Below are 47,329 nucleotides of genomic sequence, written 5' to 3'. Positions count from 1 at the left end.
ACCCGCTACGACAAAACCCGCGAGTCCTACGAAGCGGCCCTCACCATCGCGTCACTCCTGATGTGGATATGACCCTTTGAAGACACGCCCTAGGGCCTGTTGTGAAAGTGGCGTCGTCAGTCGCCGTTGAAGACGAGATACCGGTGAGCCTTGCGCTCGACTTGAACAGTGAGAGCAAGGATTTCGCGCACCGCCTCGGCTTCCTCGGCGGCTGAGCCGTCCGCCAAGGCCCGGAGTTCGGGGATGAGCGCCCTGAGCTGCGACCGGTTGAACACGGTGTCGTCGCAGGGATCGACGTATCCGAGCAGGGGCAGGTGTTGGCTCGCCGCCCGTTCGCACAGGTCGGCGATGGATGGGTGCACGCACGTGGCTTCGACCACGCCTGTAAATGTCCGAACTTGAACGCTGATCCCCATGGGGGCACGCTACTGCTCGACAGTTGGTGCCGCCGCAGCATTTATGGAGGTCAGAGCCATTCGTTGATGGCCGCGACCAGCACTGTCGCTTCGAAGCGGACGGAGGGTTTGTCGTACCGGGTGGCGACGGCCCCGTGGCGCTTGAGCCGGTTGATCCCGCACTCGACCGCGTGCCGCTGCTTGTAGTCGTCCTTGTCGAACCTCGGCGGCCGCCCGCCGAGTGAGCCTCGCTTTTGCCGGTTGCGGACGCGGTCCGCAGGCACTGGAATGGTGGCCTTGATCCCACGTCTACGCAGGTAGGAGCGGTTGGCACGGGAGTCGTAGGCCTTGTCGGCCCGCACCCGGTCCGGCCGCTTGCGCGGCCTGCCGAGCCCGAGCCGGGGCACCCGGATCGCCTCCAGGACGGGCTCGAACTGCGGAGAGTCGCCGCGCTGCCCAGCCGTGACCACCACGGACAGGGGCTTCTGGCCCTGCTCGACAGCTAGGTGAATCTTGGTGGTCAGGCCGCCTCGCGACCCTCCGAGACCGTGATCGGCTGGCTCGATGAAGACACCGCCGGGCGGCTCCTTCTGGAGATCACCTTGTTCGCCACCCCGGCGGCGTGCTGGTGGGCCCGGCAGACGGTGGAGTCGACGTTGACGTCCCAGGTGATCAGGCCCTTCGCGTCGGCCTCGGCCTGGAGGCGGGTGAGGATCCGGGCCCAGGTGCCGTCCCGCTGCCAGCGCCGGAACAGGTCGTAAACCCGATCCCAGGGCCCGTAGCGTTCGGGCACGTCACGCCACGGAGCGCCGGTCCGGGTCCGCCACCGTATGCCGTCTATCAGCTGCCGCCGCGTCCACACCTGGGGCCGGCCAGGCTTCATGCCCTGCAGCAGCAACAGCTCAAGCCGGGCCCACTGCCCATTCGTCAGATCTCCACACCCCACAGGACATGATCATCAAGGAGCAAGATCCACTTCCGCAACAGACCCTAGTTCTGAGTGTTGGGAGACCCCGAAGGCTGCTCCCCTTACGCGCGGGAATGGACCCAAGGTCGAGCTCGGCGCCGAGGTCGAGGAGAACTGCTCCCCGCACGCGCGGGGATGGACCCCTCGGCAAGTGGGGCAAGAACCAGGCGGCGGACTGCTCCCCGCATGCGCGGGGATCGCCCCTGTCGATCGGTACCCCGCCGGACGGTAGCGCCCCCCGTGGACCCGTCCGAGGACCTCATCTCCTCCCCCAGAGCCCGGAGTCCCGCTTCTCGCTTCCTGCCGGTGAAAGCCGGACCCTGGACTACGGCCGGCCGACCTGCCTCGATCAACACTTTGACCGCTCTAGCCGCTTTGCCGGTTTCTGTGAAAGTGGTTCAGAACGAGCTGAGCCTGCGATAGAACTGCAGGTCAGGAAGACTGCTCCCCGCACGCGCGGGGATGGACCCACCGGACCAGCGGCGAGGACCACAACGTTGATCTGCTCCCCGCACGCGCGGGGATGGACCCCGCGCCCGGTCCGTCGACACCGGAGCCGACGCCTGCTCCCCGCACGCGCGGGGATGGACCCCACTGGACGGTCCCCGCACCGGACGGCCGGTACTGCTCCCCGCACGCGCGGGGATGGACCCCTACGGAGGGACGGGGTGGGTTGCCGGGGTGGCTGCTCCCCGCACGCGCGGGGATGGACCCGAGGCTCGCATGGTCACCCAGTTCGACAAGCTCTGCTCCCCGCACGCGCGGGGATGGACCCGGGCGGCACAAATCCGCCGTCGTCGGCGTCATCTGCTCCCCGCACGCGCGGGGATGGACCCCGTCCGACCTTGGTGAACGGGATGCGCCGGGCCTGCTCCCCGCACGCGCGGGGATGGACCCAAGTTCGGCTCGCTCCGCAAGGGGATGCGGCACTGCTCCCCGCACGCGCGGGGATGGACCCCAAGGCAAATGGGTCGACATCACCCGCATCTTCTGCTCCCCGCACGCGCGGGGATGGACCCCGCCCACCGTTCACCACCCACCTTGTCGTTGACTGCTCCCCGCACGCGCGGGGATGGACCCCGCTCTGGCACGACGACCGGGAACAGGAAGCCCTGCTCCCCGCACGCGCGGGGATGGACCCACCGAGCTCCAGTACGACGGCCACGACGACATCTGCTCCCCGCCTGCGCGGGGATGGCACAGTGGGAGTCGCCCCCTGTCCCGTGCTTCCATGCCTTCAATCGGGATGGGTGGTGCTGGCGGCGCTGCTTGGCCAGCTGTGCTCAGGGGGTCCAGGCTGTCAGGGCGGCGGCGATGTCACGGATGCCCAGTCCGTTCGCGGTCCGTTTGACCAGATCGACAGCCTGGTCGGTGCCGGTCTTCACGGGGCGGCCGCTGGCGTTGAGGAAGGCGGCGGCGACGGTGGCCGCGTAGAGCTCGTTGGAGTGCTCCAGGGCGGGCGACCGCACCAGGGACTGCAGAAGAGAGACGCGGCACGATGGTGCGGCTCGGGGTAGACAGTGGTGCCCATGACGACCGCGCAGTGGCGTGCCCGGGCGGCTTCCAGCGCGCCGTAGTCGACAATGTCGGGATCGTCCGGCAGCTTCTCCTGCGCGATCTGCAGGAGCCAGACGAGGCCGACGGTCAGATTCACGCGGCCTGGTCCCCAGTAGCGGAACGGGAGCCGAAGTGCTCGGCAAAGCCGAGGGCGTGCTCGGCGACAAACTGCTCGGCACCGGCCAGGAACCGGGCGCGGGTCACGTCGTCTGTGAGCATACGGCCGCGTACTCCTCAGCCGGGACATGACTGTCGGCCGCCAGCGCCTGGAGCTGCTCATAGACCTCGTCGGTGACCGTAACCCGCAGCTCACGGCCGCCGGTCTGCGAAACATCCGCGCTCATCGCGCTCTCCTAACGGAGGGAGAACAAGGGGCCCTGTGGGCCCGTCACACCCGAGCCGGAGGACCCGGGCGGGAAATCCCAGTCGCCCCCACCGTACGGGCTCCCAACCCAGCGGCGCAGGACTCCGCACCCACCCGACAGAGACGGCCCCACACCACCAGCCACCACAGGCCCCACACCACGATCCAGGCCACCAGACACCCGATGGGGTCATCCCCACACAGGCAAGGAGCAGTCGATCAGCAGCGCCGGGCCGTTCTTCACGTCGAGTCCATGCCCACAGGTGCAGGGAGCAGACTCCCGCGCCCGGACCGAACTCCAGTGCGTGGGGAGGGGGGATTGCCGACGTGGCCGGCCGGGAACGTGCACTGTTTCATGTGAGTGCGGGGATCGCCCCTGTCCGACCGGCATCTCACCGGATGGCACCACCCGCTGGGACCGTCCGAGGGGCTCGTCTCCCAGAGCCCGGAGCCCTGTTTCTTGCTTCCTGCTGGTGAGGGCCGGGTCCTGGGCTACGGCCGACCGGCCTGCCTCGATCGACACTTTGACCGTTCTAGCCGCTTTGCCGGTTTCTGTGAAAGTGGTTCAGAACGAGCTGAGCCTGCGATAGAACTGCAGGTCAGGAATGCTGCTTCCCGCACGCGCGGGGATGGACCCATGTCCGCCGACAGCGGCCGGGACATCGAGCCCTGCTCCCCGCACGCGCGGGGATGGACCCTTCCTGCTCCCCGCACGCGCGGGGATGGACCCCGAGTATGACCGCATCTTCCCGGAGATCCGGCCTGCTCCCCGCACGCGCGGGGATGGACCTGACACCCGACACGGGTGACCTCCTCGTCCGCGCTGCTCCCCGCACGCGCGGGGATGGACCCGGCGGCGGCACGACGACTATCAGGGTGTCGTTCTGCTCCCCGCACGCGCGGGGATGGACCCGTACCGGTAGGGCAGTGCCTTCACATCCTGGACTGCTCCCCGCACGCGCGGGGATGGACCCACATACCGTGACACAGGCGCCCGTCGAGCCCACTGCTCCCCGCACGCGCGGGGATGGACCCCCCGACCTCCGGGCCGCCGCCGCACAGACCGTCTGCTCCCCGCACGCGCGGGGATGGACCCCCGTCCGGGGTCTCCGGCTCCGCGCCGGGGACCTGCTCCCCGCACGCGCGGGGATGGACCCGCTGGTCAGAGGGCTGCACGAACGCTATCGACCTGCACGCGGAACTCCAGGGACTTGGCTACCGAGGCCACTACCAGACCATCAGCGACTACCTGCGGCCCCGCCGCCGGCAGCGCATCCGTGTCGTCGGCCCGGCGCCACCGGGCGTCCGCCAGATCACCAGCTGGATGATGCGTCACCCCGACCGGCTCCGGGACGAAGATCGCCAACAGCTCGCCGAAGTCCTCGCTCGCAGCCCCGAACTCGAGGCCACAAGCCGACTCGTCCGAGAGTTCGCCGAGATTCTCACCACCCGCTCAGGCCAGCACCTCAAGGACTGGATCGCCGCCGTCCGCGACGAAGACCTGCCTGGCCTGCACAGTTTCGCCACCGGCCTGGAGAAGGACTGGGACGCCGTCATCCAGGGTCTGACCACTCGCTGGAACTCCGGCCCCGTGGAAGGCCGTGTCAACCACATCAAGATGATCAAACGCCAGATGTTCGGCCGCGCCAAACTCCCGCTCCTGCGCAAGCGCGTCCTCCTGACCGCCGCCCCTGGGTGATCAGTGGTGGTCAGGAGGCAGCGACAGCACCCCCTTTGACCGCCTTCATGGAACGGTGTCTGAACCGGTCCCCGAATGCCTTGTATCCGAGCGGGGACTGTCGCAGTCTCACTTCAAATCGGTGCGAGGATCGATGGCCCAGTGGTTGGTTCGCAAGACTCGGTCGGCGAAGGTCACGTCTTCCTCACCGAGGAACCTGAAGCCAACGGACTGACATATGCCATTTGACGGAGCATTTGCTATCGCTGGAAACGCATGCACGACTCCCCAGCGATCTTCTTTGCGGGCCAGTTCAAGCAGCGTGCGGACGGCCAGCTTGCCGAGGCCGCGTCCCTGAAACTCTGGCAGCACCATCCAGCCGATCTCGGTCATCTGCTGGCCGTCAGCATTGTGGGACCACAGGGTCACGGTTCCCGCCACCACTGCCGGTTCGATCTCGTTGGGAATGATCATTTTGATCCACTGAGTGCCCTGTATCGCACTCTGAACATCGCGCTCGACCTTCGCCGCCATCCCCTCACGAGGAAGCGGGCCGCCGAGGTCAACCATCATGGTCGGGTCGCATCGCATCCGAACGTAGGCTTCGACGTCGCCAACCCCAACATCACGCAAACGCACTTACTTACACTCCTCCCACTTGCCTGGCATCGCCCCACGATCACACGACGGTCCCAAATCTCACGCTACGTCACCGAGGACAGTCCGACTGATCGTCCTCACGAAATGTGTGCCAGAACCCCCAAGAAGTCGTCATAGCCAACCCGACAACGACCCGCCACTCTGCGTCACAAGGGCCTGCTCCCCGCACGCGCGGGGATCGTTCTCTGTCGACCGGCGCCTTGCCAGGCAGCACCGCCCGCTGGGCTCGCCCGAGAGGCTCATCCTCCTCTCCCCTCCCGGAGCCCTGCTCTTGTCGGCAAGGGTCAAGCCCTGAACGGCGGTCTGCCTGCCCAGATCGACATTATGACCGCTATAGCCTCTTTTCCGGTTTCGGTGAAAGTGGTTCAGAACGAGCCGAGCCTGCGGTAGAACTGCAGGTCAGGGAGGCTGCTCCCCGCACGCGCGGGGATGGACCCCCCCGCCGAGACCCCCGTCCCGGCCCCCGCTGCTGCTCCCCGCACGCGCGGGGATGGACCCGGGGGTGGTCGGGCTCCCGGTGCCGTCGGGCCCTGCTCCCCGCACGCGCGGGGATGGACCCTCACCGCCCGACCTCTCTGCGGCGGAAGCCTGCTGCTCCCCGCACGCGCGGGGATGGACCCCCTCGTCGACACGGCGGAACGGATCCGTCCAGCTGCTCCCCGCACGCGCGGGGATGGACCCATCGCGGCGGCTGCCCGCAGAGTCGCCGCCACCTGCTCCCCGCACGCGCGGGGATGGACCCTCCTGGGTGACTTCGGCCGTGGCCTCCTTGTGCTGCTCCCCGCACGCGCGGGGATGGACCCCCTGGGCGTCGTCCTCGCGCTCGATCTCCTCGCTGCTCCCCGCACGCGCGGGGATGGACCCCACCGGGGTGGTTCCGGATTTCAAGCCTCTGACTGCTCCCCGCACGCGTGGGGATGGACCCGTCTCGCGAATCTCCGTGACGGTGGGGAGTGCCTGCTCCCCGCACGCGCGGGGATGGACCCGGCGCCCGGCCCCGGTGTTGGGGTCTCTGACGCTGCTCCCCGCACGCGCGGGGATGGACCCACCAGGGTGCCGGTAGGGGTGTCCCCGGCGATCTGCTCCCCGCACACGCGGGGATGGACCTGCAGAACGGCCCCCGGGTTGGCGTCGTACCGCCTGCTCCCCGCACACGCGGGGATGGACCCGACCATGACCGACAAGATCACCGGCCCCGCTCCTGCTCCCCGCACGCGCGGAGGTGAACCGCCGTACCAGAGCGGGCGGGCCCGGCGTCCGGAGTCCTCTCCGCGGAGGCGGAGGTGAACCGGTCCTCGCCATCGTCTCCAAGGGAGCCTGACCATGACCGACGCCGCGAAGCGCACCGTCCTCCAGACCGCCCTCGGCATCGCCGTCGTCCCGCTCACGGGTGCCACTCCGGTCCTGACGCCGCAGCAGATCGCCGCCCACGAGGAGGCCATAGCCGCACAGCAGGACTACGAGGTAGCCCGAGACGCGTACTGGACCGCGCGTACGAGCTGATACAGGAAGACCGTCCCCCTCCAGCCGTAGGCCGAGGGTGACGGTCTCGTCGTATCCGGACTACTTCTTCGCGGCGGCCTCGCGGCGCTTCCGCTCCCGCTCTTCGTACGCCTCCGGTCTCCGGACCCAGAACTTCAGCTCCATCTCCACGTCGTACCGGGACTGCCCGGTCGCGGCCGCGTGCTCAGTGATCGCGGCCTGCACGGCAGCCGCCGTGTCCACGGTCAACGCCTTGGCCTGAATCTCCTCCCAGGCAAGGGTCTCCAGCATGATCAATTCATCGGTCACCGGCGGACCGTATGCCCCGCCTCGGACACTCCACGCTCACCGCACCGGCAGAGCCCGCCGCGCTCGCCCGATCACCACCTGTGCCTCCGCTCCCACCACCGCCGAGCGGCGCAACGTCCTCCACACCCGCACGTACGAGGCCACCGTCTCCTCGTCGTCCAGCCACGACTCCGAGTGCCAGTCCTCCGTGATCACCAGCCGCTCATCCAGCACCCAGAACCCGTTCGCGGGCGGAATCCGCAGCGGCACACCAAGCGGAATGACGCCCAGCTCCACCGTGTCCATCCCCACGGTCCCGGCCAGCCGGTCCAGTTGGCCGGCCAGCACGGGCGTCGGACAGATCAGGGCCTGGAGAGCGGCCTCCCATACGAGTGCGTGGAGCCGGCGCCCGCTCTCGTAGAGCCAGTCCTGGCGCCGCATCCGGGACCGGACCGCGGCCTCGGTGTCCGGCGTCGTGCCCTGGAGTTCGGCGTACCGGAGGAACACGTGCCGGGCGTAGTCCGCGGTCTGGAGCATCCCGGGGACCACTGCCTCCTCCCAGACGTGGATCGTCCGGGCCTCGTTGACCGCGACGGCCCATTCGTCCTGGACGGGGCGGTGGCCGGAGGCGAGCTGGCGGCGCCAGGACCGGATCTGCGACTCGTATCCGCGGAGCCGGGTGTGAAGTTCCGCCGCCGCTTCGGGGTGGCCGACGGCGTCGGCCCAGGCTGTGAGGTCGACGGGGCTGGGGGTCTGGCGCCCGTTCTCCAGCTTGTAGATCTTCGAGTGGGGCCAGCCGCACCGTTGGGCGAGCTGGGGCCCGGTGAGGCGGCCGTCAGCGGCGTTGAGGCGTAGCTCCCGGAGGCGGATGCCGAGCGCTACGCGTGCCTGCTGGTAGTCCGTGCTCACCGGGGCGCCGCCTCCTACCGGCCGCCGTGCTGGGCCGCGAACACGTCGAACGGCTGCGACGCTGCGGTGGCCGCGTCCCGGACCTGGACGTACCGGAGCACCTGCGCGGGCTCGGTGATGACTTCGACGTCGTCCCAGGCGTCCGACTCGTCGAAGCGGAGCACCGCAACGAGACGGCTGTCGAAGATCCAGAAGTCCTCAGCGGGGAGCAGCAGGGCGTCGGCGTCGGTACGCGAGATGCTCCGTACGTCCTCGCCGGTGGCCGCGTTGCAGCGGGCGTAGGACTGGAGGAAAAGCTGGCCGGGGGTGGGCGGCGAGTCGACGACCCGGACGCGCCCGACGTACCGCCCGGCGGCGGTCTGTGCGGTGATGTTCCGGCACCAGTCGGTGTCGAGGTCCATCGGGGCCTCGCCGGTCTCCAGGAAGACACCGTAGTCCTCGTCCTCCTCGTCGCTGGCGTACCGGCGGCGGGTCTCCAGGTGCCACGCCGAGTACTCGAAGGTGTGGAACAGCTGGCCGAACTCGGCCGCTCTGATGATCGTGGGCACCCTCGGCGTCTCCTTCGGGGCGTGGTTGACGAGCAGCTCGCGCGGCACGACGACGGCCGCGTCCTCCGGGCCGAAGTACTGGAGCCGGTCGAGGTCGGCAGGGTCGGTGAGCGGGCGGCCCTGGACGATGACCTCGCCAGTGTCGGTGTCCTCGTGCAGGGCGGGGCAGCCGCCGTTCTTGCTGTCGGTGCCGATGAAGCGCAAGTGTCGGAACATGGTGATCCTCCCCATGGTCACGCTGTTGACGCCCCAGCTTGGCCATCGCGGGGGTCCCCCCGCCACGACCTTCGGGCACCCGAATGCGACCAGACGCGACCAGGTGGGCGGTCCTGGAGAACATTCGAGAACATCCGCTCGCACACGCTACCAACGGGCGCCTACCGTCCGGCACATGCTGACGAGGACCAGCGGAGCGCGGGCCTGTACCTACTGCTCCACGACCGACCCTGAGGCCGACGCGTGCGTCCGTACGCAGCGACACGAGGACGGCGGCGCGCACATCTACGCCCACAAGGAGTGCGCGGAGGAGGCCGGAGTGAATCCGTTCTACGAGTTCACCGAGGTGGACGCTCAGGCGGTGAGGTCGTGACGTCGAAGCACAGCCGGGTGCTCCGGCCTGAGTGCGAGTTCGACGAGCACCGCATGTGCCACCCCGAAGAGGTGCGGACCCCGACCCGCAACGTGCTGGTCTTCCCGGCGAAGCGATGCGACTGCGACTGCCACAGGAAGCGAAGGGGCCGGGTATGAGCAGCGCGTACGGCCCGCCGGTCTGCGCGCACTGCAACCGGCCGATCCGCGGCGTCCCCCGGAGGATCGAGGTCTTCTCTACCTCGGGAGCCCGGCCCGACACCCTGGTCCACGCCACCCGCCTCGTGTGCCTGGACCCATCCCTCGACCAGCCCCCGGCCCGGCCGGACTTCCAGTGACAGAGTGGCACCGCCAGGCCGTCTACCTGGTGATCGTGTTCGCCCTGCTCACCGCCCTGGCGGTAGGCGTCCTCCGGTAGCCCCCTGATCTCCTGCTTGCCCGGCCTACAGCGGACAACGGGCGAGCAGGAGCGGGCCCCGGCCGGTACGCCAGTACGGGTGGCCTGGCGGCGGGCCTTCGCGGCGGCGCGGGCCTGGTGCGGAGCGATTCGGGCCAGATCGGCGCCTGCCCCCGGTGCCCCGGCCGCAGCGGGCCCTTCCAGTGGGGCCGAACCCGCGGCCGGGGCCAAGGTGGGCGTCGTGGAGGAGGAGAGCGCTGCCGGTGAGGTGGGTGGCTGGGTGAGGGTGTCGGTCATCGCTGGGTCCAGTCGATCGTGACGTGGCAGTTGGCCTGCGCGAGGCGCAGGGCGTGGCGGACGAGGCCGGGGCCGGGGCCGTAGAGACGGGTGGCGCTCTCGCGGCCGCAGGCGTTGATGAGCGAGGTGATCTGTTCGGTGTCGCCGTACATCAGGGCGGTCCGGGCGGCGGTGATTCCCCTCTCGCTGCCGACGGATCGTGGGCCCTGGCGGAGACGTCCGTGTTCTCCGGTGTCTGGTCCTTCGGTCTGTCAGGATGGGCACATGTTCCTGATGGACCGCACAGGTAAAGAGGTTGCAAAGGCCTCTTGAACGCCCAGGACAGGAAGGGGTGCGCTCCGCGCGAGCGGAGGTGAGGTCGTCGTCCAGGTCCTCGCTGAAACCCTCGTCGGTGCGCTCCGTGCGAGCGGAGGTGAGCCGTGGCCGGGCTGATCTTGGAGAGCCGCTGAGCCGTGCGCTCCGCGCGAGCGGAGGTGAGCCGACGGCCTTCGTGTGGCCGCGGAGGCGCTCCTTGTGCGCTCCGCGAGAGCGGAGGTGAGTCGACCACCCACAGGGCGTCCAGGGCCGCGACAATGTGCGCTCCGCGCGAGCGGAGGTGAACCGCCTGCCGTGCACTCGCCGCCGGGGCCGAGTCGGTGCTCTCTGTGCGGGCGGAGGTGATCCGGTCGCCGCGGCCACAGTCACGGCTTGAGAGGCCGTCGGCTGGCGCCTGGTCAGGGGGTCCAGGTGGTCAGGGTGGCGGCGATGTCGCGGATGTCCATTCCGTTCGCGGTCTGCCTGACGAGGTCGACGGCCTGCTCGGTGCTCGCCTTGACGGGGCGGCCGCTGGCGGTGAGGAAGGCCGCGCGACGGCGGCGGCGTAGAGCTCGTTGGAGTGCTCCAGCGCGGGCAGCCGGACGAGGGACTGCAGGAGGGCCGCGGCGCGGTGGTGCGGTTCGGGGTAGACGGTGGTGCCCATGACGACGGCACAGTGGCGGGCGCGGGCTGCCTCCCGGGCACCGAAGTCGACGACGTCAGGATCGCCGGGCAGCTTCTCCTGGGCAATCTCCAGGAGCCAGACCAGGTCCACGGCCAGGTGGTCTGTGTTCTCCGGTGTCTGGTCCTTCGGTCTGTCAGGATGGGCGCATGGTTCATCGGCGCCGTAGAAGTAAAGGACGTGCGAAGGCGTTCTGAACGTCCAGGTCGGGAAGGGTGCTCTCCGCGCGCGCGGGGATGGACCCACAGGAGACACACCATGTGGCAGACCCTCATCGTGCTCTCCGCGCGCGCGGGGATGGACCCGCCCTGGTTCTCTTCGACGACACCGGCGAGCTCTACTCCCCGCACGCGCGGGGATGGACCCGGGTCGACGCCGCCGACTACCTCGCCGCCTCCCTGCTCCCCGCACGCGCGGGGATCGTTCTCTGTCGACCGGCGCCTTGCCAGGCAGCACCGCCCGCTGGGCTCGCCCGAGAGGCTCATCTTCCTCTCCCCTCCCGGAGCCCTGCTCTTGTCGGCGAGGGTCAAGCCCTGAATGGCGGTCTGCCTGCCCAGATCGACATTATGACTGCTATAGCCTCTTTGCCGGTTTCGATGAAAGTGGTTCAGATCGAGCCGAGCCTGCGGTAGAACTGCAGGTCGGGAAGGCTGCTCCCCGCACGCGCGGGGATGGACCGGGTGAGTTCGGCCAGCGCGGGGCCACCGATGGCTGCTCCCCGCACGCGCGGGGATGGACCCACCACCCTGACCAGCAAGTTCACCCCCGAAAGCTGCTCCCCGCACGCGCGGGGATGGACCCTGGTCGAGCCAGGAGAGCCCGGCGTTGTCGAGCTGCTCCCCGCACGCGCGGGGATGGACCCCGGGCGTCGAGCTGTCAGCCCGCCCGAGGAGGCTGCTCCCCGCACGCGCAGGGATGGACCCTGCCCATAGCATCACGGTGAGTAGCGGGGCGTTGTCGCTGCTCCCCGCACGCGCGGGGATGGACCATCCGGATCTCATCCCCGAAGCCGCATGCGGCTCTGCTCCCCGCACGCGCGGGGATGGACCCGAACCGTTGAAGCACGAGGGACAGACCGAGGACTGCTCCCCGCACGCGCGGGGATGGACCCGGCGGGAGGCGTGCGCGACGTGCCCGACACGGCTGCTCCCCGCACGCGCGGGGATGGACCCGAGGACCTGGCGCGGGCGCTTCCCTGTGACGGCTGCTCCCCGCACGCGCGGGGATGGACCCGCCTCGGTCCGGGCGAACCTGGAACGGATGCTCTGCTCCCCGCACGCGCGGGGATCGTTCTCTGTCGACCGGCGCCTTTGCCAGGCAGCACCGCCCGCTGGGCTCGCCCGAGAGGCTCATCCTCCTCTCCCCTCCCGGAGCCCTGCTCTTGTCGGCAAGGGTCAAGCCCTGAACGGCGGTCTGCCTGCCCAAATCGACATTATGACCGCTATAGCCTCTTTGCCGGTTTCGGTGAAAGTGGTTCAGAACGAGCCGAGCCTGCGGTAGAACTGCAGGTCAGGAAGCTGCTCCCCGCACGCGCGGGGATGGACCCTGCCATCGGTATTCCAGACCAGAGCGTAGGAGCTGCTCCCCGCACGCGCGGGGATGGACCCGGATCGGTGGCACGGACAGAGTGGGAGATCGACTGCTCCCCGCACGCGCGGGGATGGACCCGGTGGGTCCTCGCCGCCGACATGCTCAGCGGACTGCTCCCCGCACGCGCGGGGATGGACCCGACTGAAGGGCGCGGCGGTGACCGGGGGTCGACTGCTCCCCGCACGCGCGGGGATGGACCCCGCAGAGAGCTTCCGCGCTTTCGCGGTCGCTTCTGCTCCCCGCACGCGCGGGGATGGACCCGCACCGGTCACGGGGCCCGCGATCTCTCACCCCTGCTCCCCGCACGCGCGGGGATGGACCCGGGTCCGGCTTCGCCATCGAGCTGAGCTTGCCCTGCTCCCCGCACGCGCGGGGATGGACCGGAAGCCCGACGGGGATCGATCAAGGCCGAGGGCTGCTCCCCGCACGCGCGGGGATGGACTCAGGCGTGACCTGGTACATCGGTGGTACACCAGTTGCTCCCCGCCCGCGTGGGGAGCAGCTTCCTGACCTGCAGTTCTATCTCACGCCTACCCCTGGTGGAGCCACTTCCACTGATTCCGACATAGCACCTAATAGGATGGTCTGTGCTTGTTCGTCTCTCCGGAAGCAGAGTCCGCCGATGCCGGGCCCGGCATCGGCGCCGCGTCGTCCGACGAGGTGGCGCCGTCCGGCCGAAGGCCGTCGAACGCGCCTCCAGCACCACGCCGACCGGCCGGCACAGGACCTCGGGGGCGCGGCGAGGCCGGCGCGAGGTCCCCACCGTCTTCTGGCGAGCTCGAGCGGCATGCACGGCCGTCATGCCGCTTCGGCCTCTTCACGATGCCGTCCGCTTCAGCCGCCGGGCCTTATCCAGAACGTCTGGGCGACAAGACGGAAGCCCCCGATCGCATGATGAAGCCCTTCAGCGGGGCGGGCATGGTGCTGCCGACACGACGCGCCCTGGTGGTCCATCCGGCTGTCCAACTACCCTCAACATCATGCTCACCGCCGAGAGAAAGCCGCCACGAGGGCCGACCACTCCCACACCTCCTGGTCGCCCACCCGGCCCCGTCACGCCCGACAAAAACCCGCCGATGCCCCCAAACCCACCCGGTCCGCCGAACCCGCCCCGGAAACCCTGACGCCAGATGTCCCCCGACCGTATCCCCTGGGCTCAACTGCCCAATACGGTGCACCGCGCAGCCGAACAGCACCTGGGCAGCACATACAGCGCCACCGACGCCGCAGGCGGCGGCAACGCCGACATCGCCACAATCCTCACCACCCCCACCGACACCCTGTTCATCAAAGGCATCCAGGACAAGGAACGGGCCGAGGAACTCCACCTCGAGTACCGGATCAACCCCTACCTGCCCCACGACATCTGCCCACGTGCCCGATGGCACACCGAGGCCGACGGCTGGGTACTCCTCGCCTTCGACGCCGTCAACGGCGACCACGCCGACTACACCCCGGGCGCAACCGGACTCAAAGCCGTCACCACCGCGCTGACCACACTCTCCGGCATCACCGCCCCGCCCCTGTCACTCCTGACCGCGTGGGACCGATGGGGCTACTACTGCGACAACGAAACCGAACCACTCCTCCACGGCAACTCGCTACTCCACACCGACCTCGCCGCCACCAACATCATCGTCAACAACGGCCAGGCCCACGTCATCGACTGGTCATGGGCCGCCCGGGGCCCCGCCTGGATCGACCCGACCCTGTGGGCCATCCGCCTCATCAGCGACGGCGGCCACTCCCCCGCCGAAGCCGTACTCCGCGCCCAGGAGATCCCCGCATTCAGGGAAGCCGACCCCCAGGCCGTTGCCGTCCTCGCCCGCGCAGAAGCAGCCCGCTGGGCCGACGTCCACGCCGACGGCGCCCCCGGAATCGACGGCGTCACCCACGGAGCTCGGCAATGGGCAAACTACTGGGCCCGGCAGATCCCCCTCTAGCGGTACGCGACGAACACAGCAGTCAGATCTTCCTACAGATCGCTTTGAGGCAGCCCACAAGTACTCAACTGCTCTCAACACTTTGCCCGCTCTGGGCTCTTTGCCGGTTTCTGTGAAAGTGGTTCAGAACGAACTGCGCCTGCAGTAAAACTGTAGGTCAGGAAGTCTGCTCCCCGCACGCGCGGGGATGGACCCACCGCCCCGGGCCACGTCCCGCACCCGGATCTCTGCTCCCCGCACGCGCGGGGATGGACCCAACTTGCTGACCGGCGATGCCCGGATGCTCGCCTGCTCCCCGCACGCGCGGGGATGGACCCGCGGAGGTGGCCAGGACCCCAGCGGGGATCCTCTGCTCCCCGCACGCGCGGGGATGGACCCTGGTGGATCACCGACCCGCAGATCTTCGTCTGCTGCTCCCCGCACGCGCGGGGATGGACCCGCGGCGGTGCAGTCGAGTTGCACCGCGAGTTCCTGCTCCCCGCACGCGCGGGGATGGACCCACCGAGCGGGTTAGCAGCCCACTCGAAGGAGTCTGCTCCCCGCACGCGCGGGGATGGACCCGACGGCGGCAACCCGACGCCTCCGGCACCTCCCTGCTCCCCGCACGCGCGGGGATGGACCCGACTGCACGTCGTGCCGCAAGACGTTCGACGCCTGCTCCCCGCATGCGAGGGGATCGCCCCTGTCGATCGGTACCTCGCCGGACGGTAGCGCCCCCCGTGGGCCCGTCCGAGGACCTCATCTCCTCTCCCAGGGCCCGGAGTCCTGCTTCTTGCTTCCTGCCGGTGAAAGCCGGGCACTTGGCTACGGCTGGCCGACCTGCCTCGATCGACACTTTGACCGTTCTAGCCGCTTTGCCGGTTTCCGTGAAAGTGGTTCAGAACGAGCTGGGCCTGCGATAGAACTGCAGGTCAGGAAGGCTGCTCCCCGCACGCGCGGAGATGGACCCCACGTTGCGGGGGAACCAGGTGGTCCCGTGCTCTGCTCCCCGCACGCGCGGAGATGGACCGGGTCTTGACGAGGACTCGAACGTGTCTTCGCGCTGCTCCCCGCACGCGCGGAGATGGACCGCCCGCAAGCAGATCCCGCTGCTCGCCCTCGACCTGCTCCCCGCACGCGCGGAGATGGACCCAAGAAGCCCTCGCCCGCGCCTGATGTCCCAGTCTGCTCCCCGCACGCGCGGAGATGGACCCCCACCAGGGCCACCCACACCACGGCGACCGGTCTGCTCCCCGCACGCGCGGAGATGGACCAGTGGTTCCTGCACGGCGGCCACGCGGAGGACGCTGCTCCCCGCACGCGCGGAGATGGACCCCACGTCGACCGTCCGTGTCCACCACCACAATGCTGCTCCCCGCACGCGCGGAGATGGACCCCGGACGCTCTCTGCTCCCCACACGCGCGGGGACTGCTCCCCGCACGCGCGGGGATGGACCCCCACTGAACGAACACGTAGACCTCCGTCGGCGCTGCTCCCCGCACGCGCGGGGATGGACCCCAGGCGACCCGCGAGCGCAAGACGGTCGAGCTCTGCTCCCCGCACGCGCGGGGATGGACCCTTGCCGGGCACGCCCGTGTGCCAGCACGTCCGCTGCTCCCCGCACGCGCGGGGATGGACCCGCTCACAGGTCGCGGGTGCCACCTGTCGGACAGCCGTTCCCGGGCTGCGTAGTCGGCCGCCGTCGCGCCCCGCCCGGAATGTGCATCGACCCAATAGGGGTGCGGTGGAACGCTTCTGATGATTCCTCGCCCGGAATCCCTCCCGGCATATAAGCTCTAACCCTTGCGTGCCTCAGCTATTGAGGGCGTTGGTCCTGCCCCTCGACGGGTCCTTCGGAGATCATGCCTCCGGAGCACCGCCACGAGGGGCAGCACGAACGCAGACCCCTCCCTACCAGGAAGGGGGCACACCATGTGCTCCACGCAGGGCGGCGGCAAGCGGCATAGAGACTGGTGGAAGAGGCAGGGGGCTCGCGCTCTCCGGCTTCTCGCTGCGGTCGGTCCGTTCGTGCCGCTGCTGGTCATCTTCGCGGAGAAGGTGATGTAGGACCGGCCGGGCTCGGCGCAAACGAGCCCGGCCGGAGCCGGGGCCCGTCGCGAAGACTGCGGCGGGCCCCTCCTGCTAAGGCAGGAACCCGGCGACAATCTATTTTGTGGCGACGGCACACTCAATTAGAGGAACAACCTAGCGTACTGATTAGTGCGCTGCTATTCATTAATCTACACAACGGGATGGCGATAAGCAGCGGCCTCTTCCAATTGCCCCACGGTAAAACTGTCCATATTGCCCCAATTTGCGGAAGATTGCCGACGGTATTCACCCTCCGCGGCAGCCCTGCCGGGCCACCTGGACGCCCGGCGAACCCTCAGCCCCCGCCGGCCGTCCGTCCCAGGCCGAGCCGGACACTCTTCCCGGACAGGCCCCCGAGAGCGACCTCGGCGCCCTTCCCGCACCTGTCTCCGCTGCCACAACTCCCAGGTCCAGCACGTGCCGTCCGGGGCGGCGACTGTCTCGCGGGCATCACACGCGAGTGGAGACTTCACTCATGGTTGTCCTGTGCTAGATGGAAGGGGCCGGTGGTGGTCCAGACTCCATGGCAACCCCGGAGAACTGGGTAAGAGTGCGACGGAAGACCGGAGAATTCGTTGGAGATCAACCTCAGGGGTGCCGACAAGGCGTTCACGGAGAAGCTTGTACTCCTCGCCGCCCAGCATCAGGCGGAGCTGTCCGTCATCGCCACCGACACCACCTGGACCACCGAGCGCGCCGAACGCTACTTCCGCTCCCTGACATCGGGCGCCCGGACCTTCGCCCGCCTGGTCGTCGTTGAGGGCGACGAGAGCGGCTGCCTCGAAGCGGACCGGCTCCGCGACGCTCTCGGCAAGCTCAACGGGCCGTCCAACGCACTGAAACGGGGCGTGGATCGCGGCGTACGGGAAGGCTGGCTTCCCGAGGGCATCGAGCAGCCCGTCACCGCCATCGCCGACCGGGACAACCCCAGCTGGCACAAGACCATCGCCTACCAGATCAGCACGGAGAACCGGCCCGCCTTCCGGGCCGCCCTCAACCGAATCCCGGGCCAGCCCGCGCAGGAACAGCAGTGAACACCCGCCCGGCACAGCCTGCGTGCACTGGCTGCGGCACGACGGACCTCGTCCGTGCGGCGGCCGCCGGGTGGCGCCCCGTCCTCGGCCGCCTGGCCAACGCGCGGTGCATGCACCGCTTCCCCTCTTGGCTGCACCGCCACTTCTGACCGCCTCCCCTTCCCGAGGCAGGAGGAGAAGGCCATGTCGCCGGGGATCCCGGTACAGGCACTGCTCCTCGCGGGCGCGGGGATCGTTCTCTGTCGACCAGCGCCTTGCCAGGCAGCACCGCCCGCTGGGCTCGCCCGAGAGGCTCATCTTCCTCTCCCCTCCCGGAGCCCTGCTCTTGTCGGCGAGGGTCAAGCCCTGAATGGCGGTCTGCCTGCCCAGATCGACATTATGACTGCTATAGCCTCTTTGCCGGTTTCGATGAAAGTGGTTCAGAACGAGCCGAGCCTGCGGTAGAACTGCAGGTCAGGGAGTCTGCTCCCCGCACGCGCGGGGATGGACCCCCCTCCCCGGAGACCCGGGGGAGGGGCGACCGCTGCTCCCCGCACGCGCGGGGATGGACCCGGTGAACCCGGCGGCCAAGTCGCCCCCGGCCTCTGCTCCCCGCACGCGCGGGGATGGACCCCTGCGTCGAGACCGACCTCGGCCCGGCGGCCTCTGCTCCCCGCACGCGCGGGGATGGACCCCCCTGCGTCGAGCTGCAGCTCAAGTTCTCCGGCTGCTCCCCGCACGCGCGGGGATGGACCCCGCCGGAGCCGACTCCCAGAAACACGCCCGGACTGCTCCCCGCACGCGCGGGGATGGACCCATCGCGCGGGTCACGGCGGAGATCGAGAAGGGCTGCTCCCCGCACGCGCGGGGATGGACCTGGATCTCCTGCCCGCCCCCTGCTCCGGTCAGCTGCTCCCCGCACGCGCGGAGGTGAACCGCTCCAGGAGTCCACCGACCTGCTCACCGCCCGGTCCTCTCCGCGCAGGCGGAGGTGAGCCCTTGGCGAGAGCGGCGAGGGCTGCGGCCAGGTCGAGGTGGACCTGGTTCCCTTCGTCGGGGTAGTGCCCGTCGTCTATCAGTTCCAGGTGGGCTTCGGCCGCCCGGATCAGTTCCAGGACGCGGGCGACGTCGGTCTCGGTTTCGGTGGCGCCCGTGAGGGCTTGGGTGATCTCCTCGGCTTCCTTCCGGAGCTCCGAGAGGGTCTCAGGGGTCTTCCATACGGACACGGCGCACTTCAGAAAAGAGGAGGAAGGGACGGTGTACCGGGAACGCAGTCCGCAGCGGAGCCTGAGACCCGACCAGTTGTGTGCCGGCTCCGGCGGAAGGACTGACGCCGTCGGGTCCCGCCGGTCGAGGGTTTCCTCCGCAGGTCGTGCGGCATCACGGCGACCCTATCGCCTGCACGCCTCCCTGAGAGACGATCACCAGCCCCGGGGTCTCCCAGGGCATTCGGGGGCGGGTAATCGTCGGCGAGCGGGCCGTACAGGCACGTTCCCGGGGCCCAGCGCGCGGAAGCCCTGGACAAGGGCGTCGGACCACACGTTCCGCACCCGCTCGAACAGCCTCACCCAGGCGCGCCGGGCGTCCGCGTCGTCCAAGGTCAGGGCCAGCCGAGAAGCCAGACCACCCGCACCTCGACCTGAGCGTCGATGACGCGGTATCCGATGGTCACCCCGGCGGACGCGACGGCGAGTTTCCGCAGCGCGTCCGGCCCGCTGCCCTCCGGTGTCCCGACCGCGAGTGGTGTGGTGGACAGTGGTCCGCGCATCGCCTCGTGGACCGCGCGGCGCCGCTCCGGAACGAGGACGACCTTGTACGTTATGCCGCCTTGCCCCCGTCCCTGCGCTCGTCGGTGTCCGGGTCGTACTCGCCGCGCCGAAGGCGAGCGGCTCGAAGCCGGCCGCGACAAGGCCAAGCAGCACGGGGCGGCTGGCGAGCGGGCCATGATGATGCAGGTCCGTCTCGCCCCTGTCGTCTCCTTCGCCGACCCTGTGCGGGCCGCTGGCGAGCTCTCCTTCGCCCACCAGCGTTCCGTCCCTGCCTCTACGCCAGGTCAGGCATAGTTGACTGGGTGAACGACAAGAACGGTTGGCTCGCCCTTCTCGAGGAGAACCCGGGGCACTCGCAGTGGTACATCGACCGCTTTCGGAAGCTCGCCAAGGACGGCGCCGATCTGCATGGTGAGGCCCGCCTCGTCGACGCGATGATTCCCCGCGGAGCCCGGATCCTCGACGCGGGCTGCGGTCCCGGCCGGGTCGGCGGATATCTGGCCCGGGCCGGACACGACGTCACGGGTGTCGACCTCGACCCGGCCCTCGTCGCCGCGGCCCGAGCCGATCACCCCGGAGCGCAATGGCTCACCGGGGACCTCTCCGAGCTCGACCTCCCCGCCAAGGGCTTCGATGTGCTGGTGTGCGCCGGGAATGTGATGACCTTCCTCGCACCCGACACGCGCCGCATCGTCCTGGGCCGGTTCGCGAAGCACCTGTGCGCAGGGGGGCGAGCGGTGATCGGTTTCGGCACCGAACGCGGCTACTCGCCCGAAGAATTCCTGCAGGACGCCGAGGCCGCCGGTCTGGCCCCCGGTCTCCTGCTGTCTACGTGGGACCTGCAGCCCTATGCCGAGGGGTCCGACTTCCTGGTGGCCGTCCTTACGAAGACGTGACGTGCCCCCGGTCACCGCACAACTTGGCCGCGGAGGGATTAAGGCGGCCCGGCGGTGCTGCCCCCGATCGAAGCGGGCACCGGGCCTGACCCGCGCGCGCCATATCGGCGTGGGCTGCCTGTGACCTTAAGTCCTGGTGGAGGGGGTCCAGCCAAGGTACGTGCAAAAGGGGCCATGACGTGATCTTGAAGCCTGATCAGGTCCGCTGGACGTGTACCACCGTCGGCTGTCGTCTGTCCTGGGTATCGGGTTTTCGATCTTCGCCCGGGGCCGGGGGTGTGAGCATGCCCGCGCGGGCGGGCGTCGCCCGTGTCGGCTTCGGGTTGTAGGGCTTCGGGATGACGTCGATCGAGCGGACCGCGTATCCGCGGTTCAAGCGGCTGATCACCGCGCGTGAGCTGCACCTGTTCTTCTCGCCGAGCCGGGAGGAGGTGGAGTGGGCGGTGGCCCGGACCGACTCCGACGGACACCAGCTCGCGCTGTTGGTGCTGCTGAAGTCCTACCAGCGGATGGGGTGCTTCCCGCGGTGGGAGGAGGTCCCGGAGACGGTGACCGACTTCGTGCGGCGGGCCGTGGAACTGCCGGAGGGCGTGGTGGCTGGCCACGGCGCGGAGAAGACGGCGAAGAACCACCGGTCGCTGGTGCGGCAGCGGGTCGGGGTGACCTACGACGCCGGGCAGGCCCGCAAGGTGGCCGAGGAGGCGATCCGGGCGGAGGCCGCGTCAAAGAACAACCCGGCCGACCTGATCAACGTGGCGCTGGAACAGCTCGTGCAGCGGGGCCTGGAGTTGCCGGCGTTCTCGACGCTGGACCGGATGGCGATGCGCATCCGCACCGAGGTGAACACCGACATCTTCGCCTTCGTCCACCGGCGGATCGGCGAGGAGGAGCGGGCCAACCTGCTGCGGCTCGTGACCACGCTCGGCCTGGACCGCAAGACGCTGTTCAACCAGCTGAAGCAGCCCGCGAAGCGCGCGACCTGGTCGCACCTCAAGAAGCTGTCGGACCACCGCAGGTGGCTGGACGGCCTGGGCGACACCGAGGTGTGGCTGGAGGGGCTCGCGGCCGGGAAGATCGCGGACTTCGCGGGCGAGGCCGAGGCGGCGGACGCGGCCGTGCTGCAGGACTACGCGGAGACCAAGCGCGTCACGCTGATCGCCTGCCTGCTCCACAAGGCCCGGATGCGGGTCCGCGACGACCTGACCACGATGTTCTGCAAGCGGGTGGCCACCAAGGTGAAGCGGGCCCGCGATGAGCTGGAGGAGATCCGCCGCCAGCAGCAGTCAATCGTCGAGGTGCTGGTGGGCAACTACCGCACCCTGCTGCGACAGGTGGACACCGACGGGCCCGCGCAGACGGCGAGGGCGAAGGCCGGCGCGCTGACCAAGGAGACGCTGGACGCGCTGGAGGGCCTGGACGAGGAGACTCTGCCCGGCGAGGTGTCCCGGCGGTTGAACCGGAAGGTGTCGGCGGCGTTCCTGACGCTCGCCGAGGGCCTGATGGTGCAGTCCAACGGCCTGTTCAGCGTCACCTCGGCGGTGGACAGCTTCGGCGGGTTCGCCGCCCAGTACGACCAGATCGAGAAGGTCTCCGCCCACCACGGCGACCTCTGGGAGGTGCTGCTGCACGGGCACCTGAAGGCCGACCGGCCGGTGATGCTGAACCTGCTGGAGCGCCTCGACCTGGTGGCCACCAGCGAGGACAGCCGGGTCCTGGACGCGCTCGGGAACCTGCTGCGGTTCCGCACCTCGCGCGACTACCTGCCGAGGCGGGGCCAGGACGGGAAGGGCCGCGACACCGGGGTGGTGGACATCTCCTTCGCCACGCAGAACTGGCGGAAGATCGTCCGCGACCGCACCCGCCCGTCCGTCTACGTGCGCCGGCACTTCGAGGCCATGGTGTTCTACTACCTCATCGAGGAACTGCGCTGCGGCGACATCGCGGTGGCCGGCTCCGAGGAGTACGCCGACTGGAGCCAGCAGCTGCTGAAGTGGCAGGACGTCGAAGTGCGGCTGCCGGAGTACCTGGTCGAGGTCGGCTTCCGCGAGCCGGGCGACACCCGGCCGTTCGACGCCGCCACCTTCCGCGCCCAGCTGCAGGAGCGGCTCACCGAGGCGGCGGTGGCCGCCGACTCCGGCTACCCGGAGAACGAGGGCCTGTTCATCGACCCGAAGACCGGGGTGCCGACGCTGGAGAAGTACAAGGCGGACGAGCGGCGCCCGAGCGCGGTGAAGCTGGAGCAGGCCATCAAGTCCCGCCTGCCCGAGCGGTCGCTGCTCGGGGTGCTGGCCCGCACCGCGTACTGGATCGAGTGGTGGCGGCGCTTCGGCCCGGCCTCCGGCCACGACCCCAAGCTCAAGGACGCCTTCGGCCGGTACGTGATCACGACCTTCGTCAACGGCATCAACATGGGCCCCTACGAGGCGGCCCGGCACATCAACGGGGTCAGCGGGCACGAGCTGTCCGCCACGGCGAACCGGCACTTCTCCATCGCCAAGCTGAACCAGGCCATCACCGACGTCGTCAACGCCCACGCCCAGCTCGACATGGCCCGGGCCTGGGGCGACGGCACGGCGGTGGCCGCGGACGGCACCCACATGGACACCTACCTGAACAACCTGGTCGCCGAGACCTCGGTGCGCTACGGCCGGCCCGGCGGCATCGCCTACCACCACATCGCCGACACCTACATCGCGCTGTTCACCCACTTCATCCCGTGCGGGGTCTGGGAGGCGGTCTACATCATCGAGGGGCTGCTGAAGAACGAGTCCGAGCTGCAGCCGACCACGATCCACGCCGATACGCAGGGCCAGAGCTTCCCGGTGTTCAGCCTCGCCCACCTGCTGGGCTTCGAGCTGATGCCCCGCATCCGCAACTGGAAGGACCTGGTGTTCTTCCGCCCGACCAAGCAGACCGGCTACGTGCACATCGACGCGCTGTTCGGCCCACCCGGGCGTAACGTCATCGACTGGGACCTGATCGAGTCGCACTTCAAGGACCTGATGCGGGTGGCGCTGTCGGTGCGCGAGGGCAAGATCTCCTCCGTCCTGCTGCTGCGGCGCCTGCGCTCCGGGTCGCACAAGAACGCCCACTACGCGGCGTTCCGCGAGGTCGGCCGGGTGATCCGCACCGTCCAGCTGCTTCGGTACCTGACCGACCCGCAGATGCGCCGACGTGTGACGGCCGCGACCAACAAGGTCGAGGCGTTCAACGGCTTCTCCGAGTGGGTGCGCTTCGGCAACCGCGGCGTCATCACCGACAACGACCCCGTCGAGCAGGAGAAGGCGGTGAAGTTCAACGCCCTGCTCACCAACTGCCTGATCTTCCACAACACCCTGGACATCGCCCAGGCGGTACGTGAGCTGCAGGCCGAGGGCTGGAAGGTCGACCCGGAAGACCTGGCCGAGGTCTCGCCCTACCTGACCGAGAAGATCATGCGGTTCGGCGAGTACTCCACCCACGAGCTCGACCTGCCCCCGGCGGCGTACGAGCCGCACCTGGACGTCGACTTCACCAAGCTCGACCCGAAGGACCTGGCCGCGGCCGCGACCTTCTGACGGTCGCCCGCCGCCCCCGGGAGGACACTGGCACGGCGGAGTTCGTCACGCGCACATCCCGATCAGGTGTAGTTGGCGCGATCCTGCTGTGCGAGTCCTGCGCATCGCTGATGATGCTGCTATGTCAGGGAAAGCGATGGCGTGGTCGGGTGGAATAGTGGCGGCCGCTGTCTCAGGCAGCCTCGTCTGGTACTTCAGCCGCGTGGGATGGGAGAAGGCCAGCTGGGTGGCTGGCGTGGCCGGACTGTTCGTCGCTGTGACTGGTCTGGCGGTGACCATCTGGGGGTTGGTGCTCCAGCATCGGGCCGGTGCCGGCGGCCAGCACGTGGCGGCGAACGTTAGGGGACCCGTGAATCTAGTGCGGGGGGCGGACGGCAACGTCAAGATCAAGAGCAGTTCTTCGACAGTCGCACCCCCTGCGGGCGCAGCCCCAGCCCCTTATGCCCCTGCCACCGGAAGCCAGTCGGTGACTGGTTCGATCTCCGGCCCAGTCAACTTGATCGACGGCGCGAAGGGCGTTGAGCTGGAGTGATGCCGTGGAACTTATTGGACGGCATCGGACAGACGAAGCGGGCCCACCGGCGCCGGTTCGCCTCCCAGTCCGTGAACCGATCGACTGTCTGGGGGAGCGTCTTCCAGATCCAAAGTGGTGGCGACGTCATCCTCCAGAATCCCACCATCGCGGCCGCGCTGCCCCAGCGTCACCAGGAGCTACTGGGCTGGGCGAATGCCCTGGCTGACTCGGTGGGCCGCCAGGAGGCCGACGTCCGCGGCCGGCTGCTGGCGGACGACGGCGTTCCCCAAGCTGCCGACCTGGAGTTCCACCGGGCCGAGCTCGACCTGGTGCGTTGGCGCGAGGACGAAGGTGCGGGCAGCGGATCACTGACGAATATCGCCGCCTTCCACACCGGGCTGCGCAGAGGCAGGCTGGTTGTGCTCGGCGACGCCGGGGCCGGCAAGACCGTGCTGGTGATGCAGCTACTGGTCGACCTGATCGACGCACAAAGGAATACGCCAACCGATCGGGGCCGCCTTGTTCCGGTACGGCTCAGCCTTCCCAGCTTCGAGGACTCCCGTCTCACCTCGCCGGACACGCCCCCCGCAACGGTGGCCAGGCTTGTGGACGAATGGATCGTCCGCCAGATCTCCAGCGGCGCCCATCCGCTCAAACGCCGACAGGCCCGGAACCTGGTGCAGGCGGGTTGGGTACTGCCGATCCTCGACGGCCTGGATGAGATGGATCCCGAAGGGTCCTTCCCCACACGCGCCCTAGCAGTGATCCGCGCACTCAACACACCCGGCCACTACGGCCCGCAGCCTGTGGTCGTCACCTGCCGCGCCGACCTCTACCGCCGTCTGGAACAGTCCGCCAGCCCCCCGGACCAGTCCACCGGCGCCGCTATCCGCCCCGGCGAGGTGCCGGTGCTCCAGGACGCCGCAGTGGTCACCCTGCAGCCGCTCGATGTCGACCGCGTGCGCCGACACCTCGCCTACCGGTTTCCCGGACGCTCCCCGGATGCAGAGGTCGAGGACCGCTGGCGCCCTGTCATCGCACACCTGACAGACCATCCAGACGACCCGCTCGCCCAGGTGCTGTGCTCACCGCTGTGGCTGTTCGTCACCGTGGCGACCTACATCGACAGCGGGCAGCCCGAGGAGCTGACCCGGCTTCCTGCCGACCAGCTGCACGACTTCCTGCTCGCGCGGCTCCTCCCGCGATCCGTCGCCCAGCACCAGCACTCTGGCACCAGTTACTCGGAGTCCGAAGTCCGCCAGTGGCTCGGCACCCTCGCCCGCCACCTCATAACAGCCCGCCAACGGGGTCGATCGGGCACCGATTTCTACCCGCATCAACTGTGGCGAGTAGCCGGGCACCACCTGCCGCGAATCCTCTCCATGGCCACCCAGAGCACGCTGACGACGCTGTTTCTGCTGCTAGCCCTGAGTCACTACCACAGCAAGACCTCGTACTGGATCCCGCCCTACGCTCCTGGACGCTCACTCTTGTTGGCCGGGGCGCTCCTGGTCGTCTGGGTGACCATTCGCACGGCCCGGACCGACGGCCGTCTGCGTGGACTGGACACATCCCTGCTGCGCACCTCCTCAGGCAGGCGCCGGATACTGTTCGCGCTGGTGTGGCCCGTGGCCGGGTGGGCGGTCGGTCACGTGTTCGGGCTCTGGTTCAGCCAGGGCTACGGACCACGGGTCGGTCAGGCACACAGACTCGCCTTCGTCTCCATTGGTCTGGTCCTCGCCACAGAAGTCGTCCTGGCACGTCGCCCGTCAGCGGTCAGTCGGCCGAGCCGACTGATGGGACAGGCGCTCGCATTCCAGGCGGTCGTACTGACCTCGTACGCGCTTGCGCTCAGCGCCGGCTTCGGCGCGATGAACCTGGCGGCCTACCCGTGGCTGTCCTGGACCGCCTTCGGCGACGGAGCAGTGCTCGGGATCTGGATGGGGCTGGCCATCGGAATCGTGAGAACCTGCGACTCATCCTGGGCTCTGTACGCTATCGCTGTCGTGATCCTGATCGCCCGCCGCCGCTTCCCCCGCCGCAGGCTGGGGCCCTTCCTTGACTGGGCTTATGACGCTGGCCTGTTCAGGCTCTCCGGAATCGCCGTCCAGTTCCGCCACCACGCCTTGCAGGAGTGGGTCGGCCGGGGCTCTCACAAATGAACAGTTGCGAGAGTTCTGCGAGAGGCTCGGAACGTGTCCGGTTTGCCCGCGTCTTCACTCGCAGAAGACCTCTCAAAACTCCGCCGTTCTGCAACAGACTTCTGAGAGACTCCCGGCATGGATCTGACATCCGATCAGGCCGCATCTGAGGTGGAACGTCATGATTGCCCGAAGTGCGAAGCCCCTGCAGGCAGTCCGTGCCGGACAATGGGCAGTAAGACTGCGGCGAAGTACCACACCGCCCGGTTCATCCTCGTCCCCAGGCTCCGCGAGGACCCGGAGGTGCCGGTGCCCGCCGACCGCGGCCCGGGCAAGCCCTGGCATCTGCGGCCGGCCCCCGTGCTCGCCCCGGCACCCGAGCACGCCGCCCCGCCGATCCGGATTGGGTACGCGCGCTGCTCGACCGCCGAGCAGGAGCTGGAGAGCCAGCTCGTTGCCCTGGCCGCGGCCGGGTGCGCGAAGGTCTTCCAGGAGAAGATCAGCACCCGGATCAAGCACCGGCCGCAGATGGAGGCCGCACTCGGCCTCGCCCGCCAGTTCAAGGAGGCCGCCCCCGACCAGGCGGTGATCCTGACCGTCCACGAGTCCAAGCGCCTAGCCCGCAACGCCGCCGAGCTCATGCAGATGGCCGCCGATCTGGAGAGGGCGGGCATCCTGCTCGAACTCCTCACCGGCCCGATGACCGGCATCTACGACCCCAACGGCTTCGGCGCGATGTTCTTCGCCGTGCTGGCCGTCGGTGCTCAGCTCGACCGCAACTACATCCGGGAGAAGACCCTGGAGGGCCAGCACGCCGCTGCCGCCAAGGGCAACCACGGCGGCCGGCCGAAGGTCGTCGACGACGACATGCTCACCTTTGCCCTCGCGCTCAAGGCCAAGGGCGTCCCGGTCCCGGAGATCGCCAGGAAGCTCGTCATCAAGGACGGCAAGAACGCCGGGAAGAACCCCTCCGTCGCCTCGGTGTACCGGGCGCTCGCCGAAGCCGAGGAGAACGCCGCCAGTGGAGCCCCGGCCGATGACGGCCTGCCGCAGCGGCCCGTACCCGCCCGCATCCGCCGGCCCGAAGACCCGCTCACCGCCGAGGAGATCGACCTGCGCGAGCGCTTGGTCGCCCAGCGCGCCGTCCTCACCGCCGCCGAACTCGAAGAGGCACACCCGTGATCCCCGGTCTGCACCGACTCAAGGGGGGAGCCCTCCGGCTCGGTGCCGACGAGCCTGGCCTGCCCGGGCCCTTCGGCGCCTGGACCGATCAGGGCGACCAGGAGGACGGACCCGACCCGGCCGAGGATGATCCCGCCGAACCGCACTGCTGACGCACCAAGATCATCTCACTGCCCCTTTTAGGCTCACCTTGGCTGGACCCCTATGGGGGCCGGGGGCAGGGACGGCCACGGGCTTCCAAGATCACGTCATGGCCCCTTCTGCACGTACCTTGGCTGGACCCCTACGTGAACCAGGACTGGTCGTACGGTGTCTGGCCTGGTGGGTGGACGGGCCAGTGGGCGAGTGCGGTGGTGTAGCGGTAGACGGTGTCGTCGTCCCAGGCGTGGCCGGCTACGGGCTGGCCGTCGGCGCGGATGTAGCTTCCGGCGAGCCAGGCGTTGAGGATCTCGCGGGGGTCTGGGGCGGTGCTCACTGGGCCGAGGGTAGACGGTGGGGTGCGTTGCGGGGTGCCTGGTGGGCGGTTGTGCCTTCGGTTCAGGAGGCTGTGGTGTCTGCCGGACGTGCGAGGGGGCGGGCCCACCAGGAGAGGCGGGTGTCTTCTTGCGGGGGCGGGACGCCGGGCTTGAGCTGGGTGAACCCGTTGCGGTCGAGCATCCGCATGCTGCTGTTGTTGCGGTAGTCGGCGCGGCCGATGACGTAGATGAGGTCGGCTTCGGGTTCGCGGTCGAGGATGTCGTGGAGGGCGGTGTCCAGGGCGTCGTCGGCGACGGCGCCTCCGCTGTGGCGGTGGCGGAGGTGGACGCCGAGGAAGGCGATCTCGCGGACCGGGTGGTCGCCGAAGCCGATTCGGATTCGGCCGAGGTCGTGCTCGTAGTCGCTGGTGGGCATCCGGCGGTGGGTGAGGGCGGCGGCGACGCCCTGGTCGTCGACGCCGATGAGGAAGCGTCTGTCCTCGTGCTTGTTGCGGTTGGTGCGGACGGCGGTGAGGGCGTCGCGGCGGAAGAAGAGCTGGACCTCGCGCTCCCAGTCGGGGGCGGTCTTGCTGCCGTGGCGTACGGCGGCGCATGCGAAGGTGCTCTGGATGAGGTGGCGGTCGCGTTTGCGGGCCTTGCGCCAGGTGTGGTCGAAGGTCTGGGTCATCGGCGGCGCGGCCGGAGGGGAGGCGCCGGGGGGTTGGACCTGATGAACCTGCTGAGGGCGCGGGCGACGTCGCGGGGCATGGGCTTCTCGAAGTGTGCGAGGGAGGCGTCGAGGCGCGCGTCGTCGGTGATTCGTTCCAGCTCGGCGCGCTTCAGCTCCAGGATCCGCCGGTAGGCCGCGGCTCCGAGCGAGCCGTCTGCGTCGACGGTGAGGGCACGCTCGCGGCCGTTGGCCTTGAAGACGAGCGTGGCCTTGGCCTTCCTGGCCTTCCGTGCGGCGTTGAGCGCGGCGGCGCGTTGGGCCTGGGTCAGTGCTGGGGCGGGTTCGCCGCGAGGGGGTGGTGTTTGGCGGACCTGGAGCTGTGCTGCGGTGAGGCGGGCGAAGGCTTCGCTCTTGGTGTGGCCGACGTACGGCACGAGGGCCCAGGCGGTTGCCTGGTCGTGGTTCGTGTTGCCCTGTCGCGCCATGGCCCAAGCGTACTGCCGCCGCCGGGCCCGGACCATGCTCTTCGGGGGCCCGCAGACCTGTGACCTTGAACTTTAAGGAACAGACAAGCCCACCTCAGCCATCCAGCCGCGTGGACCCGAGGTCCGTGCGGAACGTGCGGAACGTGGGGCGAGATCCCGCGCCCTGAGGTGCGTGGAGGACTGAGGTAGCTTGTCTGTTCCTTAAAGTTCAATCACTGAACTAAGGCCTCCGGGTCTGCGGCACTCGGTACCTCGTCTTCCACGTCTTCGCCGCCCGCGCCCCCGACCCCGGCCGCTCCATCACCGCGTGGCCGCTACGCCGTAGTGGTCCCCTCCGGTCCGAAGTTGGCGTGGGTGACGGTGTAGATATACAGCTGGTTGACGTACTTGACCAGGAGTTCCTGCCGCCCGCAGCAGACCTCCGCGAGCGAGGGGACCTTCTTGGTGGTTGTCGCGTAGCGGCCCTCGTCACCGCCGGGGTCGACCGCGTGAAGGTCCCGGATGAAGGCGGTGATGGTCCGCTGCGGCTCGCCGCGGCTGAGTAGATCGTGACCCTGCTCCTCCAGGCGCCGCAGCAGCTTGTCCAGGTCGTGGCCCCGCTGCGGGTTCTCGTCGAGTGCCTTGAGGCAGAGCTCGGCGAGGTGCCGGGTGGCGAAGAAGGCCAGCTGGGGAACCGCGAAGTCCTCCAGCAGCCGCTCCGCGGCCTGGTAGCACTCCCGGAGCGTCTCCAGGACCGGGTCCGGGCTGTGCACTCGCGACAGGCACAGCGAGTCCGGGTACTCGTGGTCCTGGTCCATGCGGTTAAACGGCGAGGTGTACACGGTGGCCTTCCGTCAGGGGAATGGGGATGATCGTGCCTTCGAAGGGGTCCGCGCCAGATACGGGTCGGCCTCGGGCCGTCAGGCCTTGCGGTTCAGCAGGGTTGGGCCGACGCCGAGCCAGCGTGGCAGGGTGATGGTCGGCTCGTCCGGCCGCTGGCCGTTCATTGAGCGGGCGGTGTCCAGGAGTCGGCGGAGCTTGTCGGGTTCGGCCTCGGGGGCACGCAGGCCGGGGCCCGGAGGTCGGCTTCGAGCGGGTGCGCAGTCTGGTAGGCGTCGACCACCGTGTCCCAGGCGACGCTGTCGTAGTCGCGGGCCTCGCGCAGGGCCTTGGCGCGAGCCCGGTCGCTGGCCAGGGACTGGTGGAAGCCCTTCGGGAGAGACCCCTGTCCCTGCTCGCTCTCGCGGAGCATCCGCTCCTGGAGGTCGGCACACAGGTCCCACAGGTCGGCCTCGGCCTGGAGGTCGGGTACCAGCTGCTCCCTCCGCAGGCGGGTGGCCGCGCGGCCGACACGGAGCACCATCTCGATGGTGGAGTACCGAGGCAGGCCGCCACTGACCGGGTGTTCCTGATCGGCCCGGCCATCGTGTCGGCGCAACCACTCGTCCAGGACCTCTGCGGTCATTTCTGCGCTGCCGTTTGCCGGGGCGGCGTTGCCGGGGGCGTAGCGGGCGCCGTAGGGGATCCGCCGGTCGTCGGGGGTGCCGTCGGGGTGCAGCCGCTCGGGGTTGACGAGCGGTTCGCGCCACACCTTGACGTGGTCGGCGAAGCGGGCGTGGGCGGACTGGCGGGTGATGTCCAGGGCTTCGCCGATCTCCTCCCAGCTGGTGCCGCGTTCGCGCTCGTAGATGGCGGCCCAGCGCTGGGCGTCCTCGGCAAGGCGGGTCAGGCGGGCCGCTTCACGAACGTAGTCGCCGGGTCCGACAGTGCTGGAGGCGTCGCCACCGGTGGCCATGCCGCCGAGGGCCGCCTTGGCGGTCTCGCGGAGGGCGTGGGAGAGCATCAGGCGCGCGAGCGCCGTCTCGGTGTGCGGGTGCGGGGGCAGGTTGGGCGTCACGTCGGCCGTCGGGCTCATCTCGGTCATGGCATCACCCTAGGACTGACAAACCCTGCCCGTCAGTCGCTATCTGACACTCAGTGTGCGTCAGGAAGAAACTGACAAGGCGCCTACGGGCCCGCACCGCCCGACCGCAAGAGACCCCTGCCCCCGCAGCCGTCGGACACGCAGTGCAGGACGACACCCCGGACCGGACATCACGGTGCGAGGAAGACGACCCCGCTGCGGTCTTCCTGCCTCCGGGCCACCCGGACAGCAGCGCCGAAGGCGATGCTACGGAAGTACTCCGCCTTCACCCGCTCGACCGGAATGATGTCCTCTGCCGCCGCAGCACTCAAGTGCGCCTTGACGCCCTTCTCCCACACGACGGCCGACACGCAGGGACGGGAGATCCACGCGTCGAAAAGGACCGCCTGGGCGATCTTGGCCTCGCTGTCATGCGCCATGATCCGCTTCCGGACCTGCGCTTTGTCCTCCTTCTTCGTCCGGCCGACCTTGACGTACGACAGCTTCGAGCACATGGACCGGAAGAACAGGACGTACAGCCGGTCACCGACGACGTCGAGCGAACCCCCCTTGTACTCCAGGTCCCTCCACGACTGGTGCCGTACCGCCGCGACGACCTCCGCGGGCGGCAGACGCCCGGCGTCGAAGTACTCGCCCAGCAGCACCCTCGCCGTCAAGGAGTCCAGATACGGATCCCTGTACTGCACATTCAGCCTCATCGACGGCAACGCCTGCTGCTCCCACTGCGGCGCATCGGCGACGGATTGCTGCTCGTCGCCGAAGTACTGCTTGGTGTAGAGGTCCTTTTCTCGCATGTCCAAGATTGTGGTGCGGCAGCGCCGCCGGCAGAAGAGCACCTCGGCCAAGGGGCACCTGCTGGATACCCCGTCCCGGCGAAGACGAAGAGACCGGGACCATCCGAGACGTGTTCGTGGCGGAACGCCCGGCTGGGACGAGCCTCTCGGATTCGAGCAGTCCCAACCGGGCGCGGCGCCGGTCGGTCCGCTCGATCGCGGCGCTGGGCGGTAGCGTCCGGTGACATGACGAAACCTCGCCCGTTCCGGTACTCCCCGCTGAGGGCCGCCGGATCGCCTTCGTGGGGAAGGGGGGCGCGGGCAAGTCGACGACGCTCGCGCACTTCCTCGCCTACTGGAAGTCGTACGGCGTGCCGTGCATCGGCATCGACACCGACGTACCCGGAGAAGACGAGAACGGCACCCTCTACGAACACGCTCAGGTGGCCGACCTGGGCGCCCCGGTCTACCCCGCGCCCGGCATTCACCAGATCCGCAACGAGGCCATGCGGCTGTGCCCGGAGAAGGGACTGTGCGCCCTGGACACGGGGGCGTGGGAGCGGAAAAAGGACGGCCCACACCTGCCGGTGCTGGCCGCGGTAGACCTGGCCGTGCTGTGCCTCCAGCCGACAGGCAACGAGGTGCAGCGGGCCGGATCGGTGCTCGGCGCCATCGAGTCCCTGAGCGCGACGGGCGCCCGCGCCCCCCGGCTCGTCATCCTGCTGACGATGGTCGACCCCAGCACGGCGACGCCAGACGACGTGGACACGGAGCTGACGGAGGCGGGGTACAGCGTGCTGCGGAACAGGTATGCGCTGTCCAACGCTCGCAACGGGTACGCGCAGTCCTGGGGTAAGCCGATCAAGACCAGGCCCGACACGAACATGGACAAGATGGCTCGGGAGATCCTGGATGTGGTGGCCCGGTGAGCAAGGCATCGGAGAAGTCCCGGGGGGCCATCGGAGCCGCGCTCCGCAACGGCCTGGACAGGCGTGGCGGCGGCGCTCCGCTGCCCGCGCAGGCGGGCTCCGGCACTGAGGTGGAGCTGAGCCCCGGCGAGCGGCTGCACGCCCTGGAGACGCGTATCGAGGCGTCTTTGGGCCAGTACCAGCAGGGCCTCCGGCGGCTGCACGCCCGGCACCGCGTGGAGGTCGGGCAGCTCCTCGACGAGATCAACGAATCCGGGCTGTGGCAGCTGGAGGGGCACAAGAAGTTCGGGCACTACGTCAAGGCGCGGTGGGGCTGGGACCGCTCATACGGGTACCGCCTCATCGACCTGGCCCTGGTCCACCGAGCGCTCGCCCCGCTCGGCCCGGCCGTGCTCGACAGCGTGGTGGAGTCGCACGCCCGGGAGCTGGCCCCGGTCGTCAAGGTCAACGGCGACGAGGGCGCCCGGGACTTCGTGCAGGCTCTCCGGCCGGAGGCCGGGGGGAAGGGGGTCACCGCTGCGGTGATCGCGGCTCGGCGTGACCGGGAAGGGCTGGGTGCCCCCTCCGACCAGTCGCCAATTGGCGACCGTGACGAGGACGAGGTGGTGGACGCGGAGCTGGTGGAGGACGACGAGGACACGGCGGAGAAGGTCGGCCAGACCATCCGGGCCGCTGCCGACACGGCGGAGAAGGCGCTGCGGCAGCTGAACGAGGCGCTGGCGCTCGGCGCGGCACCGTTCCACCGTGGGGAGACTGCCGTGGATCTCTCCCGCATTCGTACGGCCGCCGTACGGATGCAGCGGCGGGCGGACGGAACGCCCGGCCCGGTCGACTCGTAGGGTGAGCACAGCAGAAGGGCCCCGCACAGCGGGGCCCTTCTTCGTTGCCGCATCGGCTGGGTCAGCTCGGCCGGGGAGTGCTGGACTTCGCCGGCCCCGGAAGGGGGCGGCCTCGTCAGGGTGCGGGAACCGGATCGGCGAGGGCGCGGTCGAGCGCGGTGTGCAGGGTCTCGACGAGCCGGGCGCGGATCCGGGCCTGCGCGAGAGGTGCCCTGCGGAAGGGGTGTGAGGGGGCGTCGAGCCGTCGTTGTGCCTCCTGGATCGTGATGGCGGCGCCCGCCTGCTCGGTGACGGACATGGGGTGTCCCTTGGGGAGGGTCGCGAGCGCGGTGGCCAGTTCGGCGATCAGGATCGTGAGGTAGCCGGAGAGCAGCAGGGCGGTCTGCTCGATGTCGGCCTGGGCGGGGGCGTCGGTGCCCTGCCCCCAGCGCAGTACGGCTGCCGCGAGCGCGCCGTTGGCGTCGCGGTCGAGCGGGATGTCGGAGTCCCAGGAGCCGGTGGGGTCGTGGACGACGCTGCCGTAGGTCATGGCCGTACTCCTGTCAGGATCGCGTCGAGCATGGGCTTGACGGAGGCGAGGGAGACTCCGTGCTCCTGCAGGTACTGCTGCTCGGCGCGCCAGATGTTCCAGGTCCAGCCGAGGTGCAGGGCCTCGGGGACCACGACCACGTGGACGGTCTTGAGCCGGGCCAGGCCGCGCAGAGCGGACCAGCCGGGGCGGTCCTGTGGGGGTGTGGTCAGGAGGCAGCTGTCGACGATGGAGGCGCCGTCGATGATCGTCCAGCCCTTCGAGCGGGCGATCTGCGCTGTCGCCGCGAGGAGTTCCCGGCTGGTCCGGGGGCCGGGCTCGCACACGTACAGTGCGGCTCCGGTGATCCGGCGGGCGGGGAGTTCGGGCGGGGGGATGTCGGGCACGGGGGCCTCCCGAGGGCGGTGTCGGTGTCGGCTTCTCCCAGACAACCGCGCTCCCCTGGTGCGCGGGCATATCGAAGTGTGCGTTTCTGCCCGCGCGGACTGTAGCGAATTGACTTCTTCTTGACCCTCGCGGAGGGGGTCGGGGCCTCTACGGTGAAGGGATGCCCCACGTACGTAATCAGGCGTTAGTCGACTGGATGGCGAAGGAGGGCTGGACGTCGGCGGAGCTGGCGAAGGCGCTCAACGACGCGGTCCGCGGGAAGACCGGCCGGACGGCGGCGCGCGGCGGCCTGACCGACGTGACGATCCGCAAATGGCGCTCCGGTGAGACGACATGGCCTCAGACCAGGAGCAGGATGGCCCTGGAGCAGGTCAGCGGGCGCCCGGCGACCGGCTTAGGTTTCGTCCCACCCGACCGCCGCCGCACGTCTCCCGCTCCGGAGGACCCGATGCTCCGCCGCACTCTCCTCGCCGCCGCCGCGTCGGCCACCGGCTCGGCCGTCCTGGGCGGCGGCCCCCCGTCCGTCGGCGGCGCCGACGTCCTGCGCCTGCGTCAGCAGCTCGACACCGTCAACGCCCTCGACGACGCCCGGGGCGGTCACGACCGCGTCGAGCGGGCCGCGCTCGCCGGGGCGGAGGAAGCCGTCGCGCTCCAGGCGCGGGCTGCCACCCAGGCAACCCGGCAGCGCCTGTTCGCGCTCGCCGCCGACTACACCGCCACCGCCGCCTGGTCGTGCGTCGATGCCCGGGAGCTGCCCCGCGCGCAGACCCACCTCGACCGCGCCCTCTACCTTTCCGGGCTCGCCCAGGACTCGTCCCTGACCATGCGGACCTGGAACTCGATCTCGATGCGCGCCCACCAGCAGGGCGCCCACACCGAGGCTCTCGCAGCCGCGCAGGCTGCGCGGGCGACGGCGGTCACCCGCCGCGACCCGCTGTACGCGAGCCTCGCCCACGCCCGTGCGGCCGTCGCGCACGCCTACCTCGGCGAGGCGCGCAACGCGCTGCGGGCCCTCGACCTCGCCTCCGCCGCGCTCGGCCGGGCCGACGACCGGCCCCGCTCCAGCTGGATCGCGTTCTACGGGCCCGCCGAGCTCCACGCCCTGACCGCGATCGTCCTCGACCGCCTCGGCGACCCGCCCGCAGCGGAGGCGGCCTCCTTCCGGGCCCTGGCGGTGCTCCCGCCGGGCTTCCGCCGCAACCGGGCGCTGGCGACGGTCCGGCTGTCGCTCGCCCAGCTCCACCAGGGCGACGTCGAGCAGGCCACCGCCACCACCGAAGGTGTCTTCACGGAGATGGCCGGGGCGCCCCTGCCGGGCCGGATGCGCTCCCTGCTCGGGACCTTCCACCGCGACCTGATCAGTACCGCCGCCGACTCGTCCCTGGCCCGCGACTGGGCCGACCGCTACCGCACCGAATGGAGCCGACCGTGACCACTCCGCCCGCGTACTCCCTGGTCCGCTACGGCCCCGGCCAGGCCGCCGACATCCGCCAGCTCCTCCTCGACGTCCACGCCGACACCTACGCGGACGAGCGCGACGAGTTCCACGACACCGACCGGTTCGCCTGGTTCGTCGACCACTGGAGCGCGCTGCCCGGCTTCGACGTCGTCGTCGGGTACGACGGCGGCGAGCCCGCCGGGTACGCGTACGGGGCCCCGGCCGTCCACGGCCGCGAGTGGTGGCGCGACTACCTCGACCCGGCACCGGCCGCCACCGAGACGTTCAGCCTCTCGGAGCTGATGGTCCGTCCGAGGTGGCAGGGCACCGGCCTGTCCGTCCTGCTCCACGACGAGCTCGTCGGCCGGCGCCCCGAACCGCTGACGGTCCTCCTCGTCGACACCGAGCACCCCCGTGTCCAGGCCCTCTACGAGAGCTGGGGCTACACGAAGGCGGGCGAGCGGCAGCCCTTCGCCGACTCCCCCGTGTACGCCGTGATGGTCCGCGGGCTGCCGTAGTGGACTACGAGAAGCCCACGTCGGTCTACCGGCTCTACGACGAGATTGACGCGCTGCTCTACATCGGCATGACGAGCACTCCTGCGACACGGTGGCAGGAGCACCGCAAGGAGATGCTGTGGTGGCCCGAGGTCAGCGAGAAGCGCTTCACCTGGTACGACAACCGGATCGACGCCTGGGATGCGGAGCGCCAGGCGATCCACCAGGAGGCTCCCCGGTACAACAAGAGCACCTCGCCGGACCGGGTCCCGTACCTCCCGCCCGGCATTCCGCCCCAGCCGTTCGGAGCCCGCACCGCCTACCAGTACCGTGAGACACGCGGCGGCTACCGCATCCAGTGGTACCTATGGCGACTGCGCCTCCAGGACGCGCTGGAGACGTCCCGGGAGCAGAACGACGACACCGGGCCTGAGTGACGAGGAGTCCTGTGAAGCTGGTGCCCGGCGCCCTACCCCGTGTTGAGGAGCGCTCGGACGAGACCTCCGTCAGCGCCTGCGACCTCGCGGAGACAGCGGGCATCCACGGCTGGAACCTCGCGGCCGCCGACGAGACCTGGGGACGATCGAGACTCTGGCCGACGCCCTGGGCGCCATCGGCCCGGAAATCCGACACGTCCTCGCAGCGGTGACGGCCGCGACCTCGACCGCCCGCCGTCGCCTCGGTCTGCCGGTCGAGACGGAACCCGTCCCGGCCGCTGCACCGCCGCCGCCCGCTCCTCGTGGCGGGCGCGGTCCCCGGCGTCGCGGGCTCGGGCCCGGCTATCTGGGCATCGGCACCCCCACTCCCCCGGCCGGTGACACGCAGGGTGTAGCCCTGGCCGCGCCGTACGGTCATGCCCTGGGAGCGACTGGCTCCTGGCGCACGGAGGCCCGGCTCGGACGGGCCGGATCGTTTTCGCCAGGTACCTGACCCCAACCGGGCGGTATCCCCGTCCTGGACTGCCCGGACCGAGCGGGCCCATCACGGTCCAGGCCATTCGCTCCCGATCCCCGCGCCGCGCCGCCGAGATCCTGACACAGTGGGCTGTGTCCAGGACAGCTACCCGCCCAGCGGGTACGACGGAAAGGGCACCACATGCGTTCGCACAGACTGGTGAAGACGCTTGCCACCGCGACGGCGCTGGTCAGCATCACCGCCGGAAGCCTGGCGGTCTCTGGCTCCGCCTTCGCGGCAACGCCGGACAGGCATCAGGCCGTGTCCTCCGGGCCCGCCTCGGTGACCGAGGTGAACAACCTGGGCCTGAACAGCGACCTGGCGAAGCGAGTCCAGCTCGGACTCAGCGCCAGCTGGGGCTACACCGGTGCGATCGACGGCCAGCTCGGGACGGGCAGCTGGGTGGCTCTGCAGCGTTCCCTGAGGGACTACGGCTACACCGGTGCCCTCGACGGCATCGTGGGCACGGGAACCATCAAGGCCCTGCAGAGGGCGCTCAGCCCGCGGTTCTACAGCGGGGCTATCGACGGCATCGCTGGGCCCGCGACCAGGTCCGCCTTCGCGGCGTGGGCCCGCACGCTTCCCATGGACTGACAGCGGAAGGCCCGGGACGACCGGGACGCGGAACCGAGGCCCGCGAGACGCTGTGAAGCGTCTCACGGGCCTCCTGTGTTCTCCCGCCACCGGCAATATCGAGCACAGGGCCCCGGGCAGATCGCCCTCGCTCACGGGGCGCTACATGTCCGCCTGCCGTAGCAGTACGAGGGCCCCTATTCGAGCGCGAACTTCTTCATGCAACCGCCGCACATGATGTTGCGGCGTTCCAGAGCCCGGGGGGAGGCCCGGATGACGGTTGGTGGGGTGCACTCACAGACGGCCTTCACGTAGTTGCGGTCCTCCTTCTCCTTGACCGGCGGAGGAGTCTGCTCGTCGTCTGCCTCGGCTCCGGTCGTTTCCTCGGTGCTGCCGCCGCTGGTCGACCCTCCGCTGCCGGTGCCGCCCAGACGCAAGGCCCACGGGGCGATCCGGGTAGCCCGGATCGCCTTGTCCACGGCCGCGATCTCGTCGGCGTACGCGGCTTTGGTCTCCTCCGTCATGTGTGTGAAGGCGAACCCGTACTTCTTCGCCCGGTTCGCGTTGGGGTCCGCCTGGGCCACGAGCCCGAGCTCCTTGGCCCCACTCCTGAACTCCTTGTTGTGGTACTGACCGACGGAGCAGTCTTTCGTCCCCCGTGCCGTGTTCAGCGCGTGGACGGCCTCGTGGATGAGCGTGCCGACGACCTTCTCCGCTCCCCTATCGAGTCCTTCGGCGGTCACGAAGACCTCATGGTGGGGCGGGAGAAGTGCGCGACTTTCAGGGCGCTCTCGGGGTATCGCCGAGGTGAGCCCAAAAGGGGCCATGGGATGATCTTGAAGCTCTGGTGAGTCACCGTACGGTCTGCGGCTGGGTCCGGGGGCCTGGGAGTTCGCCAGTCTGGAGGGCGGCGAAGTCGGCATGGGCCGCCTCGACCGCTTCGGGGTACGCCTCGCGCTTGGTGTGCTCGGCGAGTGCCCGGTAGACGCTGGCGACGGACGGGCTCAGCCCTTTGCGCTTGCCGGTGGGGATGATCAGGTCGGGCTGGATCTGCTCGACGGACTCGCCGTTCGCCCTCCGCCGGAGCACGGTGTGCAGCATGTCGTCGGTGATGACCGGCGGCCGGCCGCCGTGCTTGCCCTTGCGGGCCGCGGTGTCGAGCCCCTCCAGCGTCGACTCTCGGATGTTCTCCCGCTCGGTCTCCGCCATCGCCGCGAAGAACGCGAACAGCAGCGGCGCCGCGCCGGTGGGGTCGTAGATGCCGGGCAGGGGCCCGGCGAGCATCTCCAGGACCAGGCCGTGGGCGGTGAGGTGGTCGGCGAGCGCGGTGAGTTCGGCGGCGTCGCGGCCGAGCCGCTTCATCTCGTACACGGTGAAGCTGACCCGGCAGTGCGGGGCGTGTGCCTTGATCTCCCGCGCCGTACGAAGGGCCGCCTCGAACTGCGGGCGGACCCGGACCCGGGTGCTGATCTTCTCGCTGAAGATCTTGTCGCGGGGGATGCCGTGCGCGGTGAGCGCGTCGAGCTGGGAGCCGAGTTCCTGACCGAGGGTCGAGCAACGGGCGTAGCCGATGCGGATGTCCGCGCCCGGGGTGTCCGCGGTGGCCGGAGCCGGGGGCGGGGTGCCGGGCCGCCAGGGCTTGCCGGGGTTGCGGTCCGCGGGGGTCGGCACCCGCAGCACCTTCTTCAGGCGGGGAACCTGGGTGAAGCGGCGGGTGTGGTAGGCGGAGGCGACCGCGCCGCCGCGCGAGCGGCACGGCGAGCCGGGCTGTGCGCCGCACTTCGGACAGGTGTGCTGTTCGATGTCGTCCGCGTCCGGCCGGTCGGCCGGGGAGGGGTGCTGAGGGTCCGTCATGGGCCCGGATTTTCGCACAATGCAACTCTCAGAAGGGGGTCCGTTCCTCTTTTGAGTGAGAACAGGTTCTGCAAACCGGAACCGGTCCCGGCGGTCTCAGGCGGCCCGTTCTTGATCTTGCTCGGGCAAAGGACCGTTTGTGAGAGGCAGACGAAAGAACGGGTGCCACCAGATCTGATGTTCAGATCTGCTTGACAGATCCTGTGGTCAGATCCACTACTTAGATCTGATCGGCACCCGCGCGGGTGCCTATGTGGAATGGGAGAGGTATGAGCAAGCAGGCTTTGGCGACGATCCAGATCGCTGGCGCGCTGTGTGTGCAGCGGGGAACCCGCATGCTTCAGGCGTTCGCCGACGCCTTCACGGTGTCGGAGCACCAAGAGGTCGACATCTTCGATCCGGACACCAGCGAGGGCTACCAGAGGGCGCCTGTCACCGCCCGGGTACGCAAGGCGGCCCGCTACTACGACGAGAAGAAGGGGCGAATGCCGAACCCCCTGCTCGTCAATATCCGCAAGATCGACATGGACGAAGAGCGAGTGGTCGTCGTTGTGGACGGCGATCAGGCGGGATACGAGAACGCCGTACTCGAAGGCGGCAACTGGATCGGCACGGGCCGCATCGAGTTCACCGACGACGTGTCGCTGTGGATCTACGACGGCCAGCACCGGGCGGGCGGCCTGAACCAGCTGCTCAGTGAGCAGGAAGCTTTCGAGGACTTCCCCGTTCCGATCAGTCTCACCCTGGGGCTCGACCCGGGAGAGGAGATGCGGGAGTTCTACGAGGTGAACACCAACGCGGCCAGCGTCAAGACTGACCTTGCCTGGCAGCTCCTGACCAAGATGGCAGAGGAAGACCCGGAGCTTCGGGAGATGCTCGCGGCCGAGGACCGGGACTGGATCACCCGCGCCTACGCGGTTGTGGACGAGCTGGAAAAGCTGACCGGCCCCTGGCAGGGGCGGTTCCAGGAGGCCAACCGTCGCAAGACCAGGGGGGACGGCGTGACGATTCCCAAACCGCAGTTCGCCCGGTCCCTGAAGCCGGTGCTCGACATGCCGTCGTTCAAGCGTGCCGAAGCCTCGATCGTGGCAGCCGTTCTCAACGCCTACTGGTCTGGGATCAAGCAGGTCATGCCCGAGCCCTTCGACGAAGCTCAGGACTTCGTCCTCCAGAAGGGCAGCGGAGCCGTCGCACTCCACCGAGTGCTGCCACAGGTGATCGAAGTGGTCCGCAGCAATGGAGGGGGGCTCGGCCAGCCCTCCGAGTACGCCAAGGTCATGAAGGATCTGCCCACCCTTGAGGGCGAGTCCGTTGACAACGACGGCCAGCTGTCGACGCGCTCTGGCGCCGACTTCTGGAGGGTGGGCTCGGTCGCTTCCGGATTCAGCGGGGACGCCGGCAGGCGGCGACTGGGCCTGCTCATCCAGAGCCGCCTGCCTTCACCCGCGGAGACCATCCAGCTCTGATGCCCTGGTGCGGCGGCGCGATGTGTGCCGCCGCCGCGCCGTCGCCCGCAGGACCTGGACACCCCGGACTGCGGCTGAGCCTCGATCAGTCTGATCATCGGCTCGCCCAACACCATCCAGCAGGAAGAACCGAAGCCCCGGCCACCCCGAGCCGTTCCAGCGGCACGGAGAAACGGGGCAACTCCATCCGATACACGTTAGAGAGGTTTTATGACTACCAGCGAGAAGCACTCTTTCCCCTCACCGGCAGACCTTGCCCGTCAAGCGACGCAACCGTCCGGGACACGGCCTCCCCGTGTATCGGGCCTGTCTGGCAACGCGCTCTTCGAGTACGCGCACATGGGGTACGTGAGATCGGGAGCCAGTCTCCGCGACGGCATCGGCGACCCCGACCTCTTCGACCGGTTGGCCGACATGGCGGAGCCCGAGAACTGGGATGGACGGGAGGGGGAGCCGCCGGGCGGCAATCGCATCCTGCGTAACTACATCCGGTGGACGTTCGAGCGTGCACACCAGCAGGGCAAGATCTCGACAAGCGCCGATGGCTCCTTCTCCGCCTTCAACACGGGACTGGCGACTGCTCGGCAGGAGACGATCTACGGGCTCTTCCGGCGCAACGACCGTCCCGACAGCCAGCCATGGGCCTTCGTCGACTGGCGCTTGGAGAGCAAGCGTGACTTCATGGAGCACTTCCCGCCCTCCCTGCGCCCCGGTTTCGTGACGTACACCGAGAGCCCGGCGGACTACATCTACGACTGGCGCCGGGAACTCGTCGTGAGTGTGGACCACATCCTCGACGACCAGGGAAACCTTGCCCGGTTCCCCACATCTCTCCAGAGCAGCCCCCACCTTGCGCGCATGGCCTTGAAGGGAGCCATCGACGGAGCGGAGGGCCGGGTCCTCCGCAACTACAAGGCGGCCGTCCCCACGTGGTACCCGGCGCAGGACACCGTCCAGCTCCTGCTCCCGCTCTCTCTCCTCGACGCCGGCGTGGTGGACCTTGCCCTGGTGGTCTCCCGGCAGGGGGAGTTCTACCGGGGCCACACCGTCCTCACCACTGCGATGGCATACAGCAACGCCCGGTTGCTTGCGCGCCCCGACAGCGACTGGCTGCAACCCGCTGCCGACGATGAGGTGCAGTGACCGGTCTCGGTACTGGAACATCGGTACAGCGGTTGGTGCTGAGGACGATCCTCACCGGCGATGACCTGAATCGAAGGGCCTGCGGCCATGTCACCGCGCGCGAACAGCACCAAGCACACATTGTTGCTCCTGCCTTACGAGCAGTGGTTCGCCGAGGGCCCGGCCGCACGTCGGTCCGGGCCCCGCAGCGTCGTGGAGAGCGTGCTGCGCGCGGGCCGTCGCCGTGGCGTCCTGCGTACGCGCGGAAAGGGGGACGCCCTGAGCGTCATGCGGATCTGCACCCGCGTCGGCGCTTCGCCTGACGCTCGCACAGCGCGCAGTCGCGGAGTCTCGGTTACGGCCGTCTCCTCGACCTCGACCACATCGGCGCTCGCGGCCGTCTGCTCGACGGCGCCCGCGGGCGCCTCGTCGTGTTCGGCCTTGCGGTCGTCCAGGTGGCTCTTGAGCTTCATGCCCGCGTACACCAGCCCACCGCCCACCGTCGCCGACACCGCGGCGACGCCCGCGACAACACCGGTCGCGGAGCGCAGGCCCGCGTGACCGACGATCTTGTTGCCAGTCCCGCGCAGCAGGGCCCGGAGCACGCCGGGAGTGCTCGATTCGGACAGCGCCGTCCAGTCCGGGTGCTCGACCACTTTCAAGGTGTAGCGCACGCCGTCCTTGACCCAGCTCATGTCCATGGCGTCACTGTACGGGCGCTCCCCCGCCTCGTGGGGCGGAACCGGGTGTTCTTCGCCGCCGCAGGCGACCGGGGTGTGCGCTCGACGGCAGCCAGGTCCTCCCCGCAGTCCCGGCCCAGCGCAAGGCCCGCCGCGAGTACGAGAACCGGGTCAGCCTGCTCACGCCCTGACCAAGATCGTTCTCAGCGCCAACCGCTGTACCGATGTTCCCCGAGGCCGGTAGCCCGCGGCCGGGCCGGCCACGGGTGGTTCAAGCGAGGAGGCCCAGGAGACGGGTGAAGGTGTGGCAGCTGCCGCCCTCGCAGAACAGGATGTCGCGCTCGTGCTCGCGCATCCAGCAGGAGGTGCACAGTCCGCTGCGGCGGACATGCCGGTTGGTCCAGAAGGCGAGTTCGACGCCGGAGCGGTGCGCACCGGTCCTCGGACGGCAGGCGCCACCAGGCAGGCGAGACCAGCACGGTGGCCCACGCACGCGCCCTGGGAACCAGGTCGTCGAGGCTCGTGGTCGTCGCGGTCACCGCTGGTGCTCGATCGGTGTGCCGTCGGCAGCGCGGGCCTTGGTCTCGGAGTCGCGGAAGGCGTACGGGGTGCGGCCGGGGAAGCCGTGCCCGTTCGGGCAGGTGTGCCAGGCCTGCTTGAAGCCGGGCTCGTCCTCGACCTCCGTCTCCCACACGGTCTCGCCGAACCACTGGGCATCGGTCGGGCAATACCACTGCTCAGGGCCGCTGTTGGCGGTGTTCACGGGTCCCCCCTCTGTCAGGCCGCTTCGGTGAAGCCGGTGCTGGTCAGATCCTGCTCGCGCAAGGGAGCGAAGTCGACGTCGAGCTTCGGGTCGTAGGCGTCGGGCTCGATGCCGAGTTCGTGGGTGGAGTACTCGCCGAACCGGTTGATGTGCTCGGTCAGGTACGGCGAGATGTGCGCGAGGTCCTCCGGGTCAATCTCCCACCCTTCCTCCAGGAGCTGGCGCACGATCTCGGCGATGTCCAGGGCGCTGTGGAAGATCACCGCGTTCGTGAGCAGCGCGTTGAACTTCATCGCCTTCTCCTGCTCGACGGGGTCGTTGTCGGCGATGACGCCGCGGTTGCCGAAGCCGATCCACTGGGAGAACCGGTTGAACGACTCCACCTTGTTGGTCGCCGCGGTCACCCGGCGCCGCAGCGGCGCGTCCGACAGGTACCGAAGGAGCTGGACGGTGCGGATGACGCGGCCGACCTCGCGGAACGCGGCGTAGGTCGCGTTCTTCTTGGAGCCCGAGCGCAGCCGCTTGAGCAGCGCGGAGGAGGAGATCGCGCCCTCGCGCACGGAGACGGCCACCCGCATCAGGTGGCGGAACTGGGACTCGATCAGGTCGAAGTCGATCGCGTTCTTGCCCGCCTCGCCGAACAGGGCGTCGATGTGCACGTACTCCGTGGTCTTGCTGGGCCGGTAGAAGGTCATGCCCTTCCAGTTCCTGATCCTGGGCATCAGGTCGAAGCCCAGCAGGTGCGCGAGCGCGAAGACCGGCTGGGACTGGCCCTGGGTATCGGCGTGCACGGTAGTCGGCTTCACCTCGGACGTGTTCTTCAGCAGTCCCTCGATGATGTAGACGGCCTCCCACACCCCGCACGGGATGAAGTGCGTGAACAGCGCGATGTAGGTGTCCGAGACGTGGTGGTAGGCGATCCCGCCCGGCTTGCCGTACCTGACGGACGTCTCGGCGAGCAGGTTGTCGAGGTAGGTGTCCATGTGGGTGCCGTCCGCGGCCACCGCAGTGCCGTCGCCCCATGCCTGGGAGATGTCGAGGCGGGCGTGGGCGTTGACCAGGTCGGCGATCGCCTCGTTCAGCAGCACCAGGGAGAAGTGCCGGTTCGCCGTGTACGCCAGCTCGTGCCCGCTCACCCCGGGGATGTGCCGGGCGGCCTCGTACAGGCCCATGTTGGTGCCCGTCACGAACGTGGTGATCACATACCTGCCAAAGGGATCGGCGAGCTTGGGCTCGTTGCCGGAGGCCGGGCCGAACCGGCGCCACCACTCCACCCAGTACGCGGTCCGGGCCAAGATCCCCATCAGGGAGCGCTCCGGCATCCGGGCCTTGATCTCCTCTTCCAGCCGCTTCGCCGAGGGCCGCTGACCGTCAGCCCTGAACGCCTTGAGCGACGGGATGCCGGTCTCCGGGTCGATGACCAGGCCCTCGTTGTCCGGGTAACCGGCGTCCGCCGCCGCAGCGGCGCCGCGCAGCTTGTCCTCCAGCTGTCGGCGGAAGAACGCGGCGTCGAACTCGGCCGCCTCGCCCTCCTCGCAAAGGCCGACCTCCACCAGGTAGGACCCCAGCGTCTCCTGCACGGCCTCCCAGTCCAGCAGTTGCTCGGACCAGTCGGCGTACTCCTCCGAGCCCACCACGGCCACGTCGCCGGTGCGCAGTTCCTCCGCGAGCGCGGTGAAGACCATCGCCTCGAAGTGCTTGCGCACGAACTGCCCCGGACGGGTCTTGTCGAGGACGGCCTTCTGCCAGTTCTGCGTGGCGAAGGAGATGTCCACCGCGCGGCCGTCCTCGCCGAGGGCGCTGATGTACTCGCCGCGCGCGGCCTGGTGCCGCTGGGCATGTGCGAGCGCGTCCAGGACCCGGCCGTCCTCCGAGGTGGCGGTGAACTCCAGCTTCTCGGCCAGATCGAACATCACCGCCCGGTCCCGGCCGATCTGCCCGTACAGCAGCACCTCCCAGAAGTTGCCGTGATGGGCGGACACCTTCTCGATCTGCTCGTACTGCCCCGCGAACCCGCCAAAGCCCTCCACCGCCTTCGTCACCACGCCGAACCCGCCGGCCTGCACCACCTGGGCCCTGGCCAGGGCGAGGACAGCCGGGGAGACCCGGCCCTCCAGCCGCGCGGCGACCTCGTCCACCGACGGTTCCTCGTCCAAGCCCTCAAGGGCCTGGAGGACCCCGGCGGTCATGGCAGCGGCCTTCTCCAGCGCCTCCTGGGCCGGGCCACCCTCGTCGATGCTCTTGAGCACCGTGCGGTAGTTCCCGATCAGGGTCTCGACGATCTCCCGCTCGGCCAGCCGGATCTCCTCCAGCTCCACCTTGGCCTTCTCGATCTTCAGCGCCACGCGCTTGCAGAACATCGCCGCCAGGTCGTCGCGGACCCGCATCCGTGCCTTGTGCACCAGGCACGCCACCAGCGCGAGGCGCTTGACAGGCTGGTAGTCCCGCAGCTCCGCCACGTCGGCCGCGTCCGCCTCCCCGGCGAAGTCGGTGATCTTCCCCGCCGCGATGCCGTCCATCCACACGCCCGTGTCACCGAGCCCGTCCACCCACTCCAGCCTCTTGGCCAGGTTCTTGAAGTGCGACCAGGTCGGGCCCTGAGCAGGCTTCTTGAGCCGGTTGAACAGCGTCGTGCCGTCGCTCTCGCGCTCCTCCAGCAGCCGCAGCACCCCCGCCCGCTCCGGCGCGCTCATCCGCTCATGGATACCCGCGCAGATCGAGGCGTTCACCTCCTTGCGGACGGTCGAGGCCATCGCGTCGAAGGTGGAGAACGCAGGCAGCTCCAGCCCGGCCTCCACCACCTTCTCCAGCGCGATGTTGATCAGGTCCGCCGGCCGGTTCTTCGACGCGGCCTCCTTGCGGATCGACTCCTCGGCGATCCGCCGGGCCCGACCCTGGTCGTAGGCGACACCGACCCGCTGCCGTACCAGCCCTCGGTGGTTCTTCATCGTCTTCGCCGCCCGGTACACCGGCAGCGTGCCCTCCGGCAGCGCTCACCGCCGGGCATCGCCAGGCGCGAGCAGGCTGGTGACTTCGGCGATCGACTCCGGGGACGGCTTGAAGTAGCGGCGGATGTTGTCCGCCTTCTTGTGCCGGGACTCGGCCATCAGCATCAGCTCGGAGGCGCCCTGCTCTCCTAGGGCGTGTCTTCAAAGGGTCATATCCACATCAGGAGTGACGCGATGGTGAGGGCCGCTTCGTAGGACTCGCGGGTTTTGTCGTAGCGGGTG

Annotated in this window: 46 protein-coding genes, 1 pseudogene and 8 CRISPR repeat arrays; of the genes and pseudogenes, 20 read left to right on the top strand and 27 right to left on the bottom strand. The window is 69.3% G+C overall.

Going from position 1 to position 47,329, the window contains the following annotated elements:
• Positions 1-116 precede the first annotated feature (116 nt).
• The 5 genes from ACIRQY_RS33695 to ACIRQY_RS33675 form a co-directional block, all read right to left on the bottom strand.
• Positions 117-380, bottom strand: a complete 264-nt coding sequence (locus ACIRQY_RS33695) for a hypothetical protein (protein WP_403932122.1) — start codon at positions 378-380, stop codon at positions 117-119.
• A gap of 86 nt (positions 381-466) precedes the next feature.
• A protein-coding gene (locus ACIRQY_RS33690; protein WP_403932119.1) for an IS5 family transposase occupies positions 467-1,341 on the bottom strand; the annotation gives its coding sequence in 2 pieces (ribosomal slippage) (positions 467-954 and positions 954-1,341; 876 coding nt in all).
• A gap of 462 nt (positions 1,342-1,803) precedes the next feature.
• Positions 1,804-2,564: a CRISPR direct-repeat array (repeat unit 29 nt; unit sequence CTGCTCCCCGCACGCGCGGGGATGGACCC).
• A gap of 81 nt (positions 2,565-2,645) precedes the next feature.
• A complete protein-coding gene (locus ACIRQY_RS33685) occupies positions 2,646-2,831 on the bottom strand; it encodes a hypothetical protein (RefSeq protein ID WP_403932116.1) in 186 nt (61 codons plus the stop codon).
• A 181-nt stretch (positions 2,832-3,012) separates the two neighbouring features.
• Positions 3,013-3,138: a hypothetical protein gene (locus tag ACIRQY_RS33680; RefSeq protein WP_403932113.1), complete on the bottom strand. Its 126-nt coding sequence runs from the start codon at positions 3,136-3,138 to the stop codon at positions 3,013-3,015.
• Positions 3,120-3,263, bottom strand: coding sequence for a hypothetical protein (locus ACIRQY_RS33675; RefSeq protein ID WP_403932111.1), 144 nt, complete (start codon positions 3,261-3,263; stop codon positions 3,120-3,122). Before ACIRQY_RS33675 ends, ACIRQY_RS33680 begins: the two co-directional genes overlap by 19 nt.
• 721 nt (positions 3,264-3,984) lie before the next feature.
• A CRISPR array of direct repeats spans positions 3,985-4,440; the repeat unit is 29 nt; unit sequence CTGCTCCCCGCACGCGCGGGGATGGACCC.
• Between the two features lie 26 nt (positions 4,441-4,466).
• On the opposite strand from ACIRQY_RS33675, the gene ACIRQY_RS33670 reads away from it, so the two are divergent.
• A complete protein-coding gene (locus ACIRQY_RS33670; protein WP_403932125.1) occupies positions 4,467-4,982 on the top strand; it encodes a transposase in 516 nt (171 codons plus the stop codon).
• Between the two features lie 108 nt (positions 4,983-5,090).
• Here ACIRQY_RS33670 and ACIRQY_RS33665 read toward each other — a convergent pair whose 3' ends face one another.
• Positions 5,091-5,600, bottom strand: a complete 510-nt coding sequence (locus ACIRQY_RS33665) for a GNAT family N-acetyltransferase (RefSeq protein ID WP_403932109.1) — start codon at positions 5,598-5,600, stop codon at positions 5,091-5,093.
• A 429-nt stretch (positions 5,601-6,029) separates the two neighbouring features.
• Positions 6,030-6,912: a CRISPR direct-repeat array (repeat unit 29 nt; unit sequence CTGCTCCCCGCACGCGCGGGGATGGACCC).
• Positions 6,913-6,944: 32 nt separating this feature from the next.
• Here ACIRQY_RS33665 and ACIRQY_RS33660 point away from each other — a divergent pair.
• Positions 6,945-7,124: a hypothetical protein gene (locus tag ACIRQY_RS33660; protein ID WP_403932106.1), complete on the top strand. Its 180-nt coding sequence runs from the start codon at positions 6,945-6,947 to the stop codon at positions 7,122-7,124.
• A 60-nt stretch (positions 7,125-7,184) separates the two neighbouring features.
• On the opposite strand, the gene ACIRQY_RS33655 is transcribed toward ACIRQY_RS33660, so the two are convergent.
• From ACIRQY_RS33655 to ACIRQY_RS33645, 3 genes are read right to left on the bottom strand one after another with little or no spacing between them, the layout of a single operon-like run.
• Positions 7,185-7,412, bottom strand: a complete 228-nt coding sequence (locus ACIRQY_RS33655; protein ID WP_403932103.1) for a hypothetical protein — start codon at positions 7,410-7,412, stop codon at positions 7,185-7,187.
• Positions 7,413-7,448: 36 nt separating this feature from the next.
• The gene (locus tag ACIRQY_RS33650; RefSeq protein WP_403932100.1) at positions 7,449-8,300 is read right to left on the bottom strand and encodes a helix-turn-helix domain-containing protein; all 852 of its coding nucleotides are present in this window, start codon (positions 8,298-8,300) and stop codon (positions 7,449-7,451) included.
• 14 nt (positions 8,301-8,314) lie between these two features.
• On the bottom strand, positions 8,315-9,064 hold the full coding sequence (locus ACIRQY_RS33645; protein WP_403932097.1) for a DUF6879 family protein: 750 nt from the start codon (positions 9,062-9,064) through the stop codon (positions 8,315-8,317).
• Positions 9,065-9,239: 175 nt separating this feature from the next.
• On the opposite strand from ACIRQY_RS33645, the gene ACIRQY_RS33640 reads away from it, so the two are divergent.
• Positions 9,240-9,437, top strand: a complete 198-nt coding sequence (locus ACIRQY_RS33640) for a hypothetical protein (RefSeq protein ID WP_403932094.1) — start codon at positions 9,240-9,242, stop codon at positions 9,435-9,437.
• A gap of 154 nt (positions 9,438-9,591) precedes the next feature.
• Positions 9,592-9,774, top strand: coding sequence for a hypothetical protein (locus tag ACIRQY_RS33635; RefSeq protein ID WP_403932091.1), 183 nt, complete (start codon positions 9,592-9,594; stop codon positions 9,772-9,774).
• A gap of 352 nt (positions 9,775-10,126) precedes the next feature.
• Here ACIRQY_RS33635 and ACIRQY_RS33630 read toward each other — a convergent pair whose 3' ends face one another.
• The gene (locus tag ACIRQY_RS33630; RefSeq protein WP_403932088.1) at positions 10,127-10,282 is read right to left on the bottom strand and encodes a hypothetical protein; all 156 of its coding nucleotides are present in this window, start codon (positions 10,280-10,282) and stop codon (positions 10,127-10,129) included.
• A 578-nt stretch (positions 10,283-10,860) separates the two neighbouring features.
• Entirely contained in the window at positions 10,861-11,199 is a 339-nt protein-coding gene (locus tag ACIRQY_RS33625; RefSeq protein WP_403932086.1) for a hypothetical protein, read from the bottom strand.
• Positions 11,200-11,756: 557 nt separating this feature from the next.
• Positions 11,757-12,399: a CRISPR direct-repeat array (repeat unit 28 nt; unit sequence CTGCTCCCCGCACGCGCGGGGATGGACC).
• Between the two features lie 224 nt (positions 12,400-12,623).
• Positions 12,624-13,201: a CRISPR direct-repeat array (repeat unit 29 nt; unit sequence CTGCTCCCCGCACGCGCGGGGATGGACCC).
• Between the two features lie 625 nt (positions 13,202-13,826).
• Here ACIRQY_RS33625 and ACIRQY_RS33620 point away from each other — a divergent pair.
• Both ACIRQY_RS33620 and ACIRQY_RS33615 read left to right on the top strand, forming a co-directional pair.
• Positions 13,827-14,639, top strand: a complete 813-nt coding sequence (locus tag ACIRQY_RS33620) for an aminoglycoside phosphotransferase (protein ID WP_403932083.1) — start codon at positions 13,827-13,829, stop codon at positions 14,637-14,639.
• Positions 14,640-14,805: 166 nt separating this feature from the next.
• Positions 14,806-15,322: a CRISPR direct-repeat array (repeat unit 29 nt; unit sequence CTGCTCCCCGCACGCGCGGGGATGGACCC).
• Between the two features lie 237 nt (positions 15,323-15,559).
• Positions 15,560-16,259: a CRISPR direct-repeat array (repeat unit 28 nt; unit sequence CTGCTCCCCGCACGCGCGGAGATGGACC).
• Positions 16,260-17,285: 1,026 nt separating this feature from the next.
• Positions 17,286-17,744 (top strand): hypothetical protein, encoded by a 459-nt coding sequence (locus ACIRQY_RS33615; RefSeq protein WP_403932081.1) that lies wholly within the window; start codon positions 17,286-17,288, stop codon positions 17,742-17,744.
• A 461-nt stretch (positions 17,745-18,205) separates the two neighbouring features.
• Positions 18,206-18,722: direct repeats of the CRISPR family, unit length 29 nt; unit sequence CTGCTCCCCGCACGCGCGGGGATGGACCC.
• A gap of 601 nt (positions 18,723-19,323) precedes the next feature.
• Here ACIRQY_RS33615 and ACIRQY_RS33610 read toward each other — a convergent pair.
• Positions 19,324-19,491, bottom strand: coding sequence for a hypothetical protein (locus ACIRQY_RS33610; RefSeq protein WP_403932078.1), 168 nt, complete (start codon positions 19,489-19,491; stop codon positions 19,324-19,326).
• 303 nt (positions 19,492-19,794) lie between these two features.
• Between ACIRQY_RS33610 and ACIRQY_RS33605 the strand changes: the two genes are divergently transcribed.
• From ACIRQY_RS33605 to ACIRQY_RS33585, 5 genes are all read left to right on the top strand, one after another.
• Positions 19,795-20,388, top strand: a complete 594-nt coding sequence (locus ACIRQY_RS33605) for a class I SAM-dependent methyltransferase (RefSeq protein WP_403932075.1) — start codon at positions 19,795-19,797, stop codon at positions 20,386-20,388.
• Between the two features lie 338 nt (positions 20,389-20,726).
• Entirely contained in the window at positions 20,727-23,945 is a 3,219-nt protein-coding gene (locus ACIRQY_RS33600; protein WP_403932072.1) for a Tn3 family transposase, read from the top strand.
• 121 nt (positions 23,946-24,066) lie between these two features.
• Positions 24,067-24,477 carry a hypothetical protein gene (locus ACIRQY_RS33595; protein WP_403932069.1) on the top strand — a complete coding sequence of 137 codons (411 nt, stop codon included), beginning with the start codon at positions 24,067-24,069 and terminating at the stop codon, positions 24,475-24,477.
• Between the two features lie 71 nt (positions 24,478-24,548).
• Positions 24,549-26,621 carry an NACHT domain-containing protein gene (locus ACIRQY_RS33590; RefSeq protein ID WP_403932066.1) on the top strand — a complete coding sequence of 691 codons (2,073 nt, stop codon included), beginning with the start codon at positions 24,549-24,551 and terminating at the stop codon, positions 26,619-26,621.
• A gap of 207 nt (positions 26,622-26,828) precedes the next feature.
• Positions 26,829-27,782 (top strand): recombinase family protein, encoded by a 954-nt coding sequence (locus ACIRQY_RS33585; protein WP_403932063.1) that lies wholly within the window; start codon positions 26,829-26,831, stop codon positions 27,780-27,782.
• Positions 27,783-28,065: 283 nt separating this feature from the next.
• Here ACIRQY_RS33585 and ACIRQY_RS33580 read toward each other — a convergent pair whose 3' ends face one another.
• From ACIRQY_RS33580 to ACIRQY_RS33555, 6 genes are all read right to left on the bottom strand, one after another.
• A complete protein-coding gene (locus ACIRQY_RS33580) occupies positions 28,066-28,257 on the bottom strand; it encodes a hypothetical protein (protein ID WP_403932061.1) in 192 nt (63 codons plus the stop codon).
• Between the two features lie 62 nt (positions 28,258-28,319).
• Positions 28,320-28,925, bottom strand: coding sequence for a hypothetical protein (locus ACIRQY_RS33575; protein ID WP_403932058.1), 606 nt, complete (start codon positions 28,923-28,925; stop codon positions 28,320-28,322).
• Positions 28,922-29,392 (bottom strand): hypothetical protein, encoded by a 471-nt coding sequence (locus ACIRQY_RS33570; protein WP_403932055.1) that lies wholly within the window; start codon positions 29,390-29,392, stop codon positions 28,922-28,924. The genes ACIRQY_RS33575 and ACIRQY_RS33570 overlap by 4 nt, the downstream gene beginning before the upstream one ends.
• A 314-nt stretch (positions 29,393-29,706) precedes the next feature.
• Positions 29,707-30,189: a hypothetical protein gene (locus tag ACIRQY_RS33565; RefSeq protein ID WP_403932053.1), complete on the bottom strand. Its 483-nt coding sequence runs from the start codon at positions 30,187-30,189 to the stop codon at positions 29,707-29,709.
• A gap of 185 nt (positions 30,190-30,374) precedes the next feature.
• Entirely contained in the window at positions 30,375-31,295 is a 921-nt protein-coding gene (locus ACIRQY_RS33560) for a hypothetical protein (RefSeq protein ID WP_403932051.1), read from the bottom strand.
• A gap of 170 nt (positions 31,296-31,465) precedes the next feature.
• The gene (locus ACIRQY_RS33555; RefSeq protein WP_403932048.1) at positions 31,466-32,089 is read right to left on the bottom strand and encodes a hypothetical protein; all 624 of its coding nucleotides are present in this window, start codon (positions 32,087-32,089) and stop codon (positions 31,466-31,468) included.
• Between the two features lie 281 nt (positions 32,090-32,370).
• Between ACIRQY_RS33555 and ACIRQY_RS33550 the strand changes: the two genes are divergently transcribed.
• Positions 32,371-32,997, top strand: coding sequence for a hypothetical protein (locus ACIRQY_RS33550; protein WP_403932045.1), 627 nt, complete (start codon positions 32,371-32,373; stop codon positions 32,995-32,997).
• A complete protein-coding gene (locus tag ACIRQY_RS33545; RefSeq protein WP_403932042.1) occupies positions 32,994-33,836 on the top strand; it encodes a hypothetical protein in 843 nt (280 codons plus the stop codon). The genes ACIRQY_RS33550 and ACIRQY_RS33545 overlap by 4 nt, the downstream gene beginning before the upstream one ends.
• 115 nt (positions 33,837-33,951) lie before the next feature.
• On the opposite strand, the gene ACIRQY_RS33540 is transcribed toward ACIRQY_RS33545, so the two are convergent.
• Complete coding sequence (locus ACIRQY_RS33540) at positions 33,952-34,365, bottom strand: DUF6415 family natural product biosynthesis protein (RefSeq protein WP_403932039.1); 414 nt, start codon at positions 34,363-34,365, stop codon at positions 33,952-33,954.
• Entirely contained in the window at positions 34,362-34,751 is a 390-nt protein-coding gene (locus ACIRQY_RS33535; protein ID WP_403932036.1) for a hypothetical protein, read from the bottom strand. The genes ACIRQY_RS33540 and ACIRQY_RS33535 overlap by 4 nt, the downstream gene beginning before the upstream one ends.
• A 161-nt stretch (positions 34,752-34,912) precedes the next feature.
• On the opposite strand from ACIRQY_RS33535, the gene ACIRQY_RS33530 reads away from it, so the two are divergent.
• From ACIRQY_RS33530 to ACIRQY_RS33510, 5 genes are all read left to right on the top strand, one after another.
• Positions 34,913-36,184 (top strand): XRE family transcriptional regulator, encoded by a 1,272-nt coding sequence (locus tag ACIRQY_RS33530; RefSeq protein WP_403932033.1) that lies wholly within the window; start codon positions 34,913-34,915, stop codon positions 36,182-36,184.
• Positions 36,169-36,708 (top strand): GNAT family N-acetyltransferase, encoded by a 540-nt coding sequence (locus tag ACIRQY_RS33525; RefSeq protein WP_403932030.1) that lies wholly within the window; start codon positions 36,169-36,171, stop codon positions 36,706-36,708. The genes ACIRQY_RS33530 and ACIRQY_RS33525 overlap by 16 nt, the downstream gene beginning before the upstream one ends.
• Positions 36,708-37,124 (top strand): GIY-YIG nuclease family protein, encoded by a 417-nt coding sequence (locus tag ACIRQY_RS33520; RefSeq protein WP_403932027.1) that lies wholly within the window; start codon positions 36,708-36,710, stop codon positions 37,122-37,124. The genes ACIRQY_RS33525 and ACIRQY_RS33520 overlap by 1 nt, the downstream gene beginning before the upstream one ends.
• A gap of 11 nt (positions 37,125-37,135) precedes the next feature.
• Positions 37,136-37,336 carry a hypothetical protein gene (locus ACIRQY_RS33515; protein WP_403932024.1) on the top strand — a complete coding sequence of 67 codons (201 nt, stop codon included), beginning with the start codon at positions 37,136-37,138 and terminating at the stop codon, positions 37,334-37,336.
• Positions 37,337-37,782: 446 nt separating this feature from the next.
• Entirely contained in the window at positions 37,783-38,235 is a 453-nt protein-coding gene (locus ACIRQY_RS33510) for a peptidoglycan-binding protein (RefSeq protein ID WP_403932021.1), read from the top strand.
• 176 nt (positions 38,236-38,411) lie between these two features.
• On the opposite strand, the gene ACIRQY_RS33505 is transcribed toward ACIRQY_RS33510, so the two are convergent.
• Together ACIRQY_RS33505 and ACIRQY_RS33500 are read right to left on the bottom strand one after the other, a co-directional pair.
• Positions 38,412-38,957, bottom strand: a complete 546-nt coding sequence (locus ACIRQY_RS33505; protein WP_403932019.1) for a hypothetical protein — start codon at positions 38,955-38,957, stop codon at positions 38,412-38,414.
• A 109-nt stretch (positions 38,958-39,066) separates the two neighbouring features.
• Positions 39,067-40,068, bottom strand: coding sequence for a recombinase family protein (locus ACIRQY_RS33500; RefSeq protein WP_403932016.1), 1,002 nt, complete (start codon positions 40,066-40,068; stop codon positions 39,067-39,069).
• 269 nt (positions 40,069-40,337) lie between these two features.
• Here ACIRQY_RS33500 and ACIRQY_RS33495 point away from each other — a divergent pair, with 269 nt between their 5' ends.
• Both ACIRQY_RS33495 and ACIRQY_RS33490 read left to right on the top strand, forming a co-directional pair.
• Positions 40,338-41,534: a DGQHR domain-containing protein gene (locus ACIRQY_RS33495; protein WP_403932013.1), complete on the top strand. Its 1,197-nt coding sequence runs from the start codon at positions 40,338-40,340 to the stop codon at positions 41,532-41,534.
• 339 nt (positions 41,535-41,873) lie between these two features.
• Positions 41,874-42,677 (top strand): DUF3825 domain-containing protein, encoded by an 804-nt coding sequence (locus ACIRQY_RS33490; protein ID WP_403932010.1) that lies wholly within the window; start codon positions 41,874-41,876, stop codon positions 42,675-42,677.
• Positions 42,678-42,811: 134 nt separating this feature from the next.
• Here the strand turns inward: ACIRQY_RS33490 and ACIRQY_RS33485 are convergent, their stop codons facing one another.
• The 5 genes and pseudogenes from ACIRQY_RS33485 to ACIRQY_RS33465 all read right to left on the bottom strand — a co-directional run.
• Positions 42,812-43,357, bottom strand: coding sequence for a hypothetical protein (locus ACIRQY_RS33485; protein WP_403932007.1), 546 nt, complete (start codon positions 43,355-43,357; stop codon positions 42,812-42,814).
• Between the two features lie 250 nt (positions 43,358-43,607).
• Entirely contained in the window at positions 43,608-43,829 is a 222-nt protein-coding gene (locus ACIRQY_RS33480; protein WP_403932004.1) for a hypothetical protein, read from the bottom strand.
• 42 nt (positions 43,830-43,871) lie between these two features.
• Positions 43,872-44,099, bottom strand: a complete 228-nt coding sequence (locus tag ACIRQY_RS33475; protein WP_403932001.1) for a hypothetical protein — start codon at positions 44,097-44,099, stop codon at positions 43,872-43,874.
• A gap of 14 nt (positions 44,100-44,113) precedes the next feature.
• On the bottom strand, positions 44,114-47,068 hold the full coding sequence (locus ACIRQY_RS33470) for a Tn3 family transposase (protein WP_403931998.1): 2,955 nt from the start codon (positions 47,066-47,068) through the stop codon (positions 44,114-44,116).
• 24 nt (positions 47,069-47,092) lie between these two features.
• Positions 47,093-47,239, bottom strand: a pseudogene (locus ACIRQY_RS33465) (site-specific integrase); the annotation flags it as partial.
• Between the last annotated feature and the right edge of the window lie 90 nt (positions 47,240-47,329).

This window comes from Streptomyces sp. NPDC101490, assembly GCF_044767145.1.
Taxonomy (GTDB): Bacteria; Actinomycetota; Actinomycetes; order Streptomycetales; family Streptomycetaceae; genus Streptomyces.
This window is presented reverse-complemented; position numbering and strand designations above follow the sequence as displayed.

Bases quoted from the DNA above. Each gene is read 5' to 3' on its own strand.
- ACIRQY_RS33680 (WP_403932113.1), bottom strand. From the start codon at position 3,138: ATGCTCACAGACGACGTGACCCGCGCCCGGTTCCTGGCCGGTGCCGAG.
- ACIRQY_RS33675 (WP_403932111.1), bottom strand. From the start codon at position 3,263: ATGAGCGCGGATGTTTCGCAGACCGGCGGCCGTGAGCTGCGGGTTACG.
- ACIRQY_RS33660 (WP_403932106.1), top strand. From the start codon at position 6,945: ATGACCGACGCCGCGAAGCGCACCGTCCTCCAGACCGCCCTCGGCATC.
- ACIRQY_RS33645 (WP_403932097.1), bottom strand. From the start codon at position 9,064: ATGTTCCGACACTTGCGCTTCATCGGCACCGACAGCAAGAACGGCGGC.
- ACIRQY_RS33640 (WP_403932094.1), top strand. From the start codon at position 9,240: ATGCTGACGAGGACCAGCGGAGCGCGGGCCTGTACCTACTGCTCCACG.
- ACIRQY_RS33635 (WP_403932091.1), top strand. From the start codon at position 9,592: ATGAGCAGCGCGTACGGCCCGCCGGTCTGCGCGCACTGCAACCGGCCG.
- ACIRQY_RS33630 (WP_403932088.1), bottom strand. From the start codon at position 10,282: ATGTACGGCGACACCGAACAGATCACCTCGCTCATCAACGCCTGCGGC.
- ACIRQY_RS33620 (WP_403932083.1), top strand. From the start codon at position 13,827: ATGTCCCCCGACCGTATCCCCTGGGCTCAACTGCCCAATACGGTGCAC.
- ACIRQY_RS33610 (WP_403932078.1), bottom strand. From the start codon at position 19,491: ATGCGCGGACCACTGTCCACCACACCACTCGCGGTCGGGACACCGGAG.
- ACIRQY_RS33600 (WP_403932072.1), top strand. From the start codon at position 20,727: ATGACGTCGATCGAGCGGACCGCGTATCCGCGGTTCAAGCGGCTGATC.
- ACIRQY_RS33595 (WP_403932069.1), top strand. From the start codon at position 24,067: ATGTCAGGGAAAGCGATGGCGTGGTCGGGTGGAATAGTGGCGGCCGCT.
- ACIRQY_RS33585 (WP_403932063.1), top strand. From the start codon at position 26,829: ATGGGCAGTAAGACTGCGGCGAAGTACCACACCGCCCGGTTCATCCTC.
- ACIRQY_RS33575 (WP_403932058.1), bottom strand. From the start codon at position 28,925: ATGACCCAGACCTTCGACCACACCTGGCGCAAGGCCCGCAAACGCGAC.
- ACIRQY_RS33570 (WP_403932055.1), bottom strand. From the start codon at position 29,392: ATGGCGCGACAGGGCAACACGAACCACGACCAGGCAACCGCCTGGGCC.
- ACIRQY_RS33565 (WP_403932053.1), bottom strand. From the start codon at position 30,189: ATGGACCAGGACCACGAGTACCCGGACTCGCTGTGCCTGTCGCGAGTG.
- ACIRQY_RS33560 (WP_403932051.1), bottom strand. From the start codon at position 31,295: ATGACCGAGATGAGCCCGACGGCCGACGTGACGCCCAACCTGCCCCCG.
- ACIRQY_RS33555 (WP_403932048.1), bottom strand. From the start codon at position 32,089: ATGCGAGAAAAGGACCTCTACACCAAGCAGTACTTCGGCGACGAGCAG.
- ACIRQY_RS33540 (WP_403932039.1), bottom strand. From the start codon at position 34,365: ATGACCTACGGCAGCGTCGTCCACGACCCCACCGGCTCCTGGGACTCC.
- ACIRQY_RS33530 (WP_403932033.1), top strand. From the start codon at position 34,913: ATGCCCCACGTACGTAATCAGGCGTTAGTCGACTGGATGGCGAAGGAG.
- ACIRQY_RS33525 (WP_403932030.1), top strand. From the start codon at position 36,169: ATGGAGCCGACCGTGACCACTCCGCCCGCGTACTCCCTGGTCCGCTAC.
- ACIRQY_RS33510 (WP_403932021.1), top strand. From the start codon at position 37,783: ATGCGTTCGCACAGACTGGTGAAGACGCTTGCCACCGCGACGGCGCTG.
- ACIRQY_RS33500 (WP_403932016.1), bottom strand. From the start codon at position 40,068: ATGACGGACCCTCAGCACCCCTCCCCGGCCGACCGGCCGGACGCGGAC.
- ACIRQY_RS33495 (WP_403932013.1), top strand. From the start codon at position 40,338: ATGAGCAAGCAGGCTTTGGCGACGATCCAGATCGCTGGCGCGCTGTGT.
- ACIRQY_RS33490 (WP_403932010.1), top strand. From the start codon at position 41,874: ATGGGGTACGTGAGATCGGGAGCCAGTCTCCGCGACGGCATCGGCGAC.
- ACIRQY_RS33485 (WP_403932007.1), bottom strand. From the start codon at position 43,357: ATGGACATGAGCTGGGTCAAGGACGGCGTGCGCTACACCTTGAAAGTG.